The organism is Treponema denticola, assembly GCF_024400535.1.
GTDB classification, from domain to species: domain Bacteria; phylum Spirochaetota; class Spirochaetia; order Treponematales; family Treponemataceae; genus Treponema_B; species Treponema_B denticola_C.
The window spans coordinates 807,401-865,071 of record NZ_CP038800.1 but is presented as its reverse complement, the minus strand read 5'-3'; the positions used below and the strand labels follow the sequence as shown (position 1 = coordinate 865,071).

Below are 57,671 nucleotides of genomic sequence, written 5' to 3'. Positions count from 1 at the left end.
GCCGTTAAATTCTTTCATAGGTATTACCTCCTGATATAATAAATATACATGTTAAAGAGGGGGATATGTCAAGAGGGGTAAACTTTAAGCTCGGCGGTTTTTTAATTTTTTATCACGGTTTCATATTTTAAACCGTTTTTGTTTAGCCCTATAATGCCTGTCCATAAATTATTACAAAAGACACATATTTTTTTGTTTTCTAAGTTGGAGCCTGTTGTATTTTCTAAAACTTCATCGGTATTTAAAAACCAATTAAATTTAATCTTCTTTCCGCTATAAAAATCGTTTAGATATTTTTGATCCAAGAAAATTTGAGGTAATCTTAAATTTTCTGCCGTCTTAGGAGAAAAAGAAAACGCCTTTGCCCTTATTTCCGAAGAAGCAATTTCTTTTTGTTCATAAAACTTTTCCGGTGCTGTAGAAAAATCATTTAAAAGAGAAAAACCTGCCGCATCTTCAAGTTTAAAGTTTCCAACTGCCGTCCTCCGCAAAGCCCTAACATAGGCACAAGAAGAAGCTGTTCTTGCAAGGTCTCTTACAAGGGAGCGGATGTAAGTTCCCTTTGAACATTCCACGCTTATGTGGACATATTTTATTTTTAGCTCGGTGTTTGTATTTAAAAAATCCTTTTCTGTAAATTCCAAACCGCTATCGGTAATTATCCCTTTAAGCTCTATTTTAAAAATTTCTATTTTCCTCTCTGCAATCTCTATCTTTTCGCCGCTGCGTATTCTGTCGGAAGCTCTTTTTCCGTTTATTTTTATTGCAGAAAATTCGGGCGGTCTTTGAAGTATTTTTCCTAAAAATTTTGGAATACAATCTGCTAAATTTTTATAAGAAGGAAGGGGGGCCGTCAAAATGGGCTCGCCTTCGGGGTCGAGGGTATCCGTTTCCGTTCCGAATTCTATCCATGCTTCATAGGTCTTTTTTTCGGCTGAAATTATGTCGGCGAGGCGGGTTAATTGTCCTGTAAGAAGAACTAAAAGGCCGTCGGCAAAAAGATCTAAGGTTCCTGTGTGGCCTACCTTTTTTGTCGAAAGAGCTTTTTTTACCGCCGACATTGAAGCAAAGCTTGTAAGTCCCGCCTGTTTTGCAAACGGGACGATAAGGTTTTTATTTAATTCCATTTTTAAGGCAGGGCTTAATCGGCTTCCGAACTGCCGACATTTCCTTCATCTTCATCGGGATCGGTAAAGTACTCAAGGCTTTCAAGTTTATTTACCATGTCTATTCCTTCCTTTATACTCTTATCGAATATAAAGGTGAGCTCAGGACACTGCCTTATATGAAGCTTTTTTGCAAGGCTGGTTCTTATAAAGCCTGAAGCATTTTCCAAGCCTCTTACTCCCTGCTTTGTCTTATGCTCATCTAAAAAGCTTGAAACATAAACCTTAGCATAGGCAAGGTCTCCTGAAACGATTACTCGGTTTATTGAAAGAAGAGAAGAAACTCTCGGATCCTTTATTTTGCCGGAGCAAATAAGGGCCGAAATTTCTTCCCTTATCTGCTCGCCCAATCTTGCAAGCCTAAACTCACTCATCGGCTTCGGTTCCTTCTTCTTTGATCTCGGGAGCCTTGTATTTTTCGCTGTCGCTCAATTTTCGGGCAACCTGAATCATTTCGATAATTTCTAACTGGTCATCGACCTGTATGTCGTTAAAGTCTTCGATACCGATACCGCACTCAAAGCCTGCTGCAACTTCTTTTGCATCGTCTTTGAATCTCTTTAACGAGGAAAGTTTACCCGAGTGAACGACTATGCCGTCTCTGATAACATGGACTGCACAGTTTCTCTTTACGACGCCTTCAAGAACATAACAACCGGCAATTTTTCCGATTTTGGGAACCTTAAATGTATTTCTGACTTCAACCATACCGATAACCTGTTCCTTGATATCGGGGGATAGCATTCCTTCCATGGCAAGCTGAATTTCTTCGACAGCCTTGTAGATAACCGTGTATTTTCTTATATCGACCTTTTCCTGATCGGCCAAAATTTTAGCCTGAGGAGTGGGGCGTACGTTAAAGCCTATGATTAAGGCGTTCGAGTCTGCGGCAGCAAGCATAACATCGGAATCGTTGATAGCTCCTGCCGAAGCATGTATTACATTAAGTCTTATTTCGGGTGTGGAAAGTTTTTCCAGAGACTGCTTTAAGGCTTCTACGGAACCTTGAACGTCTCCCTTTATGATAACTTTAAGCTCCAATATTTCTCCGTCATGGATGGTTTCATAGAGGTTATCGAGGGTAACCTTCTTAACATTCCTTGAATCTTCAAAGCGTTTTAGCTCCTGCCTTTTGTCCGAAATCTGGCGGGCTATGCGCTCCGAATCGGTAACTTGGAATGGGTCGCCCGCATTCGGCATACCTTCAAGACCTAGGATTTCGACGGGCATACTCGGAGTAGCTTCATCGATTTTTTCGCCCCTGTCATTGAAGATGGCTCTTACGCGGCCTGAATAAATACCTGCAACATAGGGGTCTCCGGTTCTCAATGTTCCGCGTTGAACGATAATGGTTGCAACAACGCCTCTTCCGTGGTCAATGCGGGATTCTATAACCTTTCCTTCCGCATTGCATGTATAATTGGCCTTTAACTCAAGCACCTCGGCTTGAAGAAGGATTGTATCCAAGAGGTTGTCCAATCCCAATTTTTTTAAAGCCGAGATTTCGACAAACATGGTGTCTCCGCCCCATTCTTCAGGCATGAGGCCTAATTCCGAAAGGCGGGTCTTTACCTTGTCTACATTTGCTTCAGGCTTATCGACCTTGTTTACTGCAACTATTATAGGAACCTTGGCATCCCGTGCATGGTTGATAGCTTCGATGGTTTGAGGCATAACGCCGTCATCGGCAGCAACAACCAAAACAACTATGTCCGTAATTTCGGCTCCTCGTGCACGCATCATCGTAAAGGCTTCATGTCCAGGAGTATCGAGGAAGGTAATTTTTCCTCCGTGGGTGTTTACCGTATAAGCACCTATGTGCTGGGTAATTCCTCCGAATTCTCCCGCTATAACATTAGAGCTTCTGATGGCGTCAAGGGTCTTGGTCTTACCGTGGTCAACATGTCCCATTATGGTTACAACGGGAGGCCTCGGTTTCAATTCGGATAAATCGTCTTCCTTGCTTTCGATAACAGTTTCATCGTAAAGGCTTACAATCTTGACATCGCAGTCATATTCCGATGCAAGAATCGTTGCCGTATCGGCATCGATGGACTGGTTCATCGTAACCATCATTCCCATGCCCATAAGTTTTCCGATAAGCTCAGAGGCTTTTAAGTTCATCTTCTTGGCCAATTCCGAAACCGAAATCGATTCCATTATTTCTATCTGTTTAGGAATATTATGAATTTTTTCCTTTTGCTTTTTCTTTTGATTTAAAAGACGCTCTTCAAAAAATTCATCTTCCTTGTTTTTCTTGTTGTATATTTCTTTTTTGGCCTTGTGAGCTTTTTTATTTGTTTGAGCCTTGTTTTTTTCTACGGGAATCGGTGCCGGAGCTGCTCCCGGTCTTGAACCGCCGAAGCCTGTCCTATTTTGAGGCCTGTCGCCGGGTCTGCCTTGCGGCCTGCCCTGCTGTCCGCCTTGTCCTGTTCTAAAGCCCTGTTTTTTTCCATCGGAGTAGGCTCGTGCTTGGGCTCCGGAAAAATTGCTTTCGCGCCGGCGTCCTTGTCCTCCAGTTTGACCTTGTCCCTGACCTCCGGGTCTTTGCGGGCGGTTTCCCTGGCCGCGGTTATTTCTTCGGCCTGCGTCCGCCAAGTTACCGGCTTTGACATTGGGCCTCTTACTTACAAAGTCTATAGAATCCATGGAAGAAGCAGGCTTTTTTCTTTCGGGCTGTTTTTCGTCCTTTCTTGCCGTATCTTGAAAATTCCTTTCTTCCCGTCTTAGGTTCTCCTGAAATCTTTTTTCTCCTTGCGAAAAAGGAGATGCAGTTTTTTTATTTTCGGACCGTGAGGGCGCCTTTTTTAGTTCTTCACTTTTTTCATCCGATTGTCTTTCTTTAAATTCAGTCTCGGGCTGTTTTTGTGATTGAGCCGAAACCTTTTTCACCGAAACGACAGGTTTAACTGCGGGCTTTACGGCTGCAGGATGCTCCTCTGAAGGCGTGTCCGTCTTTTTGGATTTTCCGGCAGCACTTTTTGAAACCTTTACAACGACTTTCTTTTTAGAATCAGTTTTGACGGATTCAGGCTTAGCGTCTGCCGTCTTGGTGCTTTTTTTGTTGAGAATTACATCAGGTTTATTTGTGTTTTCTATATCCATATTACTCCTACTCTTCGTCCTCATATTCAAAAGCAAGATCTACCCCGCAGTTAGGGCACTTTGTCATGTCAATTGTAATTTTATGACCGCATTCGGGACATTCAACTTCCTCAGTCTCGTCCTCTGAGTCTATCTTGCTTTCCTCATTACTTTCGTCTTCATCATCCTCTACAACTTCAACGGCATTAGCTATAATGTCAAGAAGAGTATCCGCCATCTCTTTACTAAGCCCATCCAAAGCTCTTATTTCGTCATCTTCCATATTGATTAAGTCTTGAATCTCTTCAATATTGTTATTGTACAATATCGTAAGAATATCATCGGTAATTCCGGGAAGCTCGGAAACATTGGAAATCTCCTCGTATTCTTCACCTTCATCACTTGTGTCATCAGTGAATAAGTCTTCAACAGCCTTTCTGGCGTCTGTGTAAATATCCATTTGTTTAAATTGTCCTTCAGTTTTTACATCGATATTCCAGTCTACGAGGCGGTTTGCAAGGCGTACATTTAAACCTTGCTTTCCAATTGCCAATGATAATTGAGAGTCGGAAACTATTGCAAGGGCTAATCTTTTTTCTGCATCCAAGATCATAACATCCATAACCTCGGCCGGTGAAAGAGCGCTTTTTATATAGGCCTTTGGATCCTCAGAATAAGGAAGAATATCTATCTTTTCGTCATCCAGTTCTGCGATAACAGCCTGAATTCTGGCTCCCTTTGCTCCTACACATGCTCCTACCGGATCTATATCATCTCTATCTGTTGATACCGATATTTTTGTACGATAGCCGGGTTCACGCACAATATTATGAATGTTCACAACTCCGTTTTCAATTTCAGGAACTTCCAATTCCAATATACGCCTTACAAATTCTGCATCTGTCCTTGAAAGGATTAGCTGAACTACATTTGATTGTCTGTGTTTTTTTACTTCACGTACAAGGGCCTTAATCCTTGATTCTTCTCCTGCGGCCGTATTGCGCCCGAAATGGTCTCTAGGTGATTGGTATTTTTTGGGAAGCAAGCCTTCAACCTTGCCCAAATCTACATATATGTTTCCATTCCGTTCTCGGTGATAATATCCTATTATAATTTCTCCTACCTTTGTGCTATATTCAGCATAAAGGGAGTCTTTTTGCATTTCTCTAATACATTGGGTAGCCCTTTGCATTCCGACCCTGACAGAATTAATGCCGAAGCCTTTCGGGTCTACCTCTACTAAAAGCTCATCGCCTTCTTCACAAGCAGGTGCAAGTTTTTTTGCTTCTTCCAAGTCTATCTCAAAAACCGGATTCTTTGCATGAGCAGCTATTATTTTTTTTGAATATATTTTCCCGGTTTCTTCGTTGAATACAGCATTTGCATCGGTTCCGAATTGCTTTTTATATGAGGCTTTTAAGGACTGTTCTACAATATGTAAAACAAAATCGTCATCAATTCCTTTTTCTTGTGCAAATTCTCGAATTGCTTCAATTATTCCTTCCGACATTTTATATAATCTCCTTACAAATCTTTAAAATTTACTAAATATTACATCTAGCCTTTTTTATATTCTGATAGGTAATTTTAATGTTTTCATTACCGGAATCTAAAACAAGACCGTCCGAATTTAATTCCTTTATAATTCCTCGTCTCCAATCCGTAATACTGTTGTCCCAAATTTCGGCTTCCTCACCTATAAAAGCGTAAAATTCAACCGATCTTTTTACAATTCTATTTATTCCGGGAGAACTTACCTCCATTGTTATATCTTGTGAACCTATTAAGGCTTCAAGACGGGGCTGAAGACATCTATGTACCGCAGTGCAGTCTTTTATCCCAACTCCGTTCCCGGACTTTATAACTGCCTTTACCTGCCATCCATCCTTTTTATGAAAGACATTTAAATCTACCAGTTTAAATCCAAGCCCTTCGACAAGGGTTTCACATTCCATAAAATACGGAATGTCCTTTTTTAGAATAACTTCCACTCCATCCTCCGTATAAAATTATACCTGCATACAAAAAAGGAGCCGTTTGAACGACTCCGAATATATAAAGGATAATACATGTTCTATTGAGGATGATAGCATAAAAATAAAATATATTCAATACATATATATGGAAAAATTTTTAAAAATTTACAAAAAAAACATCTTTTAGCCTTTAAGACTATTGACAGTAATGGAAAATAGCTTTATAAGATAATTTATTATTACTATATTCTGGGAGGTCGGCCTAATGGAAAGAAAGGATTACATTAGCGATTCTGAGTGGAAACACTTTATGAGTTTTTCAGAAAATCTGGAAACGCCCTGTGTTGTTATCAACCTAAAAACAATCAAAAAAAATTATCAAAAGTTAAGAGAAAATTTCCCTTATGCGGATATTTTTTATGCGATTAAAGCAAACCCGCATGAAGAAATTATCACAATGCTAAATGAACTGGGTTCATGTTTTGACATAGCCTCACGCTATGAACTTGACAAGGTTCTAAAATTAGGTGTAAGCCCTGAGAGGCTCAGCTACGGAAATACCATAAAAAAGGCAAAGGATATTGCTTATTTTTATGAAAAAGGCGTTAGAATGTTTGCTACAGACAGTAAGGACGACCTTAAAAATATAGCTCAATTTGCTCCCGGTTCAAGAGTTTATGTGAGAATTCTGGTTGAAAATACTACCAGTGCCGACTGGCCTCTATCAAGAAAATTCGGCTGCCATCCCGATATGGCCTATGACCTTTGTATTCAGGCTAGAGATTCAGGCCTCATTCCTTACGGTATTTCTTTCCACGTAGGTAGCCAGCAGCGGGATATCGGTCAGTGGAATGATGCTATTGCAAAGACAAAGTACCTAATAGACTCTTTGGAAGAAGAAGAGGATATTAAGCTTGAAATGGTAAATATGGGAGGAGGCTTCCCTGCTTCTTATGTTACGCCGGCAAACGATTTAAGCGAATATGCTTCCGAAATTAGCCGATACTTAGATGATGACTTCGGTGAAGAGCGTCCGCGTATTATTTTGGAACCGGGCCGCTCCCTTGTAGGCGACAGCGGTGTCTTGGTAACCGAGGTTGTTATGATTTCGCGCAAAAACAACACAGCCCTCTTTAGATGGGTTTATCTTGATACGGGCCTCTTTAACGGTCTTATCGAAACCCTAAACGAATCCTTAAAATATCCTATCATTACCGATAAAGATGAAGGCTGCAAAAAATGGGGAGAGGTTGTTTTGGCAGGTCCTACATGCGACAGTATGGATATTATGTATGAAGACTATAAATACAGCCTTCCTACCAACCTTAAACCCGGAGACAGGGTATACTTCCTTACAACCGGAGCCTATACATCCAGTTATGCTTCTGTAGAATTTAACGGCTTTCCGCCTATTAAAACCTATATAATGAAGTAATTTTTGCTTAAAGAGGCCGGTATGATTAATTCTATATGGAAATATACTGCTTTAGTGATTTTTATACTCTGTATTTTTTCCTGTTCGAAAAACGAAAACAAGGATAAATCGGAAAAAATTGAATTAAATCAGCCGGCCGGCAAAATCTCTCAAAGTAAACCAGAAGAAAAAGAAGTAAAGGAAAATGAAGAAGCTTATCAAAAAGCTTTAAAAAATGCTGCTATCCTCTTAGAATTTGACTCAGTAAATAAAAAGATAAATATAAGTCTCAAGGCTGATCAAAATATTAAAATTGAGGGTGCCCTACCCTCAGAGGTACAGGCAGACGGCTCCATTCAGGAAATCTTTATCGCTAAAAATATAATTCCTGTTTTAGGTGAAATAAAAGAGCTTAAAATACATGATGCGGATATTTTAAAAGGGGTTAATGTTCAAAACGCTCAAAAGCTTAGGCTTTTGGATATTTCTTTTTCAGGCTTACAAAAAATTGATTTTGAAAATTGTCCTTCCCTCGAATCTTTAATTCTTGAGCACAATAAAAAACTTAACACGATTGATGTTTTGCACCTATCGTCGATAAAAGAGCTTTCCGTAAAAGCTTCGCCCATATCGGAATTGGTATTACCGGCGGATTCAAAAGGAAATCTATCCGGTTTAAAAGCTCTTAATTGTGCCGAAACAAAGATAAAAAAGATTGATTTTTCATTATTTCCCGAGCTGGAATATTTAGATATCAGTTCCTCTTCTTTTGATTCAATTGATCTTAAAAAAAATATAAATCTTAAAAAGTTTTATTGTGAGAATGCGGGTTTAACAAGCTTGGATCTAAGTCAAAATAAAAAGTTAACGGAGCTTAAATGCAGAGGTAATCGTTTACCGGATTTAGCCCTTTTTCAAAATAAGGAATTGGAAAGGTTAGATTGCGGAAAAAATGAGCTTGATAAACTTTTAGTGAATTTTAATACAAAGCTGAAAAGCCTTTATTGCGATTCTAACCGTATAAAAGAACTGGATATTTCCTCTCTTAAAAGAATTGAAGAGCTTTACTGTCATCGCAACAAAATAGAAAAAATTCTCCTTAATTCCAATGCTAACTTAAAAACGATTTTTTGCTTTGAAAACAATATTTCAGAAAAATATATGCTCCAGCTTTTTAACTCTTTAAAAGAAGGCGACGGATATGATGTTAAAACTCTTGTGGTCTATGCCGAAAAAAATCCCGGCCTTACTTACAAATCAGATACCTACTTTGATCATAACTTTATTCCTACCGATGAAATGTTAGCCTCTTCATATTTTAAATTCTGGAAGGTTTATTTTACCCTTTACGGTCTGGAAGACATGGGCAGTATACTGGATTCTTTATTACAAAAAAATAAAGCTCAAGAATAAAGATGATAATCAGCGGTTTTAGGTTTTCATGCTCTATTGACTGAATTACTGTCTTTATGTAAAATGAACCATGAAAATTTGGATAAAATATCTTATCGGAACTACCCTTGGTATTATAATAGCAATTATAGCTTATTCAGACAGCGTTTTTTTTAATTCAGCTGTCGAGTTTTTATCAAATATTGCAATTCAATTCGGCCGTTATTCTTTATATCCCGTTTTATTCTTTGGTTTTACTTTAAGTATTTGTAAATTACGTGAAAGCCGCTCTTTACTCAAGCTCTCGATATACATAGCTGTATTTATAATTATTTCATCTTTTTTGACGGCTCTTTTAGGCTTGGTTTCCGTTTCTATAAGCTCACCGCCTAGAATTCCTATATTTGTAGAAGAAACAAGTTCGGTTGAGACTCTTGGAGTAATGGAATCCTTTTTACGCTTGTTTCCTTCAAGCGCTTTTGAAGCCTTTGTTGATGGGTTTTATATTCTACCTCTTTGTATTTTTGCGGGTTTTGCAGGAGCCGCCTGTGCAGTAGATAAAAATATATCAAAGCCTGTTTTAACCCTCTTTGATTCCCTTTCGAGAGTTTCTTATGCTGTTATGGCATTTTTTGTAGATATGTTTTCAATAGGTCTTATAGCAATATCCGTTAACTGGTTTATAAAATTTCAGGCAATGCTTTCTACAAAATTTTTTACAGGACTTATAACTCTTCTTTTAGTAGATTTCTTTATAATAGCTTTAATTATATATCCTCTAATCTTAAAAATAATATGCAGAGATATAAATCCTTATAAAGTGCTTTATGCTGCAATTGCACCTGTTTGTGCCGCTTTTTTTTCAGGAGATACCAATCTGACATTACCTATATTGCTGCGCCATTCAAATGAAAGCCTAGGTGTCCGCAGAAGGATATCTTCAGTTTCACTTCCTGTTTTTTCCGTTTTTGGAAGAGCCGGAAGCGCTATGGTAGTAACCATAAGTTTTATAGTTATTCTAAAATCATATTCCAGTTTAGGCATAAGTGCAAAGGATATGTTTTGGCTGGTAGGGATTTCGACATTATTTTCATTCTTCTTAGGCCGTTTCCCTGTAACGGGAACATATATTTCTCTTGTTGCCGTTTGTGCAATTTACGGACGAGGTTTTGAGTCCGGCTTTTTAATTTTACGCCCTGCGGCTTTTTTTATCGGTTCTATAGCTGCTGCTATTGATGCGCTTACAGCTATGGTGGGAACCTATATAATAGGCGATTTATCTAAGATGACTAATACACGCAATTTAAGGTTTTTTATTTAAAAAACCTTAAATTTAATATAGTTAAATATTATTGATAAAGGAAGACAAAATGAAATGTATTTTTTTAGGCCCTCCGGGTGCAGGAAAAGGAACCTTAGCGTTTGAGGTTTCAAAATCTTATACGATCCCCCATATTTCAACCGGTGATCTTTTTAGAGCCGCAATCAAGGATCAAACCGACTTGGGAAAAAAGGTGAAGGCTGTAATTGATTCAGGCGCCTTGGTAAGCGACGATCTTACAATCGCTCTTGTAAAGGAAAGATTGGATAAGAATGATACTAAAAATGGGTTTATTCTTGATGGTTTTCCAAGAACTATAGCCCAAGCTGAAGCTTTGGAAAGTATCATAGAAATAGATTCCGTCGTAAACTTTGATATAAGCGATGATGAAGTTATAAAACGCCTTTCAGGCAGGCGTATTTGTTCCTCTTGCGGTCAAAGCTTTCATGTGGAATTTGTCAAGCCTAAAAAAGAAGGCATTTGTGATTCATGTTCGGGCGAATTAATTATCCGTGCTGATGATAAAATAGAGGCAATTCAAAAGAGGCTTGAAAATTATAGGAAACAAACAGCTCCCTTAATCGACTACTATTCAAAAAAGAATTTAATAGTAAATATAGATGCCCGTCCGTCGTCTGATACAGTTTTAAATTCCTTTAAATTAAAATTCCCTGTAAAATAAGACCGGCGAACTTAAATGTTTATTCCCTGTCACGGACGATAAGACTTCGAGAAAGCTCTCTTTCATCGGCCCATTCGGAGCGAGCCTTAAAAACCTCGCTCCCGTCCGTTGACCTTATTATGGAGTGTATACAAACATTTTCAGCATGACTGGATCTGCATATAAGATCTTCTCCATACATAGCGGAAGAAACAAAATTGGTATCCAAGGTTTTTAAAAGTTTCCCTTTACAAAAATCTGCGCTCATATAGGACAAAATCCATCTCAAATATGTTAAGTTGTTTACATGAGAGTTTACATCGATATCTAAAAGAGTCGGGCGGAAGGATACTTCTATGTCCCAAGTTTCAGGTAATGAAATTTTTGCAAAGACCTTACCCTCAAGATGGTCATCATTAAAGCCTAAATTACCGAAAACTTTTGTGTCCGGTTTTACAGGCTGTCCTGTTTCCGAATTTAATATTACCCAGCATGAACTTGCCCGAAAGATCGGCATTTTAAGCTCTTTATATTCTTCCTTTATTGAAGATAGATTTTCTTCTCCTTCTTCAATGCGGATGTGTTCGGCAAAGGCTTCGTCTATAGACTTTTTTTTGCCGTTTTTTGCATAAAAGAATGCAAAGTCCCTCAAACAAAAAAAGCCTTTCGGTGTTTGAGCCCAAGTTTGGATTATTAAGTCATCCATCCAAAGCGGGTATTCGGTAATTTCAAAATGCTGCTTTGTGATAACCCAGGTTAAGCCCATCCTTTGTAAATGCGGAATTGAAAGTCCTGAACAGCTGTAATGTCCGGCCGCCAATTCTTGAACCAAAACGGCAAACTCCATCGGGGTAGCTCTGCATTTTCCGTCTATATTGCCTGTAAGAACCTTATGGCGTATGGTGTATTTATTATCGATAATCATAGGCGGAATTATAACAGTTTTTTTAAATTGTTTCTAGACAAGTTTTTTGTAAATACTAACAAACCGAAGCCCTATAGGTTTTAAGCCATCGCTTGACCGGAACGGTCCAATCGTCTTCGTGTGCACCCTCCAAGAGCAGGCGTTCAAACATAAAATGAATGTGAGCTCGCACTTCTTTTTTGTCCTGCTCAGAAATCGTTTCGGAGTCCTCAAACAGGCTGTTTATAATATTGACCCCGCTGCTTATAGTAAACCGGTCTTTGAGCACATAAAGCATCATATATATTGCCGCAGGAATACAGTTTACGCTATGCTGTTTTACATACAATACGCTTTCAATAATGTCCAGAGCTCCCTCTTTTAATTCCGCCGTATAGGTTTCCCTCTCTTCTTTGGTAAAATCGTCTTTTTTAAAAACTTCCGCATAATACACTGAAGCAAGAATAACGATGGAAACATGCAGGCTAGGAACACACAACAAATGCGGATCGAGGGCATGAATCATTTTGAATGCTTTATCTGCTTTATAATCGGGACGGTTTGTTGTAGTCATACAAAAGCGGTACACTCTTGCAGCATCGGAATAAGCCTTTTCGATAAGGGAAAGGTATTCAACACAGTACGGCAGGGCATTTTTTATGCCTATTCGGCGAAACAAAAAAGTCATCGGCCGAATCCAAAAATTAGTAAAGTTCAAATAGATTTGCACTTTTCCCGGTGTAAAAGGAACCAATTCGTCCAAGGGGTGTGATACATCCAAAACCGGAATGGACCTAAATCGCCATTTTACCGAAAACTGGAGCCAAAAAAAATCGCGTATTACAGTACGCAAAAAACGGAAAAGCACTTTTACACTTTTAAGCCGAAAGGGGATAATCAAATAAGGAAGAAATATACCGTAAGAGCCGATCGGCCTTACAGTCAGCCTTACGGCCGGCCGTAAGGCTGGCTCTTTTTTCTCTGCACAACCTTTTGCCATAAGCCTTATTATACTGAAAAGAGTACCGCTTTACAAGTATACGGTTCAATACTCTTCACACAGCTTGCCTTTTTTTTATTTTTTTAATATAATCCGGAAAGTTATTGCGGATGTCGTATAACGGCTATTACCCGAGCTTCCCAAGCTCGTGACGTGGGTTCGACTCCCATCATCCGCTTTATTTCTGCATGAAGGACAGCGTTTTTCTACTATTTGTTAAAGCGTGTGAAAATGCCGGCCTTTTGATAAAGATTTGATGATCAATTTTGATCTCAATAAAGGAAAAATATTATGAAAAGCTCTTTTCTTTACGGTTTAAAAAAAACGGTAATTCTGCTTTTAATTGCATTGTTTTTTATCGGCTGTTCCGGTAAAAATTCCAAAAATGCCGCTACGGAAATTGAATTTTGGTCATTTCCTAATTTTTCTTCGGAAAAGGGCACAGACGGCAGCTTTGAAAAAAGTCTTATCGAGGCCTTTCAAAAAGAAAATCCTTCCATAAAAATAAATTTCACTCTTATCGACTTTACCGACGGACCTGCTTTAATTGAAAAATCTATTGAAGCGGGAAACCCTCCCGATATTATTTATGATGCGCCCGGGCGCATTATCGTATGGGCGGATAATAATTTGCTTGAGCCTTTGGACGATGTTCTTGCAACCGAAAAGCCCTACATAACAGCCGGACTCTTGGCTGTTTCTGCGGGAAAAGACAGGCGGACATATATGTATCCTATGCACCAAGTTCCGTTTGCTATGGCGTTTAATAAAGAAATGCTTGAAGATTTAAATCTTATAGATTTACTGCCGTACAAACGCCGCGACCGCAGCTGGACTGTAGCCGAGTATGAAACACTCCTTAAAGCTTTGAAGGCAAAACTGCCGAGCGGAAAAACTCCCGGCGTTTTTTATTATAAAACTCAAGGCGGCGACCAAGGTACCCGCGCATTTTTAGTAAACCTTTACGGGGATGCAAACCTTTTAAACGGCGATTATTCAAAATATATTTATAATTCCCCGAATGCCGTAAAAAATCTTGAATGGACAATATCGGCTATAAAACAGGGGCTTCTTGCCGACGGAGCGGAGCTGACATCAAACGATGCCATTAAAATGTTTGTAGAATCCGATGCAGCACACACAATTTTATATTCGCCTCAACTAAATAAAATGAATAATGGAAAACGCAGTTATAAAGGAAAAAATTTTACACCGATTTATATGCCGTTTCCGAATGATACAGGCTCTCCTTCTTTGGAATTTCTTGCAGGCGGTGCCTGTATTTTTAAAAACGGAAATCCCGATAAAGTAAAAGCCGCTAAAAAATTCTTACATTTTGCGGCTGTAGACAAAGTGTGGGCACCGCGCTTGGTAGCGGCAGCCGGAGGTTTTCCTGCAAGCTCAAAAATAGAGCTTGAAATAAATGATGATGAAATACTGTATAATTCCGTTTTACAGCGCTTTTTCGGACAATATTATAATAACATAACCGGTTTTTCAAAAATGCGTGCATATTGGAATACAGCCTTAAAAGAAGCCGCTTCAGGAAAAAACATTCAAGATGTATTGAATAATTTTGTACGCAATTCCGACAATACATTAAAAAACTAGAATACATTTAATCATGGAGATAGAATGAAAAATAAAACCGTATCTACAGACAAGAAACTAAAATTGTTTTCTATAAAAAATAAAATGATAGTGGCCTTTGCTCTTTTTTCCGTTTCGATTTTAACCGTCTTATGTATCGTTTCGATAAACCTTGCTTCATATTTTTTGATGCGTAACACCGAATATTTTTTAGAGGAATTGGTTTCAAGTTCTTCAAAAATTTTAAATGAGCGGGCATCTTCTATTTTCGGAAAACTTGAAGCTTTTTCAAATACACCCATAATGCAGGAAGATGATGTTTCCTATAAAGAAAAAATCAAACTTTTTAAAAATGAAATACAAATGCAAAAATTATACGGATGGATTCATTTCGGCATCAGCGGAGCCGACGGTCTTTTATACCGCACCGATAACAAGGTTGAAGATGTTTCCGGCACTGAATGGTTTAAAAAAGCACTAAAAGGCAAATATGTAATTACCGAACCTAAGATGTCCGCTGAAGAAAATAAATATATTTCCATAGCAGCAATTCCGATGCGTGACTTGCAGGGAAAAATAGTGGGTGTTATAAGTTCTTATATTTTAAGCGATTCACTTTCCAATTTAATATGCGATATTATTGTCGGTGAAACGGGAAGTGCTTACCTTATAAGCCCGGATGGTATCATAATCGGAAACCGCCGGCCGGAAATTTTATACAAAAGTATTTTTACCGAAATTGCAGGAGACGAAAAAAGCGGTTTTAGCGTTTTTTTTAAAAAAGCTCTTGCTTCCGAAAGCACATCGGTTAATGTTTCAAATATAGGCGGAGTGCAGTATATTTCTGCAGCGGCTCCTATGAGGTATTCCGGATGGACACTGCTGCTTACCGCACCTTCATCGGAATTTATTTCGGAAAACGTTTTAAATTTAATACGCATTTTTATTATAATTGCATTAGCCGGTTTAATAACGGCAGTTGCCGTAGGTTTTTTTGTTGCATATAGAATTGTAAAACCGATTAACAGAATAACTCTCGCTCTTAAAAACATTTCGCAGGGAGAAGGCGATTTGACAATTAAACTGCCTACGGACGGCGGCGATGAGACAAGCGTTTTGTCTTCGTATTTTAATGAAACTATTTTAAAATTAAAAAACTCAATTCAAAAAGTCGGCTCCGATTCTAAAGAAATGAAAGAGGTCGGTTCGGATCTTGAAAGTAATATGCTTTCGGTAAGCGAATTTGTCGGCGAAATTACCGGAGGCATTGACGGTTTGCAAACAAGTTTTACCGAACAGGAAAAAAGTATTGCCGAAACCGACTCTTCAATAAATAGGATAATTATGACTTTAAAAGAGCTGAACGAAAGTATTGTACGGCAGGCATCAATCGTTGAACAATCTTTTGAATCATTTGACAAGATGACGCTCAGTATCGGCACTGTTGGAGGAAGCGTAAAAGAAACTCGCGAAGCGATTATGAATCTTTCTTCGGCCACCGACAACGGGCGTGCAACGCTGATAAAAGCAAATGAAATCTCTCAACGAATTGCAGAAGCTTCAGGCGGCTTGATTGAAACAGGATCGGTTATACAAAATATTGCCAGTCAAACAAACCTGCTTGCGATGAATGCGGCAATCGAGGCCGCTCATGCCGGTGAAACGGGAAAAGGCTTTGCGGTAGTTGCTTCCGAAATCAGAAAACTCGCTGAAGAGTCAAGCGTTCAAGGAAAGAAAATTTCCGTAACACTTAAAAATTTAATCGGTGAAATTGAAATGCTTGCAAATTCCGCATCAAGTGCAGTTGAAAAATTCAATTTTATTTCCGAGTATTCAACTGATGTAACCGATTCGATTGAAAGCGTCGTTCACGCTATGGAAGAGCAAGAACAAAACGGAAAAGCGATTTGGGAAATGATTAAGGATATCAGCGGTATGACAAGCGGTGTAAAACAAAGCTCAGGCGAAATGCTCTTAGGCAGCGAAAAAATTATTGCCGAAACGGACAGGCTCGGCAATCTAACCGAAGCTCTGCGGGAAAATATGAATAAGATTTCATCACAAGTCGATTTAATAAATGAAGCTACAAAGGAATCCCTTGATATTGCCGTAAAAAATAAACAAAGTATTGACGGACTTGTCGTAGAAGTAGGCAAATTCAAAACCGAATAACAACAGCAAAAAATGCCGATTAAACCGGAAAACAGTTTAATCGGCATTTATTCAATAAACGTTCTCTATTCTTTCCACACTAAGCGGAAGCCTACGACATCGTAACTATTATGAGAACTATCGCTATCCCGTTTACCGGTCATGCAGCCGTAGACGGCATCATTCGTATTTTCAGACCAGTTGCCGCCGCGCAAAACGCGTTCAGTATCGGCGGATGATAAGGAGCCGATCGGATCTGTTACCGAACCGGAAGATAGTGTTGTAGAATACCTATCCCAGCACCATTCGGAAGCATTACCGCTCATATCGAAAAGCCCAAGTTTGTTCGCTGCCCTGCTTTTGACAGCAGCTAAACCGGTTACGGCCGGGGACTGTGCTACAAAAGCCGAACCGTCGTAATACTTGTTAAAAACCGCAACCCGTGCCGTTTCAGTACATAAGCCAGTAAAGTTTGGAGACCCAGCCATACCTTCAAAACCGATAGACTTTGTCGCTCCGCTTGCAGAATTCACTTTGGTCAGATAAACACCACTGTAGGATTCGGCATTTGTACTATCGGTACCCTGATAACGGGCGGCGTATTCCCATTCGGCTTCGGTCGGTAAACGGAAGCCTTTTTTAGATTGGTCAAAATGGACATTATCCGCGTCATATGCATCTTTCAGAGCTTTCGCACCTGAAGCCGAACTTTCTCGGTATACACAGTGTTCGGTAGTCCCGTATGTCAGTTCGGTATAGGCATTGCACCACACGATGCAGTCGCGCCAGCTCACCTTTGTTATAGGATGTTGTACAGAGGCAGGAGGATTTTCTTCATACCAGTCTTCGTCAAATTCAAATTTATACCAGTTGTCTTTTGCCCATTCATATACGGCATTCCATGTTTCTACGGTAACTTCGTTTTTACCTATGAAATAGCTGCTTAGGATAACATCGCGGCCTGCAGGGAAAACACCATTCCATGAAGCATCGGCACCTGCAGGCAACGGACAGGACGGATTTTTGCCCGTGATAGTTGCCCTGTCCACCTTTACCCCTTCGGAAGCGGGAGCGGGCGGCAATTCTTCGCTAACCGCATATACAATTGTATCTTTCTCAAAGATCGTATCATCGTATATACCGCTCCCATCAGCGTTGTCTATTGCCCAGCGTGAAAGCCTATAGCGCGGATCATAACCGGTTATTTTACTTATCGCCTCAGCCTCTATCGTTTCCCATTTTACACCGTCATCGGCAAGGAATTCATTGGCTGGAGCAGGTTTAACCTGAATATGTTCATCGCCTTTTACGGTTATTTTTACCTTATCGGGCTTGGAAACGGCATATATCACCGTATCTTCTCTGAATTTTTGTGAATCTCTAAGATTGTGCCCGCCTGCATTATTCAGCTTCCAGCCTTTCAGTTTATAACCTGGTTTATAACCGAGCAAAGCTACAACGGCGGCTTTGTTATCTTCCCATTTTGAATCGTAGAGAACTCTATGTGTATTCGGATTCGGCACAATAATATTGGTATCGCCTTTAATAGTCAGTATAACATGTGTCCGTTTTGAGATGGCATACACGGTAGTGTCGGCGGTAAATGCATGCGTAGGCTCTATTTCCGCACCGGTTCCGCCGCTGTTAAGTTTCCATGCGGAAAAGGTATAATTTGCATCGGAACCTGTTATCAGATTATCGGCGGTGCCCCTTATTTCCGACCATGTGACACCGTAATCTCTTTTTAATTTATTCCGATCGTCTGCTGTTGCTATGTAGGTGTGACTGTCCCCCGCAATGGTGATGGTTATTGTTTTCTTTTTCGACACGGCATAAACGGTTGTGTCCGCATTAAACTGATGATTATCAGGTATATCCTGTCCCAATTCATCGGTCAATTTCCATGTATCGTTTTCATAACCGTCAGCGTATTTTATTTTATTGGCGGCAAGCGCTTTTGCATGAGCCCATGTTTCATCTTTGTTTACGTTGAATGTATGATTTGTTTCTTTATGAATAATATGTGAATCCCCCGCAACGGTTATCGTTACTTGTGCGGGATGCGGAGCCGTAATCAGCTGTGATTCGGCATAAACAGTTGTGTTTTCATTGAATTGATGACCGTCAAGAATAACCGTACCGGAAGCATTGTTCAATTTCCATGTTTTATTTTTATAGCCGCCGGTATAATTTATCTTGCCGTTTGCTAACAGTTTAATCTCATCCCATTTTGTACCGGGAACTACTTCAAAAGTATGCTCGGCTTTAAGCGTAACGTGTTCATCTCCTGCAACGGTTATCACAATTTTCGGTTTTGGAGGCGTTATGGTCTGTTTTGTTACAAGAAAAACCGTTACATTTTTATTAAAAATATAATCATCGGTTAAATTCTGACCGGAGGCATTGGTAAGAGTCCATTTATCGGGTTCGTAATTTTCTTCACATTTACCAATTTTGCCTTCAGCCTGAGCTTTCAGCTGGCGCCAGGTCTTGCCCTTTTCAACTTCAAACGAGTACTCTGGTTTGAGGCTAACATGAATATCTCCCGCAACGGTTATAGTTATTTTCGCAGGAGCAGCATGCTCTGCAGGATTTTTGCAGCCTGCAAAAAATGCCGTAAACATTATAACAGCTGTTGTAATCAATAATATTTTTTTCATTTCTTTATATCTCCATATTTTAAGGTTAATTCACACAGATTAATTTTACACAGATTAGTTATAATAAATATAATGGATATTTTCTAAAATATCAAGTGAAAGAAACATTCTTGCAGAAATACCTAAATTTCCGTCTAGAAATAATAGGTCTATTTTTTATACAGCTTAACAAGCCGCACGACAGTCAATTTATTTGAATCATCAGGCTATAAATACAGTCCGAAAGATAAATAATTACAAGAGAATATATAGCGAATGGGAAAGTCTATCTTGCTGCTATTATAACGGGAGCTCGTGAAGCTCCAAACACGAGCCTCTTTATCTTATCCGATTATGCCGATTTTGTAAGCATTTATTCTTTAAGCTTACTGTATTGCATGTCTTCCTGAAGGAGAAGCCGAACAGCGTATACCGTAGCTGGTTACAACTCTGTCTCCCAAAATTTTTGTTTCACGGCCGCAATGAATACAATGCGAACCATCCGGTATAATAGAATGTTTTTTTGATACGCTTGCAGGACAATTATATCCGTTATCGTCACTTTCCAAGTTAGGGCCTACAGGCCTTACATCTTTTCCGCAATATTTACACTTCATAAAAATAACTCCTGAATTTATCTTATTTTCGGCATTATAACAGCCTTACATTAAAGACAGATTCTAGTATTTAGTTACAAAACACCACAATATCCGTAAATTAAGGTATAGTTTAGAATTTACTCAATTTTAAAAACATAGTCAATAGCATTATTTCTTAACTACTCGTACTCTTTTCCTATCAGCTCCCGAAAATACTGAGAACCGCTCATAAGCTCTTCAAAGGTGCCTTGCGCTTCGATGCGGCCCGCATGTAAAAGCAGAATGCGGCCTGCGGATTTTATCGTAGAAAGACGGTGTGCAATTATTAACACTGCACGGCCTTCTTTTAAACTATTGACAGCCTCATTTATTTTGCTTTCGTTTTCGGAATCGAGGTTGGCGGAAGCCTCATCTAAAACGAGGATGGGGGAATCTTTTAAAAAGGCTTGGGCAAGGGCGATACGGCTTTTCTCGCCGCCTGAAAGACGCACAGCCCTTTCTCCTACGATTGTGTCCCATCCGTTTTCAAAACGCTGCCGGATATCCTCAAGCCGGGCCTTTCTAAGGGCTTCTTCCAATTCCGCATCGGAGGCGGTTTGTTTTGCAAGCCGTATATTTTCTTTTATGCTTCTATTGAATAAATAAATATCCTGAGGAACTACCGTAATTAAATTACGCAGCGTTTCCAACGAAAAAGATTTAATATCAATTCCGTTAATGGTTATGTTACCCTCATCAATATCCCAAAAACGCTGTAAGAGTTTTGCAGCCGTAGATTTTCCTTCTCCCGAAGCGCCCACCAACGCGAGGCTTTCCCCGCTTTTCAATTCAAAACTTAAACCCCTTAATACGCTCTTATTTTCTTCTTCAAAAGTGTGCGGATATTTAAAATGAACATTATCAAACCGTATTTCAAGATTTTTCGTATTAACTTCTTCATACCGTATCTTTCCCGAATCTTCTACGGAAGCCTTCATTTGCAATAAATTAAAAATCCTTTCAGCCGACGAAAAAATAATACCGAATTTATTGCTAACCGCCATTACTTCCAAAAGGGGTCCATATATAAGCCCCGTTATAATAAAAAGCGGCAAGAGCCAAACAGCCTCTATTTTTGATGCAATGACCAAAGATATAATAATTATTTTTGAAGTCAGATTTGCAAGACCTATAATTAAGTCTACAAGCCGAACTTCTTTGCCTGCCCGTATTGCATAGTCCAAAGAAAATTTATTATAAGAGTCATTAATGCCGAATATTGTTTTTAAATATTCTTTTTGCCTGCGGAAAGAAATAATATCCTGCAAGCCCTGCACACCGTCTACGATTGAAGCATTGAGCTTTCCCATTTCTTGAGCCAAGGCTTGACCTTGCATATTCGATTTTTTTGAGTTGACAACAGGGATACATATTAGGGCAATTATAAACGGAACCATTGCAGCGGAAAGATATAAGGAAAAATATCCCATAATAATAAGGGCGGACAGGGGAACCACAAGGGCGGTTATCATTTGTCCCAAGGTATGCGCATAAAACATTTCAAGCATATTTATATCCCGCATAACAATATTTACAATATCGCCGCTTTGTTTTCCTTCCATACCGCCGGGGGCAATTTTGTCGATAACCTTATATGCCTCATTCCGCAGATCCGCAAGCACCTGATATGCTATATCGTGGAAAACATAGATATCCAAAAAATGAAATATGCCTCCCAATACAATTATTACCACTGTAATAATAAAAAGAGTTTTTACCTCATATACCCTGCCGGTAATTCCTGCGCCTACCATGTACGAAACCAAAAAGGCAATTGCAACGGGTACTATCTTGTATACGATATTTATGATAGCGCCGAAGAAAAATTTTATGCGGTAATTTTGTATATACCGGCTTAAAACAAAAAGATAATATGCTCTGTTTTTTTTCTTATTCATTTATTTCTCCTTCAATTTAATCCTTTAATTGACTACCCATAATGGTACGGTACAATTCGGAATCCCGTACCAATTCTTCATGAGTTCCCTTTGCTTTTATCCGTCCATTATCTATTAAAATGATTTGATCGGCAGAACGGGCTGTCGATAAACGGTGCGCAATAACGAGGGAAGTTCTACCTTTCCGTAATTGCTCAAAATTATTCAATATGATTTTTTCATTTTTGCTATCTAATGAAGAAGTCGCCTCATCAAATATTAAAATAGGAGCATCTCTTAACCTTGCACGGGCTATGGTTAAACGCTGCCGCTCTCCTCCCGAAAGACGGGTGCCAAGTTCCCCCACGGAGGTTTTATATCCCTTAGGCAATGAAAGAATAAGGGAATGAAGGTTTACCTCTTCCGCAGCCTTTTCAATTTCGGCGATTGACGCATCTTTTTTGCCTGTTCTTATATTGTCTTCGATAGAACCGAAAAATATATGAGGATTTTGCCAAACGGCAGAAATTCGGTTTTGAATAATCTCTACATTTTCTTTGTTTAATTTTTCATCCCCTATAAAAATACTCCCCCTTGCAGGAAGATAAAAGCCTGCCAAAAGCTTTGCAATGGTTGACTTACCGCTGCCTGAGGAGCCGACGAGGGCGGTCGTTGTGCCGTGCTTAACGGTAAAAGAAATATCATGTAAGATTTCTTTTTTATCATAAGCAAAATCAACATTTTCAAAACGGATATCTTTAGAAAATTTTGAATCCACGGTGTCATCCCAAAAAGGAAGCGCTTCGTTTTCTATTTTTTCTTTTAATTCTTTATAAGAGTAAAAGTCCGCTTTATCCAAACGAGGGGCTTTATACAGGGAAAAATCGAGCGGGTCTTCGAGGAATTGCCCTATGGTTTCAGAACTTGCAAAGCCGTCAAAACCGAAATGCCACGCTATAATGAGTTTAAACATAGGGAAAAAACAAGCCATCGAAAGATAGAGGATGTAGAGAATGGTAAGGGCTCCGGTTTTTCCTTGAGAAAAACGGAGGGCTGCAACGGCAACGGAAAGCGCTTCGCCTAAAAGAACGAACATTTGCATAAAGGCGCCTTGCCATACGGTGGTGCGCAGGTGAACCATTGTAGCCTTGCGGAAATGTTCTCCTTCTTTTGCAATTTTTTTTACCTGCAAGGCATTGGCATTAAAGGCCTTGAGTGCCGTAACACCTTGCAGGCTGTCGATACATTCCGATAAGTAGCGGTCATGCAGCTTCCATTCTTCGAGGCCGTGTTTTTTCATAACCGGTGCAAACAGCACGGGGCAAAAAATCATTCCCACTGCAGCAACCAAGGCCGTTAATCCGCTTGCCCAATCCAGCCGGAACATAAAGCATAAAAGCAATATAATATTTATCAAGGTTGAAACGGCAATGGGAAAGTATGCCGTGTAATAGTTTTTTACCGCATCCACACGGAAGGTTACCATCGAAGTCATATCACCCGTTCTTTTTTTGTTCATATAGGCAGGCCCCGCAGCAAATAATTTTTGCATGACGGATGAGCGTATATTATCCTTTATACCGGCTCCAAGTTTTTCGGATATTTTTGTTTTGGGGGATGCCAAAATAAATTTAAGAACAAGGCAAACACCTATCAATATAAAAACTTGATTGATGTGCGAAAAAATTAAAACGCTTTTTTTATAAAGCAGCATGTGGGTAAAAACCGCACTGCACATCATAATAACGGACTCCAAAAGCGTATCGATAAGATGGATAAGGCTTATGAGCCCCGCTTTTCCGTAAAACCCTCTTATAAATTTTAAAAGATAACGATTAAAAAACATATTTACTCCTTAAATCATAAATAAACAAACTTATCGGCAATTAACGAAAGCATTTCCAAGTCGTGGCTGATAAAAATATAGGCCAGCTTATTTTTTTCTTTTATTTGCAATAACAGACGAACAATTTTTGCCTGCACGCTTGTGTCAAGCATAGAAGTCGATTCGTCAAAAATAATAATTTTAGGCTCCAAAAGTAAGGCGCGCAATATTGAAAATCGCTGGAGCTGGCCGCCTGAAACTTCCTCAGGATACCGATTCAGGAGGCTTGCATTCAGTTGAAGCTCATGCATCTTATCTACAATCTTTTTTTCAAATACGGTTCTTTCAGGTTTTGCCGGTATAAAATGCCGTATCTCGTTTAAACTGTATGAGAGCGTTTTATGAGGATTAAAAGAATTTTCAGGATTTTGCATAACCAACTGAATACAGGTATGCAGCTTCTTATCCCGTTTTAACAGGTGAACCGGAACATCGTTAAACAAAATGCGTCCCTTTTCCGGTTTTAATAAGCCCAAGATACAGTGCACTGCAGTGCTCTTACCCGAACCGCTTCCGCCCGTAATACCGATAATTTCATTTTCGTGCAGCTCAAAACTCATATCTTCAATGATAGGTTTTGCGTTTTTATTATAACAGTACGATATATGTTCAACCTTTAACATTCACACACCCTCACAAAATGTTCATCGTCTATTTTCATCATCCTTGACTGAATATCCCCGCTGTTGCTGATTTCGTTTAAATCCCGATCCAGCAGAGGAAAACCGTCAAAGGTTTTCATTCCGCGTGAAGGAAGAGAATCCAATAAACGTTTAAAATAGGGATGGATGGGATTTTTAAAAAGCTCTTTTGTATTTCCCGTTTCATATATCAAGCCGCCATGCATAACCATAAGAGAATCGGAAATCTCTTCCGCCATTTCCAAATCATGGGTTACCAAAACTATCGTAAGCTTTTTTGTCTTATGGATATTTTGTATCAGCGCTATTGTATCCTTGCGTAATGCGTTGTCCAGCCCCTTAGTCGGCTCGTCAAGAAAAAGTATTTCAGGAGACCCTATCATTCCCAGCGCAATTAAAAATCGTTGTTTCATTCCGCCCGATAATTGAAAAGGATAGAGCTTGAGGATTTTTTCAGGGGGATTAAGTTTTACTTCTTGTAAAAGAGCGCATAATGTTTCATCGCTGACCGATTTCGTTTTCCATGCAAGGCGGAGCTGCTGCTTGCAGGTAAGTAGAGGATTAAGGGCGGAGGCCGAATTTTGCAGCACAAAGCCCATTTCATTTTTACGGATAGACTGCTTTTCAGCTTCTTTAAGCGTATAAAAATCCCTACCCTTCCACATAACCGTTCCCGATAAACAGGCGTGAGCCGGTAATAGACCTCCGATAGTACGTTCCGTAAGCGATTTTCCCGAACCGGTTTCACCGGTAATACAAAAGATTGCTCCCTTTTGTACCGTAAAGTTTAAATCCTTTAACACGGGTTCGGTTTGTTCGGGGAAGCGTACGGATAGGTTTTCAACATGTATAAGTTCCATTTTTCCAATTTACAAAACAAGATGTTTTGCTCTCCGTTTTTCTCCTGCCGTTCTAAACGCTTCGGATAATTGGGTAAAGCAAAGAATGACGGCAAATTGCAGTAAGCCCGGACAGAGCACCGTCCAAGGCGCAATATTCATGTAGCGTATGGATTCCTGCATGATAAGACCGATATCGGCATGGGGAGGCTTTACCCCGAAGCCTAAAAACGAATACGCCGATATTGATAAGATGATATGTCCTAAAATCATTCCGGTTTGCGGCAGCATCAGCTTAAAACTTTGCGGTATTAAATGATAAAAGATAATACGGTTATCGCTTGCGCCGAGTATTTTCAGGTTTAAAATAAAATCGTTGTTTTTAAACACTATAATTTCGGCCCGTATTAAACGTATCAATGAAAAAGAACTCATAATTATCACTGTTATAACCATTGTTTGAGTTTTTGCACCGAATACGGCAGCCAAAATAACAAGGGCTATCATAACGGGAAAACAGAGCAAAAAATTACTGATATGAAAAAACGCTTCATCTGCAAGTCCGCCGTAATAAGCCAAGACGGATCCCGCATAAAGGGCGATCATAAATGAAAGGGCAAAAATAGCAGCCGCCAAAAGGAAAACGGAAATAAAACCTTGCACGCTCCTTAAAAAAACATCTCGGCCGAATTGATCCGTTCCGAAAATGTGTTTAAGCGAGGGGCTTTGAAATTGTATATCGGGGTTAGATGCATTCGGCTCAAAACACAAGGTAAGAATACCCATAATAACTAAGATCAAAAGAGATACGGACAACCAGAACCGCAAGTTTTTATTTTGCATATAGCTCATGGGCTGCCCTCCTATCCATTTTTATATAATACATATCCGCAAGAAGGTTTATCGTAAGCACCAGCGTGCCTATAAATAAAATTCCGCCCGACAGCATAATATAGTCTTTATCGCCTGAGGCATTAAACATTAAAAGACCGAATCCGGGTATCGAAAATATTTTTTCGATTAATACCGATCCTCCTAATAAAGCGATGATATCGATTGCCAGAATAGCAACACAAGGAGCGGAAATATTTTTCAGCACATGGCCGAATAGGATTTTTCGCGGGGACAAGCCCTGCGCCCTTGCCAATTCGATGTAGCCTTCCTGCAATATCAAGGCGGTCTTAGTTTTTACTATCCGCATAAAATAACCCGAACCCATTATACCGAGTAAAACGCCGGGTATGAGTAAACTTTTTATTCCGTGGTAGCCTATTACAAAATGCAGTTTTAGTTTTGCAGCGCATATCCATACTACCAGTAAGGCAAGCCAAAAGGAGGGAATACTCATCGAACATATTCCCCACATTTCCGTAAGCTTATTGAGAGAAGGCTTAGCTTTCCATGCAGCATACATGCCGAGCGGAAAACTAATGCAAACTTGCGTAAGCAATGCGATAAAAGCCAATATAAGCGTTTTTAAAAAACTTGTCTTAATTTCGCTTACCACACTGTAGCCGGTAATAAGGCTCTTTCCTAAATCGCCGCGGATTATGCCTTTTAACCAGTTGAAATAGGCTTCTTTAAAGGGAAGGTTTAAATTATGCTCGGCTGCATACTGTTCTGCCTGTTCTTCGGTTATAAATGTATCCGTCTTATATTTTAATATGATCATAGCCGTACTTTCCCCGGGTGCAAAATACACCACGGAGAAAGAAAGAGCCGTAATTGCCAATAAGTACGGGATAATGATAACCAATCTTTTTAGTAAAAACGTCCTCACCCTTATTTATCCCATTGGACGTTTGATAAATCTATTTTATACACGCTTTTTGAAAAGTTAAAACCGCTTAAATCCTTTTTATAAAAGGCCCTGCGTGTTTGTGTATAGAGCGGAATAAAGGGATACTCTTCCCATTGAATGTCCCAGTATTTATTAACTGCCGTTTTAAAGGTTTGTAAATCGGCTGCATCCAATATTGTTTCGGCAGTTTTAATTGCTTCAGGCGTAATACCGAAACTGAGACCTGAGCCATTGTAGTTTGAGTGAAGCCCTCCGGACTTTAATGAACTTATTAAGGGTTCAAACCACGAAACGGTAAAACCGATGTCCCATGCTCCTTGTTTCATTTTTTCAACGACGATAGGCCCATTTACAGCTTCGATAGTTACTTCAATACCTATTTCTTTTAAAGCATTTTGAACAAAAACGGCGATGTCTTTTCGCTGAGGAGCGGTTGAAGAAACATAGGTAAGGGAAACTTTTTTACCGTCCTTTGTAAGAGCTCCCTTATTCCATGTATAGCCTGCCTTTGTTAGTATATCTTTTGCTTTTTGAAGATCATAGACAAAGGGCTTTTGGTTTTTAGGCCCGTCATCAAAAGAGGGATTAAAAAGATAACCGCAAGGATCTGCTTGTCCGAAAAAGAGCTCCTTTGTCAAGGCATCTTTATTTATAACATACTGCAAAGCATGGCGCAGCTCCTTATCTTTTAAAAAGTCTTTTTTATAGTTTAAGCCCATACTGAACACAATAGGGTATGATTTAGGATCTTGCAATAATTGTGTAAACTCTTTTGAGCTGCTCAGCTCATAGCTTACCGAAAGAGGAATGCTGCCTGCATAATGCTCCGTAATACCGATAACATCCACCTGCCCGGACTGCAAAGCTAACTTACGGGCATCGCCGTCGGGTATTACCTGCCAAATAAGCGTTTCCATCTTGTACGGTTTTTTATCCCAATAGTTGGGATTTTTAACCAGCACCGCTTTTACATCTTTTTCGTACTCTTTTAAAAGGTAAGGGCCTGAGCCGATGTACTCGGTAATGGTGCCGTCCTCCTGCAAGCATCTTGCGGGAATGAGCTGAATTTTTTCAAGTTCATCTACGAGAAAAAGAAAGGGAGATTTCATTACCACCTTTACGGAAGTTTTGTCTATAATATCAATGTGATCTAACTTTGACATATAGCTTCTAAACTGCGTCTTGCCTAAGACCTCAATCGATTTTTTTAAATCCTCGGCGCTTGCTGCCGTACCGTCCGAATAGCTCAGGCCTTTCCGCAAATGGAGTACAAATTCGGTACTCTCCTTATTTACCGTCCAGCTTTCAACTGCAGCCGGCTGCACCTTTCCCTCCGAATCTAAGACCGTGAGGCTATCAAAGACAAGGGTACCTGCTTCTTGGTTGCCTTTAAAATCGGCATGAGCCCCTAACACCAGCCGCTGTTCTTTTTTGTTTTGCACGCTGTCAGCTGACCTATCGCTGCAGGCGGTTATAAATACAGCTGCGGCAAATAACATTAATATTCCGGCTCCCATTACTAATTTTTTCATTATGTTACTCCTTTTTATAACTTGTAAGTTAGTTATTGCTAACTTATTTTAGGGGAATAAAAAGAAGTTGTCTAATCCGAATTTTGCAGAATAATCCGTTTTTCTTAAATGATTGAAAATTTTTTAATTATGTAATTTATCAAGCCGGATAGGGGCTTCCAATCTCCTAAATTCCTGCGGGGTAAGCCCCATCATTTTTTTAAAGGCAGCAGCGAATTAACCCGGGTTTTCATAGCCCTGCTCAAGGGCTATATCCAAGACGGTTCTATCGGTATTTTTCAAAAGAGAGGCAGCCTTATTCATTTTATATTCTTGTCTGTAAAGGCTGGGAGAGGTTCCATAAACCGATTTAAATATTTTTGGAAAAAGGTTATAATTTATATTTGACTGTAAAACCAGCTCCGTTATGGGAACCGAAGTTTTTAACATAGCCGCACATATCTTTTTTACAGCCTTAAGGGAGCTTTGAGGTATAAGCCCCTCGTATTTTCTCATTAAAATAAGTTCCGACGATACATGATAGATAAGTTCCATAATTTTTAATTGTATGAGGGGCTGATTATTTTGATCAAATAAATCGTACAGTTCTAAAAATATGTTTTCCATCTTATTATCCGAATCGGCATAATACCATTGTCGGGAAAGATTTAATTGGTAAGTCATAAGCTTAAAATCCACATGGCATGAGGAAAACAAGGCTTTAAGCCAGGGGGTAAATTTTTTATAGGAAAAGATAACGGATATACCCTCATATAATTCCGCCGGGATTGCAGACTCTGTAAGATTGGATAAAGACGAGGATATTGTCATCTTTCCCATTCCTCTGGAATGATAGGAGCCGCTTGCAAGCAGAGCTTCATAGCGTCCGTATCTGCAATGATGTACCAGTATATCCTCTTTCGGCGCATGAGTAGAGGGATAGTGCTTCCATGCCTGCCCTCCTTCGCAAAAATAATGTTCTATTATTATGCCGGGGAAAACCTCTATCCTGTATTCCGTGTAATTTCCGTTTTGATATTTTTTTATTTCAGTTGTCATACTAGGCTAACATTATACAAAAAAAAGGAATTTTAGGCAAGGGTTAGGCTAAGCTAAGGCTAAGGTTTCAACAACCCAATCTTTAATAGTCCGCTTTTCTTCATCAAAACTTGAGCCGACGGCCATGAGCTTTTTACCGCTGCCTGAAAATCTATCTGCATAATTTTTCTTTTATCTGTATTTAATCCTCCGTAGTTATTAGTTTAGAACAAGTAAGAAGGTCTATCAATTATCCGGAAGGCTATTTAGGATACTATCAACAAAATACTATTGACCGATCATAAAACCAATGTTACAATATAACTATAGTTATTACGAGGAGGAAAAATATATGAAAAAACGTATTGTATTATTTTTCATTTTATTGGTGTCATTCCGGATTTTTGCAGACTACAAATCCGAATATGACAATCTGCTCTCAGCAAGAAATTTAGTAGAGGGGATTGCGGCCCTCCTGCTCAAATGGGAAAAGGCAGAGCCCAAAAACCCTGAGCTCTACATTGCCTATTTTAATTATTATCTGCTTAAAGGTCAAAGGTCTACACATTCATTGGATACCTATAAGAAGGACAATACCAATTCATTGGCATTAGTGGATCAAAAAACAAATAAAATCGCAGGATATTTAAACAATAATATCTGGTATGAAAAAGAAGATGTCGATAAAGCCTTGTCATATTTGGAAAAAGGATTAAAATTCGGTAAAAACCGCTTGGATATGTATTTTGGAAGAATTCATATTTTAGGCGAAATAGGAGAATATGAAAAGCAATCACAAAAGATTATAGAAGTTCTAAAACTTGGAAAAGAGATAAATCATAAATGGCTTTGGAGCATGAATGAGGTAATCCCATCATCAGAAAGTGAACACTTTTTTCTAATTTCGATAAACGAGTATTATAAAGCTTGGCTTCAAAAAAGTCTCCCTCAAACCCTAAGTGCTGCAGAAAAAAACATGTGAAGCCCAATTGAAACTATATCCTAAAAATATCGAAGTACATAACTATTTGGCTTTGGCATATATCGATCAAGGAAAATTCAAAGAGGCCTTAAATGTGCTGTTAAAAGCCGATAAGCTCGCAAATGAAGATTATGTAATTATCTTTAACATAGGCAGATGCTATGAAGCCCTAAAGCAATACGATAAGGCAAAAGAATACTATCTTCGTATGAAAAAAAATCCCAGCAAACAAGTTCAAGACATGGCAGAACAAAAACTTTCAGAGCTAAAAAAATTAACCAAATAGTTTACAAAAAAAACGTGTAATCGGTACCAGGCAAAAACACCGATTACACGGTATCTAAACCCTTGAATTCCTATCAAAATATAATTAGAATAGTTTACAAAACCTTTTATGGGAGAAACAAAAATGCTCAAAATCGAAAAAGCCGGAATAGAAGATGCAAAAACTATTTTAGAAATTTATAACGATAGTCATAAGGTATTCGGAGATGTACCGGAGCAAGATATAATCGATACATTTGAAAATATGATAAAAACCGAAAATACATATATTCTATATGAAGATAATCAGGCAATCGGATTTATATCACTTAAAGATAAAAATACTCATGGGCTTATTTCAGCCATATACATCAAACATAAAATACAAAGGAAAGGATACGGTAAATACATTTTAAATTTTATTGAACAAGAAGCAAAACATATAGGTTTGGAATATCTTATACTGAAAGCTCTTAAAATGTTTGAATGGACAATAGAATTTTATAAAAAAAACGGCTTTACAATCCTTGATGAAAAGGAAGACAAGCTGCCGTTTATAACCGAATATATTCCGCCGGCAAAATGGGAAGCCGTAATGATAAAAAGGATAATAACATGCAAATAAAACCTATAGATTTTTACAAGAAAAACGGCTTAAAGAATATTCAAGATTATAACATATCTTGTTATGGAATATTAAAATAAAAAACATAAATAGTATTTTTAATTATGAAAGAAAACATTAAACCCGATACAATTAAAGACCTTATCAATTCACACCTTAAAAACGATAAGTTTAAAACCCTTGAACCGGTTCAACTGAAAGATCATACTTATACGGATTTATTTAAGGGAATAACCGGCAGCAATGAAACTTTTGCGGTAAAATTACGGCAGAAAACGGAGAGTATTAAAAATTCAATTAAATATTTAAATGCTTTAAATGACAGTGAAGACTTTATTTTAAAATATAAAAACCTCATTGAAACTGAAAATTACTATATTTTTATAAGTGAATGGCTTGAAGGTTGTCAGCCTACCAAAACCGATAGACATCTGATAAAAGATTTTTTTAAAAAACTTGCACATCTAAATTTAAATAACATATCTTCAAACTCTTTTTCTTCAATGTATTTGGACGGTAAAAGCTATCCTTCAATTGAAGAGATGATAAATGCGGAAGCCCTCCCCTATCTTGAAATATACAGGGGTAAACATGATAAAAAAATTATTAAAAAAAATATTGAAAATTTAAACCTAGGCCTAGGCTGTATTATCCTTGAAGACATGAATACGGGGAACATGCTTAAAACAGGAAAGGGAAGCTTAAAAATAATTGATGCCGAACATCTTACTTCCGGTTTAAACTTATATCAATTTGAACATATAAATATTCTAGGCTTAAATAAAAAAGAATGGTATAATATCACCGATGAAGCAAAAGAAGTTTTAAATGCATATTTTTCCGAAATAGGTGAAAGTAAAAACAAAGCTTTTTTACAAATAAAAGCCTTTGCAGTTTTAAGCTTTTTACGTGAGCTTTATTTTCAAGTTTGGCAAAACCAAAAAATAGACTATTCAGAAAAAGATAGAATTTTTGATATAATATTAAACTGTGGAGTTGAAGAGGTTCTTTAAATCATGAGTATAAAATCAATTAGTCTTACCGATAAAATTATTTCTCAAAAGGAAGTAAAAGACTTTCTTCAAAAAGCTGATCTCAACCAAAGAGGAAGTTTAATCGGCTTATTCGATAAAAAAAAGATAATCGGAGCAGGCAGTCTTTACACAAATTCTTTTCATCCATACAGAGATTATATAAATATCCATATCGATAAAGACTATAGAAACAAAGGATTGGGGTGCCGGCTTTTAAAAGCCTTAAAAGAAAAATCCGAAAAAAAAAGATTTCAAGTTATGTGTTCTTACGGTAAAGAGGAGTTAATTCAATTTTTACTTAAAGAAGGTTTTGTTTTAGCCCGCAGGTCATATAGTTTTGATCTAAAAAAAGAAGCTCAAAATATTTTTTTGTCAAAGGAAACTTCTACTGAATTTAAAAATATGCAGATAAAACCTTTTATAAATTTAAATTCAAAAGAAAAAGAAGAATTCAAAAAAATATTTTACTTTAATTATGCCGACACACACAAAAGCATAAACCCGCTCAATAAAGATATATGTATAAAAGAATTTTCAAATGAAATTTTAGCCGATTGCGATGAAGAAATGTCCTCATGTTTAATTTCTAATAACGAAGTATCAGCCTATGTAATAGTTTACATAGAAAAATTCCCCGAAATTGGCTACCTTGGCGGAAGAACAATAGAAGAAATCGAAACATATCTAAATTATTTTCAAGTTATAATCAATAATCTATTAAACGCTTATGAGCAAATTTATTTTGAAATAGATGATACCGATTATTATGCTTTTCCACTAATAACGGCCTTGCAAGTTAACTGTAAAGAATCGTATAATACTTATATCCTTGATTAAGATTTATCCCTCAAGTAATTTTTTTTCTACCTCATCGATTATAAAATCGGGAGTTGAAGCTCCGGCTGTTAAACCAACCATGGAATAAGAAAAAATCTCTTTCGGTATTTCAGAGGCATCTTCGATTAACCATGAAGGCTTTTTTGTGTCAACAGCGGTTTGAAAAAGTCTTTTTGTGTTTGCCGAATTTTTTCCGCCGATTACTAAAAGTGCATCAACTTCATAAGCTAATTTTTTTAAGGCAGCCTGCCTATCGTAGGTTGCAGGACAAATCGTATTAAAGACTTTTAAATCGGAAATCCTTTTCTTCAAAGCCGAAGCTATTGCCTCATATTCCGATTCCTTAATCGTCGTTTGAGCAATTAAAACGGCACTCCCGTTTACACTCAAAAAAGAAGGTAAATCTATTAAAGCAGCTTCTTCGGCATTTTGAACAATTAAGCATTTTCCTTCCGCATAACCTGCAATGCTTATAAGTTCTCCGTGGTTTTTATCTCCGGCTAAAATAACAAAGGCTTCTTCAGAATGTTTTTTTGCAAGGGCCTGACTGGCCTTTACTCTTGAGCATGTTGCATCTATCACCTTAGCCCCGCTTTTTTCCAGTTCGCTTTTTTTTGACGGAGGAATACCGTGAGCCCTTATTACGATAACAGAATCTTTATAGTCTTCATCTCCTGTAAAATTTTCAGTGTCAAGAATTTTTACACCCATTTGTTCTAACAGTAGCATTGTAGAAGGATTATGAATCAGAGGGCCGAATGTATAAAGACCGAATTTCTTTTCAGTGTTTTCTTTTGCTAGTTTAAGAACCGTATCAACGGCTCTGCGTACTCCGGAACAATAACCTAAAACTTCCGCACGTTTTACAACCATAAAAACCGCCTGCACAAAATAATTTATTGTATGGTTTCATCAATAAAAATACGCGGAACTCTTTTGTTTATATCGCATGTCAGCTCGTATGGAATGGTTCCGGCAATCTTTGCAAGATCTTGAGCCGTATTATTTTTAGGATGTTCTTTTGAAACAGGGCCGAAGATACAAACCTCATCCCATCTTTGAACCCACGGAGAAGAACCTATATCTATCATACATTGATCCATACAAATGCGTCCGATAATAGGAAAAAAATCTTTTCCTATTCTCACTTTTAATCCGCTAAGGGAACGCATGAGCCCATCCGCATAGCCTATAGGAAGAGTTGCAACAAAGGTTTCTTTTTCGGCTGTCCAACATCTATCATAAGAAACGCTTGTATCCTTTTCAATTTTTTTGATAAGCACTACCTGTGTAACAAGCTCCATTACAGGCTTTAAATCTATTAAGTTATTTAGCGATGGAGAGGGAGCATAACCGTAAACCAAGATTCCCGGACGCACCATATCGAACTGGGCTTCGGGATATTGAAGAACAGCCCCGGAATTTGCGGCATGAATTAATCCGGGATTAATCCCCGCTTTTTTTATTTCTTTTATTGAGTCCTTAAAAACAGAAATCTGTTTTTTTGTAAATTTAATATTTTTTTCATCGGTAGAATCCGAAACGGCAAAATGTGTACACACTCCTTTAAGCTCAAGATTTTCGGCACGGTCTATCTGTACCGCAAGTTTAACGGCTTCCATAGGGGAGCAGCCTATCCTTCGCATTCCGGTATCTATTTTAAGATGAACCCCGGCCTTCTTATTCAGTTTTTTTGCAAAACGGTTTAAATCGTTTATAAACTCCTCATCTATAACCAAGGGCTCAATATCGTATTTTAAAAGCTCAGGAATTTCTTCAAGCACGGGAAGACTTAAAGAAATAATCGGGGCTACAATACCGGCCTCTCTTAATTCGACAGCTTCCTGAATGGAGGCGACAGCCAAATAAGAAACCCCTGCCCTTATTGCTGCAACCGCAACCCTCACAGCCCCATGTCCGTAAGCATCGGCCTTGACCGGAAGACAAAGCTTTACATCCTTGTTAAGCCGCTTTTTTATTTCTTTAATATTATATTGTAAGTTATCCAAATGGATAATCGCCTTTGTCGCTCTCATAAGAATATTTTATACATTTATAAGATTTTATGCAAGACCGATGAAAATCGGACATCCGTGTCCGATTTTCATCTTCAAGTTTTAGCCTGCGGCTAAAACTTGCGAGCGTGGAATCACGGACATCCGTGTCCGTTTATGAATGTACATACTGAGTCCGATTTTCATCTTAGAGTCGATTTATGTAAACTATTGCAGCGTTTATTTTTTACGGCTAAAAATACGGTAATTAATATTTTTAAAAATCGGATATTTATTTTCACGATTGGAAAGCCATTTTGCATCAGGAGAATCCGCTCCAAGAGCTTCATAGGCTGCCGTAAAAGAATTAACATGTTCTACAAAGCGTCTTTCTGCAAAGTCTTTAAGCTGTGGATCATTTGCATACAGAGGCCAATATAAAGATTGTAAAAGAAGAACCTCTCTTGCAGCAGCATTTAAAACACGCTCTTTTAAACTGCCGTCTTCAGGGAACATCTCTACTAATCCTATCATTCTTTCCGTAATCTTAATTATATATCTATACATCCAGTCATTTTCTTTTGTTAAAAGTTCAGCAGCATATCCTGAAGGTAAAAAAGAAGAAAAAAACGGTTTAACTGTATAAAGCTGTTTGGACAAATTTACAGCTGCGGACGGAAAAACAGATTTTAAGCAATCACTATCATTTATTAACCTAAAGACTCTTTCAAGCCATATAAAACCTTCACACCATTTTTTTCCAAAAAACTCGGATGAAATAATCAAAAGAGAAAAAGGAGATTCGCAAGTTTTTGTTTCTTTTATAGCCCTTAAAGCTTCAGTACGGGAATTCACATAATCTTCGGCATCTGCCCAACTTTGTGAATGAGCTTTATGTATATCATAAGGAGTATCTTCTTCCTTTGACCAGTAGCGGAAACCGATTGCACGCCTTCCTTTTGAAGTCTCAAAAACGGATGCTAAATACTCTTCAGATAGTTTAAACCCTACATCATCTTTTACATCAATATAAACTTTATTTTCGGCAAAGCCGTCAGCCTCGTCATAAATAGAACGGCAGGCACAAAGATCAGTGGCTAAAAACTTTAAACCGTTTTTAGAAACCGCAGCTGAAAACACTCCTGCAGGAGGTACCTTATCACAAAGCAAAAAGGCTTCTGAGGAGACAACCGTATAATCATAGCCGTAGCTTCTTATAATATCATCCAAGCCCTCAAAATAAGCCATAGACGGAATCCAAAAACCGGACGGCACAGCACTAAAATGTTTACGGTAATTTATTTGTCCCATTTCCACTTGTGCAGCAATAGCTTCAGGCATATTTAAAAAAAACGGCAAAAAACAATTTGTTGCTGTGGTAGCCAAAAGCTCTATATAACCTTGTTGAGAAAGCAGATCAAACTGTTTTAACACATCGCCTCCGCAATCCTCAAAAATTCTTTTATTATCATTAAAACGTTTTAAATTATATTGAATAAGTTTTTTTGTATTTTCACATTCAGAAAAACGTTCAAGTTCTTTTTTTGCAAATTCTATTTTACGCTGAATATTAATTCGGTACCTATTCTGTAAAACCTTATCGGCAAGCATATCGCATAAAGCCGGTTCAAAAGCCGCACCCAATTTAAACGGAATATTATCCTTCTTCAAATTAGAACACATTTTTAAAATCGGAAGATATAGATATGACAAAGCATCAAAAAGCCATTCGTCTTCTACAAATCCTTCTTCAACCTCATTACGGACATAAGGCAGATGTGCATCCAAAATAAAAAGTAAATTACAATCTTTCAATCTTCTACTCCCCTTTTCCTCTAAAAGCCTGACGATAGTTTTTAAAATGATGTTTTTTTAACACAGAAAGACCGGAAAGGTAGAGCGGAGAACTTACATCGTTTTCAAGTACACACAGGTTTCTCGGAATATTTTCCCGTTTAAGCTGTATAAAATTAGACTTTGCTAAAATCGAAACATCACCTTCCAATGTCCGGGAACAAAGCTCTACCCTTGTTATACTATCTTCAAATGAAAGATAAAAATATCTGCTCCTATCGGAATCGCTTACATCAATATCAAAATAGTCATATACTTCCGATAAATCGGTTTGAGAAAACAAATTTACCCTCAAAAAGAAAGAATCAAAATCTGCATCACTTATAATGTTTATAAACTCAGGCTTATAAAAATCCCAAAACGCAAAAGCCCACATAGGATCTCTGAGTAAGACATGAATTTCGGTTGTATTGTATGAGACAACCAAACCTGTATTTTCTTTATCTGAAACTTCATCCTCAGATGTAAAATTTTCGTTTTGTGCATAAAAAAGCTTATCGGTAATCTTAGATCTGTCTTCATTCAACTCAAGCAGCTCTTCTATGATTAGATTCCTAGAAAGACCTTTCGATACAAAAACGCCATGTGTTTCAGCAATTTGAAAAAGATCTTCCGTCGAAACGGATTGTAAATAACTTTTTGATAAATTCACACATTTCCCCTAAATCAGCGGGTTTAGCCGCCAACTACACTATTAAACTATTCTGTAATAATGCAAAAAAAAAGCCGTTATGTCAAGAGAAGTAAACTATAAAAACGGCATTTTAACAGCATCATATTAAAATTATCGGCATTCCTACTTCGTTTCTAAATAAGATCAATACATTAAAACTCATTGAAAAAAAACTCCTTTTATGGTATAAAATAATAATCAAGTTGAATCAAAATAAGCCGAAAATAAGGGGGGAGGCCCGCTCAAAATGCCTAATATAAAAGAGCTTGAAAAATTCAAAGATCAACTTCTCAAAATAGCGAATGAACCCGAAATAACGGCTAAATGGGGTGAGAGGCGTGAAGAAATTCCTTTGCCTAAAGAAATGCCTCTCCCCGATGTAAATGTGGATGACTTATTAGGTTTTACGGAAGAAAGCAAGGCTGCACCTGAACAAGGGCCGGATGACCTTTCAGAGTTTGATACGGCAGATAATTTTCCGAAAGAAGAAGATAATTTTGAACAAGAGAAGCCCGATACGGATGAGTCTGAAGAAATAATTTCACAAAACCCGAAAGAGATATCTTTGTTTACCGAAGCTTTGGATGACGATATCGAGCCTTTAGATGATAAAGAAGAAAATGAAAATTACTCCCAAGACTTTGAATCCATGCTTTCGGATCTCAATATTGACGAACCTTCAACAGAAGATAAAGCCCAAGACTTAAATGATGATTTTCCCGATGTACCTGAAGCTCTTCTCTCAGGTTTTGGCGACATGGTTGAAAAAGCAAGGGAGGAACCTGAAATCAGTGAAACATCCTTCCCCGACTTTGATACCGATTTCACTCTTAATTCAAAACCGGATATTGAAACTATTGCAGATCCGGAAATTCAAGACAGTTTAGAAGCCTCCGGGGATCTGGGAGATCTTGAAGAAATCGGGGATGATGCAGATTCAGGCCTTGAAGACCTTAAACTTGATGACCTTAAAATCGATGATTTAGATTCCCAAGTTGATTCGGATACTGAGAAAACTTCTCTTTCTCAAGCTTCAGAACCTAATTATAAAGAATTTGACCTTTCAAACGAAGATTTCTCCGATATGGAAGAAATTGAGCCCCTTGAAGACAATGAAGGGGACAGCATAGACCTATCTTTTGAAGACGGGCCAATCGAAGATGACCCCCTTTCAAATTTTGATGAAATGGACAGTCCTTCATTGATTGAAAGTGCAGAAATCAGCGAAGACGAACAAACTTCACCCGATTTTCAGAACGGACAAGACGAGGCTAGCCAAAACAGAACCTTTACAGATATTGATATTCCGGATATAGACGAACACACGGCTTTTGCTATCGATGATAATGTATTAAATACGGAAATGAGCGGAGATATAGATGATTTTTCCGTTCCGGAAAGTTTTATACAGTTTTCACCCGATAAGAATTTTAAATTTTTCGATTCAAAAAAGCAAATAAATGAAGAAGAATACGAAGGTAAAATTCCTCTATCCATTTCCGAAGATGAATATGACCATTTAATAGACAGAATTTCATCATTTCCTTTAAATTTAAGAATAGAAATTGAAGACTATCTTGTTAATGCAGACGATTCCGAATTAAACAAGATGGAAATAGTTCATATGATTGTCAACGATGCATCTCTAAGACGTATAGTAGGCAAACTTGAAAGCATTTTAGATAAATCCATTCCTATTCCGCGCGGCTTTGATAAAAAATCATATGAAGAATATGAAAAGGAAAAAAGAAGCTTAAAGTACCGCTTTATGCATAAAATCTTACCTGCTGCGGTTTTAGCAGCGGTAGTCCTCGGCTTTATTTTTTCGGTTTTTGTACTTGTCTGGCAGTTTATATACAAACCGATAGTAGCGGAAGGGATTTACAAAGAAGGAATAGCCAATATTGAATCGGGGCAATATGAAAAGGCATTAAACCGCTTTGAGGATGCCGGAGCATATAAAAAGAAACGAAAATGGTACTTTAAATTTGCCAATGCTTTCCGTGAAAAAAAGCAGTTTCTATCCGCAGAAACTATTTATGAGCGGCTTTTATTTGACTTTAACCATGACCGTCAAGGCGGTATCGAATACGCAGATATGCTGAGTACCGATTTACGCAATTATGAAAAAGCAGAAAAGATTTTACGCAGAGGTGTTTTAGATTATCACATAAACGATCAAAGTGCTCTTTTAGCATTGGGAGATGTATATTTGGATTGGGCAGATGAAGATTCCCAAAAGTATGAAGAAGCACGAAAAACTTATGCAAGCCTCATAAACCTCTATGGTAATAAAGAGGTCTTTTCAGGCAGGATGATGCGTTACTTTATCCGTACAGATAATTTAGCCGAAGTTTTAAACTTAAAAAATTATTTTATAAACAAAAAAATAGATGATGAAGACCTTATCGAGCTCAGCGGCTATCTTCTTGAAAAAAGGTATGAGCCAAAAACCACAGATTCGGAAAATTTAATAGGAAAAATAGATGACCTGAGGGATCTTTTAGAAAAAGCTATCAAAAAAAGGCCGGAAAGTCCTGAAGCTAATTATAATATGGGACGCTTCTTTTTACATAATAATAAAGAAAATGCAGCAAAAGATTACCTTGTAAACGCAATAAATCTCTACGAAGACAGCATAAAAATGACCCCTAAGCGGACCATCAGGCAGATAGATGCAATGCGTCTTTATGGAGAGCTTATAGCAGGAGGCAAACTATATAATGAAGCGCAAACAATTTATTCAAATGCCTTGGCTAAATATGAGACATACACATCTCAAAAAAGCATATATCCGTCAGCGGTTATAGGTAAACTCTACGCCGACTACGGAGATATCTCTTACTTTATTGCAGGAGATTACGATGATGCCTTGGATGCCTATGAAAATGCAGTAAAGGAGTTAAACGACAGCCCATCAATTCGATATAGGATTGGATACATTCATTATCAAAAAGAAAACTATGCTGAAGCTATGAAAGCTATGACTCTTGCTTATAGCCAAAAACCTAATGATAGAAATCTTTTATACGGTTTTGGAAATGTATTATTTAAGCATACCAATTATTTTGCTGCTCAAGCCTATTATGAAAGACTAATGGAATTATTGGAGTCGGAGCGGATCAGAAAAGGTATTATCTTCCCTCAAACCCGTGTAGATCACGCAGCCTTTGTCGAAGACTATATGCATACTTCAAATAACCTTGCAGTAGTGCTTAATAGGATTGCGGTTCAAAATGGAGACTCAAACAAAAACGGAAGAGCTGTATCTTTATTAGGAGAATCTACACGAGCTTGGGATGCTTTAAACAGAAATCCTGAAACTATGATTAGGGCAAAAACGATAAACCTTGCTTATGCAAATATTCAAAACATGGTAAAACCAAGGTCTGCATTTGTGCCTGAAATTTACAGCGATATTCCTAAGACCCTTGAAAACGAAAAAATTCTACAACAAACGGAAGACAGATAGGCGGACCCGACAATAAACGGAGAGAAATTATGATCAAAAAAACAAACTTATTTTTTTCCACATTGCTTTTAATTTTTTTAAGTTTTAATATCTATACTCAAGAAACGGAAGCAAAACAAGAAATTGAACAAAAAACTGAAGAAACAAATGAGGCTGATCAAACAGAAGTATTAACAAAGGTTCCATCAGACTTCGGTTTTTATTTCGGCACGGAAATAATACTTTCAAGCCTAAAAAAACGAGTTTCCCAACCTTTCAGTACTGCATTAAACTTCGGAGCCGAATATGAATATAAGGAGATAAAATATTTTAGCATCGTCCCTTCCTTGGATTTTTCGATTTTTTATTATAGTCTTCTCAATCAAAAAGCTTATATATGCGAGATAGAAAACAGAACCGGTCTAGCTATGAGCTTTTTATTGGATACACCTTTTATGGCCCGATTTGACATAAAATCCTGTACGATAAGCATCGGAGGGGGGCTTGCCTTTTTTATCCGCTATGCCTTGCTGGCACCGGGCATCAATCCTTCAGCATCAGGGAGCGGAGGCTTAAGCACAGCTGCAGAACTTAAAGAAATAAACAAATACTTTTGGCAAAAAGGCCGTTTTTTCTATCCCTCACTGCGCTTTAAAACCGAATATACTTTTACATCAGGATGGAAAACCGGCCTTCAGATTAAAACTTTTTTTCCTCTATCAAATGCATGGGATAATACTGCCAATAAATGGTCAGACGGTTTAATAATTCAAGCAGGGGTAGTTTTACACCCCCCTGTAAAAAGATAATCACTCTGCATCAATAGCAAAAGAATCAACCTTGTCTTTTAAGAATGAGATAAATTCATCTAAGGTCATAACCTTTTGACCGCCCTTTCTCATTCTGACCGCAACGGAATTATTGTCCATTTCGCTTTGGCCTACAATCAGCTGATAGATGACCTTTTCTTCTTGGTGTTTTCGGATTTTAGCATTCATTCTATCGGTTCCGATGTCGGCGATAACCCTAAAGCCTTTTTCGTCCAAGGCTTTTTGAACCTTTTGAGCGTATTCGTTAAAGGCGGGAGCTACGGGAACGATAACAGCCTGCACAGGAGCCAGCCAAGGAGGCAAAATACCTGCACAGTTTTCTATCAAGATTCCTATAAACCTTTCCAGTGAGCCTAAAACCGCCCTATGGAGCATTACAGGATGATGCTTATTGTTGTCATCTCCTATGTACTCGGCATTTAGTCTTTCAGCAGACGGAAGCTGATAATCTACCTGTATGGTACCGCACTGCCATTCACGGCCGAGGGCATCGATTAAAGTAAACTCCAGCTTAGGCCCATAAAAGGCGCCCTCGCCTTCTGCAATTTCATATTCAAGGCCGGCATCTGCACAAGCATCAGAGAGCGCCTTTTCCGCCCTGTCCCATGTAGCATCGTCCCCTACCCTCTGCTCTGGGCGCGTAGAAAATTTAACAAGAATTTTATCTTCAGCAAAGCCGAAATCTGCATACATGCGCTTTAATAAGGCACAGAATTTTGAAACCTCGGAAGAAATTTGCTCTTCGGTACAAAAAATATGAGCGTCATCTTGAACAAAACCGCGGACACGCATAATACCGTGTAAAGAACCCGAAGGCTCATTTCGGGTACAGGAACCGAATTCGGCTAAGCGCAGAGGTAAGTCCTTGTAGCTTTTAATCCCCTGCTTAAATATTTCCACATGCCCCGGACAGTTCATCGGCTTTAAGGCAAAGAGCCGCTTTTCGCTTTCGGTTATAAACATATTTTCTTTATACTTAGCCCAATGGCCCGACCTTTCCCACAAGGAACGGGGCATAACAAAGGGGGTATGAACCTCAAGGTAACCGTCTTCCTTTATGCGCTGTCTTACATAATTTTGTATGGTCAAATAAAGAGTCCAGCCTTTAGGATGCCAAAACACTTGACCGGGATTTTCTTCATCTATATGAAATAGATTCATAGCCTTTCCGATCTTTCGGTGATCCCTCTTTTCGGCTTCTTCAAGCATAGCCAAATACTCTTTTAAATCGTTGGGCTTTTCCCAAGCCGTACCGTAAATTCTGGGTAAGCATGGGTCTTGTTTCATCTCCCCGCCAATATGCTCCGGCTATTTTCATAAGTTTAAAACCTTGAGCATTTATGTCGGCCATCGAGCATACATGGGGGCCCCGGCAAAGGTCGGTAAATTCACCTGACTTATAAATACTTATCTCTTCGTCTGCAGGCAAACCCTTTATAAGTTCAATCTTAAAAGGCTGATCCTTAAACATTTCAAGAGCCTTTTCCCGGCTTATCACTTCCTTTTCAAAATTTGAACGGGTAGTTAGAATTTTACGCATTTCTTTTTCGATTGCGGGTAAATCATCATTGTTTATGGGACGAGGCAGTTCAAAATCATAATAAAATCCGTAATCGATAGCCGGCCCGATAGCAACCTTTGTTCCCGGAAATAGATTAACTACGGCTTCAGCCATAACATGGGCAGTACTATGCCTCAGAGTACTTAATTTTTTTGATTTTTCTTGTAAAGTTGACATATTTTCCTCTATTTTATATTGATATGTATTGTTAATTTTAAAAAAAAATTATATACTATCCTAAAGATTTTAAAACCTAAAACAAACATTAGTATGTTTTATTTATTATACCTTATTGATTATACCATAGTCAAGTAGAATATGTGTATAAGCTAATGAAAAAGGAAAAAACTGCCGATAATGAATAGAGGTTTTCTTGACTTAAAAATGGAGGAAATTGACGTGAAAAAACATTTTATAATTGTTCTTTGCCTTATTCAATCCTTATTTATATTTGCCCAAAATGCGGACTCTCCTGTTTTAAAGGCTGAGGTTTCTATAAGATTTTATGACAGACGAATTTATTATCCGGGCTCCGGATCCTCTGAGCCTATTTTTATACAAATATCAATCACAAACAATAATTCAGAAACTTTTAGATTTAAACTTGCCGATGACCGTTCCTTTAGCATAGATTTTGGGATTATAAACAGCAAAAACCGGCAATTACAACACACGGTAGATTGGATGCGCAAGCGTAACACCAACCGTCAAATTTACTTTAGAGAGATAAGCTTGGAGCCTGGAGAAACCTATTCCTTCATAGAAAACCTCAAAGATTATATTGAAATTACCGACCCCGGCATACTCCTAGTAAATGCTCTATTTTTTCCTGAGCTAAAAAGGTATTCGGATAATTCGGAATTACACATTCTGTCGAATAAGCTAAGTCTTGAAATAAAACCGGCACCTTCTGCAGCTGCCTTAGGTTCTCTCCCCGTTTCGCAGGCTTCGGGTGAAATCTTACAGACAAAACCGATTCCTCCGGACCAAGTCATAGCCTATCTTTTGACTGCTCGGCAAAAATCACTGTGGGAACAGTTTTTCCTTTACATGGACTTGGAGAAAATGATAAGCAGGGATCCTTCACGAAACCGCAGATTTAAGGCAGAATCCGAAGCAGGCCGAATGGAAATGATACAAATTTACAAACATGAATTAAGTCAAGAAAGAGTTGATAAAGATATTGCCGTTATTCCTGTAGAATTTAAAATAGAACATACAGGTTATACCGATACGCAGGCAGAAGTAAAGGTGATTGAATGGTTTGAATATTCCAATTTTAGAGAAAAAAAGCGCTTTACATATTTTTTAACATCTAAAGATGGAATTTGGACCGTATATGATTATGTAGTCGAAAACTTAGGAACAGAATAAAGGATGTATTTTAAATGAAAGCATTATTGATTTCGGATTTACCGCGTTCAACTGATGATCTACAGCCTCTTTTTTCAGAATATAAATTTGACCTTATACACTACCGCTCCCCTCTAAAGGCTTTAGACAATATTGAAGAAATTAGCCCCGATATGGTTATCATAAATGCCAGAGATTTTCCGCGTCACTGGAAACCTATAGCCAGGCATATCCGCTGGGGCAGATCGAAGGAAGAAGTATTGATTACGCTTTTAACGGCTAATGATTTCTCTACAGAAGATGCCGACAAGGCGATGTTTTTAGGAATTCAAGGGATTGTAAATTTTGAAAGCAGTAACTTCAAGACTATTATTGAAGATTTGAGAATGATTTTTAACCGTTATCATTGCGGTCAAAGCAAAGACATTTCAAAAAGTGTTCAATTTTTGTTTACCAATCCTGTAAATGAAACAATAATAACAGGAACCGTAAAAAATTTGACCGAAGAAACTCTTTTATTTTTACCGGACACTCCGGCAAATGTAAGCGATTTAAAAAATAACATGGTACTCGATCAATGCTCCCTTAAAATAGAAAACACCTTCATTTTTCCGGACTGTAAGATAATCTCAAATGACAATGTTCTAAATTTAAGCTTTACGGATTTATCGGCTGAGGACAAAAAAACAATCAAAGGATTTCTAAATTAAAAGACTTTTTTTATAAAGAGCTTCCAATATTTTTTCAACTATCAGTTCCGGCCCAATATGATCAGTATCTATAATCAAATCGGCATTTTCATATTCGGTATTATCGATACCATACAGCTCTTTGTATCTTCGTGTATCTTCCATATCCCGCAAATCGGTATCGGCCTTTATTTTTTGTATATCGCCGCCTTCTCTTTTTTGAATTCTTTTTGCGCGGACATCTATAGAGGCCCTTAGATAAACTCTCAAGTCAGCTGACTTTAAAAGCCAAATTGCCAACCTTGATCCCAAAACACAGGAGCTTGTAGAAGCAAGTTCAATCTGTTTTTTATCAACCATTTTATCGAAAGAAAAATCTTTTTTAGCTCTTTTTAGAACTTCTTCAAAAGAAATATTAAGTTCTTCTGCAATATTTTTAAAAGTATAATTAATACATGGTAAATTTAAAGCCTTTGCAGTTAATGTAGAAACCGTAGTATTTCCGCAGCCGGACTGCCCTGAAATTGCAACTCTCAACTCTTTACCTTCAGGGATTTTATAAGTTCTCTCTTTCATTCTTTTATCCTACTCAACATTCCTGCTTTGTTCTCTTATGTTTTCAAGAGCATCTTTTACTTCGATAATAGACTGAGACATTTCAATCATCTGATTTTTTGAACCTATTGTGTTTATCTCCCTGTTTATCTCTTGACATATAAAGTCGAGTTTTTTTCCTACAGGAACACTGCGTTTAAGCTCAAGGGATAAAGCATCGCAATGGGCTTCAAGCCTGACAATTTCTTCGTTGATTGTATACTTAACGAGCATTACGGCAACTTCCTGCATAATACGCTGTTCATTTATTTCGCTGCCTAAAAGCTCGGTAAATTTTTCTTTAATATTTTGACAAAAAATTTCTTCCATTTTGGGAGCATACTTTTTTATTGTCTTTATAGAAGAATAGATTCTGTCCAGATTGCTTAAGATATCTTTTTTTAATACAGCTCCTTCATCAAGCCTAGTTTTATCGTATTTTATAAATGTTTCTTCAAAAATAGGCAACAATATATTTTCCCAGGCAGGAATATCTATATTTCTTTCAATTGTAATAACGCCTTCTTTTTCGGAAAAACGGTTTATATCTATTTCGGGACTTATTCCGGCAGCCTCAGCCACCTCCCTCATGGCCTTTGCATAGGCCTTTGCAACCTTAGTGTTTGTAAGGATATCTACATCTATATCCGCATCCTTTACACGGAGGGAAACCTCAACCTTCCCGCGGGCTATCCTTTCAGAAAAGTAAGCTCTAAAAACAGGCTCAAGGGCAGAAAGCCAAAAGGGAAAATTTAAATTTAAATCCAAATATCTTGAATTATAACTTTTTAGTTCCAAACTTATAAAGGAATTAGGTTCGGTCTTTTCGGTAAGGGCATAGCCCGTCATACTTTTCATATATTTTTCCTTATTTTAACTAAGTTCTTTTAAAATCTCGGTACCTAGAACATAATTATTTCCCGCACCTATTGTAATAAAAATATCCCCCGGCTTTAATTTTTCTAAAACAAATTTTTTTGCATCCAATACTTCATTAAAGAAAAAGACATTTTTATGATATTTTTTTGTTCTGTTAAAAAGGAGCTCTGCATCTACCTGCCCCTGATATTTTTCACGTGCCGAGCTGAAAATCTTGTGCAAAATTACCATATCGGCATCTCCAAAACAAGAAGCAAATTCCTCCAAAAGAGCTTCCGTCCGAGTGTACGTATGGGACATAAAGTCTGCAATTATTCTTCTTTTCGGATAAAATTGGCGTAAGCCGCTTAAAAGAGACTTGATGGCTGTAGGATGATGGGCATAGTCATCATAAATCAAAATATCCTTAGATTCTATCTTACCTATTAACTCGGTGCGCCTCTTTGCTCCGGCGTATGAAGATACGGCCTTTTTGATGGCAGAAACATTGGAAACCGAGATTTCGCCGTATTCTTCTTTTAAAAGGCTCACCGAAAGGGCTATTGCAGCCGCGGCATTTAGGGCATTATGTTTTCCCGGAATCTGCAGATAAAACTCTCCCGAAAAGCCGGCAAGAGAAAAATAAAGTTTTTCATCCCGTACGCCTGAAACAGTCAGCTTATAATCTCCCGAAGCTTTTTCCCCATAGGGAATAAAAATAAGATCGGGTCTGCTGGAAAAACTTAAACGGGCAGCCTCGCAAGCGCCATCATCATCTGCACAATAAAAGAGCTCGCTGAATTGGGGAAGTCTGTCTATATACTGCAAAAAGGCAGTCAATATAGACTCATAGGTCGGATAATAATCTTGATGATCCGGTTCAACTCCCGTTAAAATTATCTTTTTAGGATGAAAATTTAAAAAATGCCTTTTATATTCGCAAGTTTCGGCAACAAAATATTTTGAACCGCCGAGCATTGTGCATGAATCGCCGAAGCTCTTTATTACGCTTCCTGCCAACACCGAAACGGGAAGTTTTAATTCTTTTAAGATAGAACCCGTAATCCCCGTTGTACTGGTCTTTCCTTGGACGCCTGCAATACCGCAAGAATAGGAATGACGGGACAAGGCTCCTATAGCCTCGGGATAAGACATCTTAGGAAGGTCTCTTTGTTCTACCTCATACATTTCTTCGTTATTATCGGGGGAATAGGCAGCCGAATAAATAACAAGCCCTGTATCATCAGGAATATTATCTGGAGAAAAGGGAGAAAAAATTTTTATATTAAGTTTTTTTAAAGCATCATCAGTATAAAAATTTTCAGGCACATCACTTCCTGAAACCACGGCTCCACGCGAAACCAAAATTTCCGCCAAAGCCGTCATTCCCGTACCCTTAATACCGATCATATAAATCTTAAAACCTTTTAAATTATCGGGTAGAATAACTTGACACATACACATATAATATTCCATATTCCGTTTTTTAGCAATAGGGTTTAATTTACGAGGATCCAAAACTTGAAGTATTTGCGGAATCGTGCTATACTGTACTACGAATAATCGAAACCTCCCCTAAATAAAGGAAAAACAATTATGAAAAAACTTTTAAAGATTTTAACAATTACAGCAGCACTATTGACAACTATAATACTTACAGCCTGTAAACAGTTTTTAGATGACCCCGAAGAATTGGTCGGCGGAAGTTATCCCTTCGAATTCAGCCATAAATAAGCCGGCAAAAACAATAGACGGTGTGCAGTGCGTATCATCGGCGGAAGAGGTAAAGGTTACGATTAAACTGACGAACCCCAAAAACATTAAGCTCGTTATGCCTACATCCCCCGCCGATGCAGGAAAGGTTATCAGCTTTCCGGGCCTTTCAACGCAGCCCACATACGGCACTTACTATACTCTAGTTCAAACCGCAAACGATAAACTGGAGCTTACGTATAAACCGCTCTTTTTGAAAGACTACGAGTGGTGTACCAAAGACATCGGAGCTGAAATTACCCTTATAGCCGAGGACGGAAGAAAATTCGGTAAAAAGGCCGGCTTTAACCTCAAAGTGAATACTTCGCCGCCCAAGCCGACCGCCGTTCTTGCAAAGACAAATTCGGCTTCTCCGACTTACGTTTTGTGTCTGGAAGTTCCCGATATGGGTGTATCTGTTACCGGCGGAAAGCTCCACAAAGACATTGCACAGATTGAAATAAACGGCACTTCATACCCGCTGACGGTAAGCGGCGGAGATTTTGTAAAACCTTCCGATGCGCACTTTATTACGGCGGTTACACAGCTTGCAGGTTATCCCGTGCCGCCTTCCGGTAACTGGGTTTTGTACTACGATACCCAGTTACCGGTCGGTAATGCATACCAACCTTACACAGTTAAACTCAAGGACAATAAGGGACTGGTTTCTGCAGTGCTTGAAACGGGAACAGCCCGTCCGCAGCCGCCTCTCGAAACCGTTAATATAGCGCGTGGTCAGCAAGGTGCGGGAAGCGGAAGTGGAACTTCCGTAGGCAGCCCCATCATCATAAACGGGGAAACGAGTGCACCCGAAGCGCAGATTACAATACAAAATATCGCAGGAACAACCGTTCACTGCACGGTACAAGAAGTAGTCGGCGGCTCGGCAACGGGGGCTGTATCGCCGTATGACGGTAATCCCGTTACGGCTTCGCTCGGCTTAGGCACTGCAAACGAAAAGCTTTACGAGGTAAAATATCACACGGACGGCACGGGATATACGCCGACATCGACTACAACGAAGTATTACAAAGTTCTCAAGTGTCATAGCGTTACTTTCCACGCAAACGGCGGCACATTTACGGACGGTTCAACTACATCTACATCGCGTACCGTACTCGTGCCGCACAACACGGCTGCTGCTGCACCCGTTACTCCCAATGTACCTACACGGGCGGGCTATACCTTAGGCAGCAGCTGGTATAAAGACCAAAACTGTACGCCGGGTCAAGAATGGAACTTTACAACACCGATAACCGCCAATATCACGCTTTATGCACAGTGGGCACCGAATAGCGGTACGTCATACAGGGTCGAGCATTATCAGGAGCTTCCTGCCGAGCCGGCAGGACAATATCCTACAAGTCCGCAGGAAACCGAGAACCCGACCGGCACAACGGGAGCTCACATCACCGGAATATATAAAACCTATACGGGTTTTGAGTTTGCGAGCCAAGACCCTGCAAGTGCAACAATCGCGGCGGACGGCAGTACGGTTGTCAAAGTATATTACAAACGCAAGACCGTAAACGTAACGTTCAATCCGAACGGCGGAACCATAAGCGGCAGTACGTCGAATGTAACGCTCTCAGGCAGATTCGGTACGTCGCTCACGGTTCCGGCAAATCCCGTCAATACAGGCTATACCTTTAGCGGCTGGAGTCCCCTATTATCTACACCGCCGGTATTCCCCTCGAGCAATACCACCTACATGGCACAGTGGACGGCAAATACCTACACGGTACGCTTTAACGGCAACGGTCATACGGGCGGTACTATGAGCAATCAGACGTTTACATATAATGTGCCTCAGAATCTTACTGCAAATGCGTTTACAAAGACAGGTCATACCTTTGCCGGCTGGGCAACGAGTTCCGGCAGTACTACTGTGGCACATGCTAACGGAGCTCTGGTAAACAACCTTACCGATGCTCAAGGCGGGACGGTAGACTTGTATGCAGTGTGGACGGAAGACCACTACACGGTACAATTTTGTGTAGAAAGCGGTACCGGAACTCTAACGGCACAGATAACGGGCGGAACTTCCGGAACATCGAACAACTCAACCCTGCAGACCCTTGCTTCAAACATTACGTACGGCAAAACCGTAACCTTTACCGCAACACCCAAACTTGCATGGGAAGTGGACGGCTGGACAAAGGACGGCACTCCGGTAAACGGAACGAATACCGGCTATACGCTTACAGTAACCGGCAATACAACCGTAAAGGTCAAGTTTAAGAAAACGACAACCATAAAATCAACAGACCCGCAGCCGTGGAAACTGCTGAAAAGAGCTGTCGAAATCGCCGACAACAATGCCGTTATCACGATAAACGGCGAAATTAAGGCGACAAACGTCGGCAGCAACTCAGGCCAAATCATCATCGAAAAAAACATCACGATACAGGGCAGCAATAATACTACAGACATCCTGAACGCAAACTCAGGCGGCACGGATGCCCCCTCAACCACACACCGCATTTTCATGGTACAAAGCGGCAAAACACTTACCCTTAAAAAACTGACGCTTAAAGGCGGTCAAAACACAACCGGAGCATTTGGCGGCGCCATTAATGTTACCGTCAGCGGCAGCAAGGCACAGCTTGAGAACTGCATTATCGAAGACTGCCAAGCAAACAAAGGCGGGGCTATCGGATGCGGCTTGGGCACCGCCGTAAACCTTACAAACACAATCATTAAAAACTGCAAAGGGCTCACACCGAACAATGCCGCCGGCATAGGCGGCGCAATCTACGCAAGCGGCGCAACCGTTACCCTGATAGGCTGCACCCTTACGGGCAACGAGGCGGTGCTAAAAGGCGGCGCAATCTACGCGGTAAAGGCCGACGTTTCGCCGAACACTCCGTCCGCCGTAACAATCAGCGGCGGTACCATCGGCGGCACGGATACAAATGACGCAAACAAAGCGACAGGTACCGGAGCAGACGAAGGCCAAGGCGGCGGCATCTATATCGGCGATGCCTGCTCCTTAAATCTGAAAGATTCCACAGACCCATCCTCCGGCGTTCAGAGCTTGCAGATTCTCGGCAATCGGGCGGCAAAAGGCCAAGGCATATACGCAAAAAACACAATAGTAACTATGAAAGATACCTTGCAAATTAACGCAAACAACGACGTGTATTTGGACGACGGCACAAAGATCCGCGCCGACAGCAACTTAAGCGGATTCACAGCGCGCATTACGGTACCGGACAACAAATACAACCCGAGTACGCAGGTGCTGATAGCCGGTTCGGGCGTAGATCTTGCAAGCCAAGCGGGCAAATTCTTCGTAACGCGGGGAGGAAGTCCTGCGAAGAATTGGTGTGTTGGCAGCAACGGTAAACTGACAGATGATCCTGCCACGATTTTTGACACTATTTCGAATGACCTGATAAAAGCATTCGAAAGCAATCTGACTACCACAGATTATCAATACAGTAACAATAACTTGAAAGGTCGCCTTATTTTTTATAAGACAAATAATGGCAACTACGGCGTAATGCTGATAGCCGATACACCGTCTATTGGTGCAGATATTTACAATCTGAAGTTTAAGTATAAAACCTATAGCAAGCATGATGGAACGATACTAACGAATGGTGACACAACTGTGAATGGAACATATAGTTTTGATTTGGACACCGGTACTCAAAGCACGTCAACAGCACCTCTTAATGATACGAAAGACTTTTACCTATATGGCTCAATGTATATCGAGCCGCAAAACGGTGCTAAATTTTATGTGCTGCCGTAACAGGGCGGACTGCACAAACAGTGTTTGAAAATGCAAACGGTTTTTGCAGTCCGCTTGAGTTTTGAGGGCAGCCATTATTCCGTAAAAGACAACGGAAATTCGCAGTGGTATATTGATAGCAACGGTTATCTTAAAAAGAGATAATAGCTCTATTTGCAAGTTTTACGGAAAGGAAAACTTGAAGCGGACAGCAAACCGAATTAAATCTGTAGTACCAATTCATCCTGTCCGCCCCGCTCGGATCAGGGGTACCCACTCGGACGGGTGAAGAGTTCCCACTCGGGCAGGTGAAGGGTAGCCGCTCGACCGAGTGGAACCGTTCCCTTCGAGCAGAAGGAATGCTTCCCTCCGCCCTGATCGAGCCTCTCGCATCGCTCGGATCAGGGGTACCCACTCGAACGGGTGGGATGTAAAACTACAGGGGTGAACAGTTCACACCTGTAAGAGTGGACGGGCTATCCACATAATGCAGGAGTGTGCCGCACTATAATGCAGGGGTGTGCCGCACTATAATGCAGGAGTGTGCTGCACTATAATGCAGGAGTGTGCGATACGGTAATGTCGGGGTGTGCGATACGGTAATGTTTTGAGCTATAATACGGGGAAAACCGATTATCTAAAGCTTTGGGCGGATTGGCTCGTGCGGCTCGGAACCAGACTCTATGGAAAAGTCCCAATCCCTCTGTTTTCAACCACTAATTTCTCAATCTCTTCTTCGGAAAGGCCGGTTATTCTCATAATAAACTTATTATCACATTTTTCCATTTTCATAAGTTTGGCTGTTTCTCTTTTAGCTTCATAAGCTCCCTTATACCTTGCATCCATCTCAAAAGTAGACATTAACCTGTATTCCTGCCTTTAAAAGGGCAAGGGACAACCACCGTTCACAATTTTAAGCCGCCTACCTGCATAAGAATGGACACTTTATCCGCATAAGAATAGGCGGTCTATCCTGTGCCTTATCATCCTTACCGATAGTAAATATCGGTACTTTTTAGTAAAATCGATTTACGTGATTAACAAGGGAGGACTCCTATGAATACAGAAGAATTCGGTAAATGGCTTGATGCCTTTATAAATTATGAGCGGAATGCAAATAAAAATGAAGATAATCTTAAAAAAATGCGGAAATTTGCCGATTTTTTTGGTAATCCTCAAGAGGACTTTTTATCGATTCATATTGCAGGCTCAAAGGGAAAGGGCTCCGTTTCTACTATGATTGCTTCAATCTTAAAAGAAGCCGGAAAAAAAACAGGCCTTTATACATCTCCCCATGTATCGGACTTTAGAGAGAGGATGACCCTGGCAGGAAGTTTTTTTGATGATGAGGCCTATTCCGGCTCTTATAAAAAAATCGTTGAAGGCTTTGGGGCTATACTCAAAAAGGAGCCCGAAATAGATCCCGGTTGGTTTGAAATAGTTACGCTTACGGCCTTTTTGCTTTTTAGTATGCAAAAAACGGATTGGGCGGTTATCGAAACGGGGATGGGCGGAAGGCTTGATATGACAAATATCCTCAAACCTAAGGCCTGCGTTCTAACCCCCATTGAGCTTGAACATACCCAATACTTGGGCGATACCCTCGAAAAAATAGCTTTTGAAAAAGCCGGCATTATAAAAGAAAGCACTCCGGTCTTTTGCTGTAAGCAGCCCGATGAGGTGCCGGCGGTCTTTAAAAAAAGAGCGGCTGAGCTGAATGCGGAATTTTTTTATATCCCCGAAATCCTAAAAGAACCCGTAAACTATAGTCTTTCAAAAGCGGGCTTAAAAATAGATATGGAATTCGAAAAGTCGCATTACTTGGGCAGCCTCTTTAAAAGGCCTATAAGCTCAAACCTAAAACTTCTTGACCTGATTCAGGCGGAAAATGCAGCCCTTGCAGCCTGTACGGTAAAATATCTTTTTCCGGAAATGGATGAGGCTCTTATAGAAAAGGGGCTTGCATCGGCCTGGCTCCCTGCCCGCTTTGAGATTCTTTCGGATAATCCTGAAATTATAATAGACGGAGCCCATACAAAGAACAGCATTGCCCTGTGCATGAGCACCTATACCGAGCTTGTAAAGGAAAAAGGAAATCTCATCTTTGCTTGTGCCGAAGATAAAAATGTAAAGGACATGGTTCCTTTTTTTAAGGATAACTTTGCAAAAATCATCGTTACAATTCCGGGTCATTCAAAAAAAAGCAATCCCGAATTAAGCTATAAAATTTTCCAAGAAGCTCTAAAAGATTCTTCCTGTATGATAGAAAAAGATGCAGACTATGAAGCCGTAATAAAAAATGAGATAATCGAATGTAGAGAAAAAAAGCGGCCTCTTTTGATTACAGGATCATTTTATCTGGCGGCTGAAGCAAAAAGGATACATAGTCTTTTGAGTCCTCAAGCTTAAAGTTTTTTTTAGGCTTAGGAAAAGAAAGACCTACGGCATATAATTGCAAGGGATAAGAATGTGTATCGATTTTTTCTTGCGGAAAATCTTTGAATTTTTCGTTGTATAATGGATCACCGTAAATAGGCAGCCCTATGGAAGCCAGATGAGCCCTTACCTGATGTCTAAATCCTTGAGTTAATGTGCAGGTTATTATCGGTGCCGAATTGCCTGTAGGCGGAAAATTATTTATATCGATAATATTGGTCGTATACATTTTACCGGTAGAAGAAAAATCTCGCATACCGTAAAAAACAGGTAAAACTTTTTTTCCTTTAGGCCCATAAGCTTTAAACTGGCTTGAAATTCTATATGGAAGACTCGCCGCTGAAAAATCCGCATTTAAATCCGCCTCATTATCAACATCCGTAAAGGCGGCATAGGTTTTCTTTATTAAATCGTTTCCTTGCATTAAATTTAAGGCATCATAGCTTTCTTGATTTTTTGCTATTAAAACCAAGCCGCTTGTTGCCGTATCAAGCCTGTGAACAAGACCTGCTTCAATATCTTTTTTTCCTTTTACCGACGCTGCTCCGGGGCAGCTTTTTAAAAACCAAGAAACCAGAGTCCCTTCTTCGTCTTCCGTAAGAGGAGCCGTAGGCATCCCGCGAGGCTTATATAGAACTGCATAAGCATCATTTTCAAAAATAACTTCAACTTGAGAAGAAAATTTACAATCAATTAACATAGAGCCTCCCGTATCAGTATTTGTTTAAAATCCTTAGGTATAGGTGCCTTAAATTCTTTTTTTGAATTTACGGTATCAGGAATTATCAGCTTATAAGCATGAAGCATAAGCGGCATACCGGTCTTTTCAAGACTTGTCTTTTTGACAAGACCGGTCTTTTTTTCAAGACTTGTCTTTTTTTTGCCGTAAACCTTATCGCCTGCAACGGGGCATCCCATAAACTTGGCATGTAAGCGGATTTGATGAGTCCGGCCTGTGTAAATCCTAAAAAGAACCAAGGACATTTTTCCGTTGGATTTCAGAACCTTATAGGCTGAAAGAGCAATTTTTCCCTTTGACAAATCGGCAGAAACACTAAATTTTTTTCTGTCGGAACTTGATCGAAAAATACAAGTTTTTATCCTGCCCTTATTTTTAGGCGGAACGCCGTCAAGAACTGCAAGATAATATTTTTTTACCGCCCTTTTTTTAAAAAAAGATTTTAAAAGCTTTTCGGTTTTTAAATTCCTTGCAGTAATAATAAGCCCCGAAGTTTCCTTATCCAGACGGTGAACAATACCCATGCGGTAAGAGTCGAAGGGAAGATTCTCAATAGTTTTTACTTCTTCCCTTAAAAGCTTATTAAGAGCTACGGCAAACTCATCCTTAATTTCGGAATCATAAAGCCTGTAATAATTTAAGGCATTTACAAGGGTATTATCCCAATTTCCACCAGCCGGATGACTTACCATACCCCTTTCCTTGTTAATAACAATTATATTTTTATCTTCATAAATTATATTAAGCGGAAGTTTTTGAGGATGGGCATATTCGGGGATCGGATTATCCCAGACAAGCTCAATAAGGTCTCCGTTTTGTACATTACGGGAAAGTTTGGCTTTTTGCGAATTTACATAAAGAGATTTTAAGCCCGTCTTTAATTGAGAGCGGCTTAAGTTTTTCAAGGTTTCGGTACAATAAACATCAATCCTGCAAGGAGATACAAGACCGTCAACCTTAAATTTTTCGGATATGGATCTGCAAGGAACACTCTTATTGAGCCCCATCGGATTCCTCTGTTTTGGAAGATTCGGTTTCTTCACTTTTATTTTCTTCAAGGGGAATCAAAATAATTGCAGGCATTTCTTCTTGATTATGTTTTTCTAATTTTTTTTCATTAGATCGTTTAATTGAACGGTAGGTTAAATCTATTATTGCAACTCCTAAAGAAATGCCGACAGCCGTTAAAAAAATTCCCAGTTGTTCCTTTTCGGTAAGCTTTACCGCAACCTTGGCATCTTTAATAGGCCATGGATTATAGGCCGGATCCCCCTTATGGGCTATTGAGCGGCCTATGTCATAGGCCCAAAACGACAAAAGCGAAACAAAGGGCAAGGCACCGAAAGTTATAATCTCAAAGCGGCGTAAATCCTTTTGCCATTGCTTAAATTCCTCTGCCCCATAAGGATCGGGAGTTCTTGAAACATTGGAATCTTCAGCATAAACCGGAAAAACGGAAAAAAGAGAAACAAAGAAAATTAAAAAAGCAATTTTTTTTGTATGCTTCATTTATTTTTATCCAAAGAAGAAATTATATCAGAAAGAAGCAAAAAATCATATAGGGCAAGGGATTCGGCTCTTAAATTTCCGCTTAAGCCTGACCTTTCTAAAACAAAATCGATCTTATCGCCGTACCCGTTTGATTTCATCCACGAACCCAAATTGTTTTTTATATTTTTTCGGCGCGAAGAAAAAAGAGCTTTGACTATTTTAATAAAAAGCTTAAAGTTTTTATATTCTGCAAATTCTTTTTTTGCCTTAAACAAGACGGCGGCGGATTCTACATTGGGCTGGGGCCAAAAGGCTGAGGCAGGAATAGTCTTAACTATCTTGCACTCATAAAACAAGGAGCAAAGTACCGAAAATGCCGTATAGTTT

Annotated in this window: 47 protein-coding genes, 1 tRNA gene and 3 pseudogenes (2 of these 51 running past the window's edge); 19 read left to right on the top strand and 32 right to left on the bottom strand. The window is 39.0% G+C overall.

What is annotated here, in order from left to right; genetic code table 11:
* The 6 genes from E4N78_RS03915 to rimP all read right to left on the bottom strand — a co-directional run.
* Positions 1-18 carry the 5' end (the start) of a class I SAM-dependent methyltransferase gene (locus tag E4N78_RS03915; RefSeq protein WP_255811758.1) on the bottom strand. The gene continues 630 nt to the left of window position 1, outside the view, so the window shows 18 of its 648 coding nt (coding positions 1-18); its start codon is at positions 16-18; its stop codon lies off the left edge, out of view.
* An 83-nt stretch (positions 19-101) separates the two neighbouring features.
* Positions 102-1,127 carry a tRNA pseudouridine(55) synthase TruB gene (truB, locus tag E4N78_RS03910; RefSeq protein ID WP_255811757.1) on the bottom strand — a complete coding sequence of 342 codons (1,026 nt, stop codon included), beginning with the start codon at positions 1,125-1,127 and terminating at the stop codon, positions 102-104.
* A 14-nt stretch (positions 1,128-1,141) separates the two neighbouring features.
* A complete protein-coding gene (rbfA, locus tag E4N78_RS03905) occupies positions 1,142-1,540 on the bottom strand; it encodes a 30S ribosome-binding factor RbfA (protein WP_255811756.1) in 399 nt (132 codons plus the stop codon).
* Positions 1,533-4,271: a translation initiation factor IF-2 gene (gene infB, locus E4N78_RS03900; protein ID WP_255811755.1), complete on the bottom strand. Its 2,739-nt coding sequence runs from the start codon at positions 4,269-4,271 to the stop codon at positions 1,533-1,535. Before infB ends, rbfA begins: the two co-directional genes overlap by 8 nt.
* A gap of 7 nt (positions 4,272-4,278) precedes the next feature.
* Complete coding sequence (gene nusA / locus E4N78_RS03895) at positions 4,279-5,760, bottom strand: transcription termination factor NusA (protein WP_255811754.1); 1,482 nt, start codon at positions 5,758-5,760, stop codon at positions 4,279-4,281.
* Between the two features lie 34 nt (positions 5,761-5,794).
* Complete coding sequence (gene rimP / locus E4N78_RS03890; RefSeq protein ID WP_255811753.1) at positions 5,795-6,241, bottom strand: ribosome maturation factor RimP; 447 nt, start codon at positions 6,239-6,241, stop codon at positions 5,795-5,797.
* A gap of 250 nt (positions 6,242-6,491) precedes the next feature.
* Between rimP and E4N78_RS03885 the strand changes: the two genes are divergently transcribed.
* The 4 genes from E4N78_RS03885 (at position 6,492) to E4N78_RS03870 (ending at position 11,035) form a co-directional block, all read left to right on the top strand.
* A complete protein-coding gene (locus tag E4N78_RS03885) occupies positions 6,492-7,661 on the top strand; it encodes a type III PLP-dependent enzyme (protein ID WP_255811752.1) in 1,170 nt (389 codons plus the stop codon).
* Between the two features lie 21 nt (positions 7,662-7,682).
* Positions 7,683-9,053, top strand: a complete 1,371-nt coding sequence (locus tag E4N78_RS03880) for a leucine-rich repeat domain-containing protein (RefSeq protein WP_255811751.1) — start codon at positions 7,683-7,685, stop codon at positions 9,051-9,053.
* Positions 9,054-9,123: 70 nt separating this feature from the next.
* A complete protein-coding gene (locus tag E4N78_RS03875) occupies positions 9,124-10,353 on the top strand; it encodes a dicarboxylate/amino acid:cation symporter (protein WP_255811750.1) in 1,230 nt (409 codons plus the stop codon).
* Between the two features lie 49 nt (positions 10,354-10,402).
* Entirely contained in the window at positions 10,403-11,035 is a 633-nt protein-coding gene (locus E4N78_RS03870) for an adenylate kinase (protein WP_255811749.1), read from the top strand.
* 19 nt (positions 11,036-11,054) lie between these two features.
* Here the strand turns inward: E4N78_RS03870 and E4N78_RS03865 are convergent, their stop codons facing one another.
* Both E4N78_RS03865 and E4N78_RS03860 read right to left on the bottom strand, forming a co-directional pair.
* Complete coding sequence (locus E4N78_RS03865) at positions 11,055-11,939, bottom strand: acyl-[acyl-carrier-protein] thioesterase (RefSeq protein WP_255811748.1); 885 nt, start codon at positions 11,937-11,939, stop codon at positions 11,055-11,057.
* A 55-nt stretch (positions 11,940-11,994) separates the two neighbouring features.
* Complete coding sequence (locus E4N78_RS03860) at positions 11,995-12,918, bottom strand: hypothetical protein (protein ID WP_255811747.1); 924 nt, start codon at positions 12,916-12,918, stop codon at positions 11,995-11,997.
* A 106-nt stretch (positions 12,919-13,024) separates the two neighbouring features.
* Here E4N78_RS03860 and E4N78_RS03855 point away from each other — a divergent pair.
* The 3 genes from E4N78_RS03855 (at position 13,025) to E4N78_RS03845 (ending at position 16,680) form a co-directional block, all read left to right on the top strand.
* Positions 13,025-13,096 (top strand) — tRNA-Gly (locus tag E4N78_RS03855).
* Positions 13,097-13,209: 113 nt separating this feature from the next.
* Positions 13,210-14,529 (top strand): ABC transporter substrate-binding protein, encoded by a 1,320-nt coding sequence (locus tag E4N78_RS03850; protein WP_255811746.1) that lies wholly within the window; start codon positions 13,210-13,212, stop codon positions 14,527-14,529.
* A 24-nt stretch (positions 14,530-14,553) separates the two neighbouring features.
* The gene (locus E4N78_RS03845) at positions 14,554-16,680 is read left to right on the top strand and encodes a methyl-accepting chemotaxis protein (RefSeq protein WP_255811745.1); all 2,127 of its coding nucleotides are present in this window, start codon (positions 14,554-14,556) and stop codon (positions 16,678-16,680) included.
* A 65-nt stretch (positions 16,681-16,745) separates the two neighbouring features.
* On the opposite strand, the gene E4N78_RS03840 is transcribed toward E4N78_RS03845, so the two are convergent.
* From E4N78_RS03840 to E4N78_RS13910, 11 genes and pseudogenes are all read right to left on the bottom strand, one after another.
* Positions 16,746-19,319 (bottom strand): formylglycine-generating enzyme family protein, encoded by a 2,574-nt coding sequence (locus E4N78_RS03840; protein WP_255811744.1) that lies wholly within the window; start codon positions 19,317-19,319, stop codon positions 16,746-16,748.
* 365 nt (positions 19,320-19,684) lie between these two features.
* Complete coding sequence (locus tag E4N78_RS03835; RefSeq protein WP_253680278.1) at positions 19,685-19,915, bottom strand: hypothetical protein; 231 nt, start codon at positions 19,913-19,915, stop codon at positions 19,685-19,687.
* A 161-nt stretch (positions 19,916-20,076) separates the two neighbouring features.
* Complete coding sequence (locus tag E4N78_RS03830) at positions 20,077-21,834, bottom strand: ABC transporter ATP-binding protein (RefSeq protein ID WP_255811743.1); 1,758 nt, start codon at positions 21,832-21,834, stop codon at positions 20,077-20,079.
* A 16-nt stretch (positions 21,835-21,850) separates the two neighbouring features.
* Positions 21,851-23,659 (bottom strand): ABC transporter ATP-binding protein, encoded by a 1,809-nt coding sequence (locus E4N78_RS03825; protein WP_255811742.1) that lies wholly within the window; start codon positions 23,657-23,659, stop codon positions 21,851-21,853.
* A 14-nt stretch (positions 23,660-23,673) separates the two neighbouring features.
* Positions 23,674-24,321, bottom strand: a complete 648-nt coding sequence (locus E4N78_RS03820) for an ABC transporter ATP-binding protein (protein WP_255811741.1) — start codon at positions 24,319-24,321, stop codon at positions 23,674-23,676.
* Positions 24,315-25,199: an ATP-binding cassette domain-containing protein gene (locus tag E4N78_RS03815; RefSeq protein ID WP_255811740.1), complete on the bottom strand. Its 885-nt coding sequence runs from the start codon at positions 25,197-25,199 to the stop codon at positions 24,315-24,317. Before E4N78_RS03815 ends, E4N78_RS03820 begins: the two co-directional genes overlap by 7 nt.
* 9 nt (positions 25,200-25,208) lie before the next feature.
* A complete protein-coding gene (locus tag E4N78_RS03810; protein WP_255811739.1) occupies positions 25,209-26,030 on the bottom strand; it encodes an ABC transporter permease in 822 nt (273 codons plus the stop codon).
* A complete protein-coding gene (locus E4N78_RS03805) occupies positions 26,011-26,850 on the bottom strand; it encodes an ABC transporter permease (protein WP_255811738.1) in 840 nt (279 codons plus the stop codon). Before E4N78_RS03805 ends, E4N78_RS03810 begins: the two co-directional genes overlap by 20 nt.
* A 110-nt stretch (positions 26,851-26,960) precedes the next feature.
* Positions 26,961-28,511 (bottom strand): ABC transporter substrate-binding protein, encoded by a 1,551-nt coding sequence (locus E4N78_RS03800; protein WP_255811737.1) that lies wholly within the window; start codon positions 28,509-28,511, stop codon positions 26,961-26,963.
* 216 nt (positions 28,512-28,727) lie between these two features.
* On the bottom strand, positions 28,728-29,549 hold the full coding sequence (locus E4N78_RS03795; protein WP_255811736.1) for a helix-turn-helix domain-containing protein: 822 nt from the start codon (positions 29,547-29,549) through the stop codon (positions 28,728-28,730).
* A 48-nt stretch (positions 29,550-29,597) separates the two neighbouring features.
* A pseudogene (locus tag E4N78_RS13910) lies at positions 29,598-29,720 on the bottom strand (PD-(D/E)XK nuclease domain-containing protein); the annotation flags it as partial.
* Between the two features lie 160 nt (positions 29,721-29,880).
* On the opposite strand from E4N78_RS13910, the gene E4N78_RS03790 reads away from it, so the two are divergent.
* From E4N78_RS03790 to E4N78_RS03770, 5 genes are all read left to right on the top strand, one after another.
* Complete coding sequence (locus tag E4N78_RS03790) at positions 29,881-30,510, top strand: hypothetical protein (protein WP_255811735.1); 630 nt, start codon at positions 29,881-29,883, stop codon at positions 30,508-30,510.
* 7 nt (positions 30,511-30,517) lie between these two features.
* Complete coding sequence (locus E4N78_RS03785) at positions 30,518-30,796, top strand: tetratricopeptide repeat protein (RefSeq protein WP_255811734.1); 279 nt, start codon at positions 30,518-30,520, stop codon at positions 30,794-30,796.
* A 123-nt stretch (positions 30,797-30,919) separates the two neighbouring features.
* Complete coding sequence (locus E4N78_RS03780; RefSeq protein WP_255811733.1) at positions 30,920-31,399, top strand: GNAT family N-acetyltransferase; 480 nt, start codon at positions 30,920-30,922, stop codon at positions 31,397-31,399.
* Positions 31,400-31,503: 104 nt separating this feature from the next.
* Positions 31,504-32,412, top strand: coding sequence for a hypothetical protein (locus E4N78_RS03775; RefSeq protein ID WP_255811732.1), 909 nt, complete (start codon positions 31,504-31,506; stop codon positions 32,410-32,412).
* A gap of 3 nt (positions 32,413-32,415) precedes the next feature.
* On the top strand, positions 32,416-33,270 hold the full coding sequence (locus E4N78_RS03770) for a GNAT family N-acetyltransferase (protein WP_255811731.1): 855 nt from the start codon (positions 32,416-32,418) through the stop codon (positions 33,268-33,270).
* A gap of 3 nt (positions 33,271-33,273) precedes the next feature.
* On the opposite strand, the gene ispH is transcribed toward E4N78_RS03770, so the two are convergent.
* The 4 genes from ispH to E4N78_RS03750 form a co-directional block, all read right to left on the bottom strand.
* The gene (gene ispH / locus E4N78_RS03765) at positions 33,274-34,143 is read right to left on the bottom strand and encodes a 4-hydroxy-3-methylbut-2-enyl diphosphate reductase (RefSeq protein ID WP_255811730.1); all 870 of its coding nucleotides are present in this window, start codon (positions 34,141-34,143) and stop codon (positions 33,274-33,276) included.
* A gap of 23 nt (positions 34,144-34,166) precedes the next feature.
* Complete coding sequence (alr, locus tag E4N78_RS03760) at positions 34,167-35,306, bottom strand: alanine racemase (RefSeq protein ID WP_255811729.1); 1,140 nt, start codon at positions 35,304-35,306, stop codon at positions 34,167-34,169.
* Positions 35,307-35,504: 198 nt separating this feature from the next.
* Positions 35,505-37,079: a glycoside hydrolase family 57 protein gene (locus E4N78_RS03755; protein WP_255811728.1), complete on the bottom strand. Its 1,575-nt coding sequence runs from the start codon at positions 37,077-37,079 to the stop codon at positions 35,505-35,507.
* 4 nt (positions 37,080-37,083) lie between these two features.
* Complete coding sequence (locus E4N78_RS03750) at positions 37,084-37,770, bottom strand: DUF4912 domain-containing protein (RefSeq protein ID WP_255811727.1); 687 nt, start codon at positions 37,768-37,770, stop codon at positions 37,084-37,086.
* A 268-nt stretch (positions 37,771-38,038) separates the two neighbouring features.
* Here E4N78_RS03750 and flcA point away from each other — a divergent pair, with 268 nt between their 5' ends.
* Entirely contained in the window at positions 38,039-41,263 is a 3,225-nt protein-coding gene (gene flcA / locus E4N78_RS03745) for a periplasmic flagellar collar protein FlcA (RefSeq protein ID WP_255811726.1), read from the top strand.
* A 29-nt stretch (positions 41,264-41,292) separates the two neighbouring features.
* Positions 41,293-42,051, top strand: coding sequence for a hypothetical protein (locus tag E4N78_RS03740; RefSeq protein ID WP_255811725.1), 759 nt, complete (start codon positions 41,293-41,295; stop codon positions 42,049-42,051).
* Here the strand turns inward: E4N78_RS03740 and thrS are convergent.
* Positions 42,052-43,810 (bottom strand): annotated as a pseudogene (gene thrS / locus E4N78_RS03735) (threonine--tRNA ligase).
* Between the two features lie 255 nt (positions 43,811-44,065).
* Here thrS and E4N78_RS03730 point away from each other — a divergent pair.
* The gene (locus E4N78_RS03730; protein ID WP_370645027.1) at positions 44,066-45,007 is read left to right on the top strand and encodes a hypothetical protein; all 942 of its coding nucleotides are present in this window, start codon (positions 44,066-44,068) and stop codon (positions 45,005-45,007) included.
* A gap of 14 nt (positions 45,008-45,021) precedes the next feature.
* A complete protein-coding gene (locus E4N78_RS03725) occupies positions 45,022-45,696 on the top strand; it encodes a response regulator (RefSeq protein ID WP_255811723.1) in 675 nt (224 codons plus the stop codon).
* On the opposite strand, the gene cmk is transcribed toward E4N78_RS03725, so the two are convergent.
* From cmk to murC, 3 genes are read right to left on the bottom strand one after another with little or no spacing between them, the layout of a single operon-like run.
* A complete protein-coding gene (gene cmk, locus E4N78_RS03720; protein ID WP_255811722.1) occupies positions 45,688-46,251 on the bottom strand; it encodes a (d)CMP kinase in 564 nt (187 codons plus the stop codon). The genes E4N78_RS03725 and cmk overlap by 9 nt on opposite strands.
* A 9-nt stretch (positions 46,252-46,260) precedes the next feature.
* Positions 46,261-47,127: a YicC/YloC family endoribonuclease gene (locus tag E4N78_RS03715; protein ID WP_255811721.1), complete on the bottom strand. Its 867-nt coding sequence runs from the start codon at positions 47,125-47,127 to the stop codon at positions 46,261-46,263.
* Between the two features lie 15 nt (positions 47,128-47,142).
* Positions 47,143-48,585, bottom strand: coding sequence for a UDP-N-acetylmuramate--L-alanine ligase (gene murC / locus E4N78_RS03710; protein WP_255812314.1), 1,443 nt, complete (start codon positions 48,583-48,585; stop codon positions 47,143-47,145).
* Between the two features lie 138 nt (positions 48,586-48,723).
* On the opposite strand from murC, the gene E4N78_RS03705 reads away from it, so the two are divergent.
* Together E4N78_RS03705 and E4N78_RS03700 are read left to right on the top strand one after the other, a co-directional pair.
* Positions 48,724-48,861 (top strand): hypothetical protein, encoded by a 138-nt coding sequence (locus E4N78_RS03705; protein WP_255811720.1) that lies wholly within the window; start codon positions 48,724-48,726, stop codon positions 48,859-48,861.
* Complete coding sequence (locus E4N78_RS03700; protein ID WP_255811719.1) at positions 48,806-52,639, top strand: InlB B-repeat-containing protein; 3,834 nt, start codon at positions 48,806-48,808, stop codon at positions 52,637-52,639. Before E4N78_RS03705 ends, E4N78_RS03700 begins: the two co-directional genes overlap by 56 nt.
* Positions 52,640-53,299: 660 nt before the next feature.
* Here the strand turns inward: E4N78_RS03700 and E4N78_RS03695 are convergent.
* Positions 53,300-53,497 (bottom strand): annotated as a pseudogene (locus tag E4N78_RS03695) (hypothetical protein); the annotation flags it as partial.
* Between the two features lie 177 nt (positions 53,498-53,674).
* Here E4N78_RS03695 and E4N78_RS03690 point away from each other — a divergent pair.
* Positions 53,675-55,027: a bifunctional folylpolyglutamate synthase/dihydrofolate synthase gene (locus tag E4N78_RS03690; protein WP_255811717.1), complete on the top strand. Its 1,353-nt coding sequence runs from the start codon at positions 53,675-53,677 to the stop codon at positions 55,025-55,027.
* Here the strand turns inward: E4N78_RS03690 and E4N78_RS03685 are convergent.
* The 4 genes in view from E4N78_RS03685 to rsmA are tightly spaced (each overlapping or abutting the next) and all read right to left on the bottom strand, a layout consistent with a single transcriptional unit that may run on beyond the window.
* Positions 54,960-55,754, bottom strand: a complete 795-nt coding sequence (locus E4N78_RS03685; protein WP_255811716.1) for a pseudouridine synthase family protein — start codon at positions 55,752-55,754, stop codon at positions 54,960-54,962. The two genes, E4N78_RS03690 and E4N78_RS03685, sit on opposite strands and share 68 nt — an antisense overlap.
* On the bottom strand, positions 55,748-56,800 hold the full coding sequence (locus E4N78_RS03680) for an RluA family pseudouridine synthase (protein WP_255812313.1): 1,053 nt from the start codon (positions 56,798-56,800) through the stop codon (positions 55,748-55,750). Before E4N78_RS03680 ends, E4N78_RS03685 begins: the two co-directional genes overlap by 7 nt.
* On the bottom strand, positions 56,787-57,302 hold the full coding sequence (locus tag E4N78_RS03675; protein WP_255811715.1) for a hypothetical protein: 516 nt from the start codon (positions 57,300-57,302) through the stop codon (positions 56,787-56,789). Before E4N78_RS03675 ends, E4N78_RS03680 begins: the two co-directional genes overlap by 14 nt.
* Positions 57,299-57,671 carry the 3' end of a 16S rRNA (adenine(1518)-N(6)/adenine(1519)-N(6))-dimethyltransferase RsmA gene (rsmA, locus tag E4N78_RS03670; protein ID WP_255812312.1) on the bottom strand. It continues 521 nt past the right edge of the window, so the window shows 373 of its 894 coding nt (coding positions 522-894); the start codon falls outside the window, past its right edge; it ends in the stop codon at positions 57,299-57,301. The genes E4N78_RS03675 and rsmA overlap by 4 nt, the downstream gene beginning before the upstream one ends.

Bases quoted from the DNA above. Each gene is read 5' to 3' on its own strand.
- flcA (WP_255811726.1), top strand. From the start codon at position 38,039: ATGCCTAATATAAAAGAGCTTGAAAAATTCAAAGATCAACTTCTCAAA.
- E4N78_RS03725 (WP_255811723.1), top strand. From the start codon at position 45,022: ATGAAAGCATTATTGATTTCGGATTTACCGCGTTCAACTGATGATCTA.
- E4N78_RS03700 (WP_255811719.1), top strand. From the start codon at position 48,806: ATGACCCCGAAGAATTGGTCGGCGGAAGTTATCCCTTCGAATTCAGCC.
- E4N78_RS03850 (WP_255811746.1), top strand. From the start codon at position 13,210: ATGAAAAGCTCTTTTCTTTACGGTTTAAAAAAAACGGTAATTCTGCTT.
- E4N78_RS03835 (WP_253680278.1), bottom strand. From the start codon at position 19,915: ATGAAGTGTAAATATTGCGGAAAAGATGTAAGGCCTGTAGGCCCTAAC.
- E4N78_RS03820 (WP_255811741.1), bottom strand. From the start codon at position 24,321: ATGTTAAAGGTTGAACATATATCGTACTGTTATAATAAAAACGCAAAA.
- E4N78_RS03790 (WP_255811735.1), top strand. From the start codon at position 29,881: ATGAAAAAACGTATTGTATTATTTTTCATTTTATTGGTGTCATTCCGG.
- E4N78_RS03775 (WP_255811732.1), top strand. From the start codon at position 31,504: ATGAAAGAAAACATTAAACCCGATACAATTAAAGACCTTATCAATTCA.
- E4N78_RS03865 (WP_255811748.1), bottom strand. From the start codon at position 11,939: ATGATTATCGATAATAAATACACCATACGCCATAAGGTTCTTACAGGC.
- E4N78_RS03715 (WP_255811721.1), bottom strand. From the start codon at position 47,127: ATGAAAAGTATGACGGGCTATGCCCTTACCGAAAAGACCGAACCTAAT.
- E4N78_RS03780 (WP_255811733.1), top strand. From the start codon at position 30,920: ATGCTCAAAATCGAAAAAGCCGGAATAGAAGATGCAAAAACTATTTTA.
- rbfA (WP_255811756.1), bottom strand. From the start codon at position 1,540: ATGAGTGAGTTTAGGCTTGCAAGATTGGGCGAGCAGATAAGGGAAGAA.
- E4N78_RS03875 (WP_255811750.1), top strand. From the start codon at position 9,124: ATGAAAATTTGGATAAAATATCTTATCGGAACTACCCTTGGTATTATA.
- murC (WP_255812314.1), bottom strand. From the start codon at position 48,585: ATGTGTCAAGTTATTCTACCCGATAATTTAAAAGGTTTTAAGATTTAT.
- E4N78_RS03840 (WP_255811744.1), bottom strand. From the start codon at position 19,319: ATGAAAAAAATATTATTGATTACAACAGCTGTTATAATGTTTACGGCA.
- E4N78_RS03800 (WP_255811737.1), bottom strand. From the start codon at position 28,511: ATGAAAAAATTAGTAATGGGAGCCGGAATATTAATGTTATTTGCCGCA.
- E4N78_RS03795 (WP_255811736.1), bottom strand. From the start codon at position 29,549: ATGACAACTGAAATAAAAAAATATCAAAACGGAAATTACACGGAATAC.
- E4N78_RS03825 (WP_255811742.1), bottom strand. From the start codon at position 23,659: ATGTTTTTTAATCGTTATCTTTTAAAATTTATAAGAGGGTTTTACGGA.
- E4N78_RS03815 (WP_255811740.1), bottom strand. From the start codon at position 25,199: ATGGAACTTATACATGTTGAAAACCTATCCGTACGCTTCCCCGAACAA.
- truB (WP_255811757.1), bottom strand. From the start codon at position 1,127: ATGGAATTAAATAAAAACCTTATCGTCCCGTTTGCAAAACAGGCGGGA.
- ispH (WP_255811730.1), bottom strand. From the start codon at position 34,143: ATGGTTGTAAAACGTGCGGAAGTTTTAGGTTATTGTTCCGGAGTACGC.
- E4N78_RS03885 (WP_255811752.1), top strand. From the start codon at position 6,492: ATGGAAAGAAAGGATTACATTAGCGATTCTGAGTGGAAACACTTTATG.
- E4N78_RS03870 (WP_255811749.1), top strand. From the start codon at position 10,403: ATGAAATGTATTTTTTTAGGCCCTCCGGGTGCAGGAAAAGGAACCTTA.
- E4N78_RS03810 (WP_255811739.1), bottom strand. From the start codon at position 26,030: ATGAGCTATATGCAAAATAAAAACTTGCGGTTCTGGTTGTCCGTATCT.
- E4N78_RS03680 (WP_255812313.1), bottom strand. From the start codon at position 56,800: ATGGGGCTCAATAAGAGTGTTCCTTGCAGATCCATATCCGAAAAATTT.
- E4N78_RS03805 (WP_255811738.1), bottom strand. From the start codon at position 26,850: ATGATCATATTAAAATATAAGACGGATACATTTATAACCGAAGAACAG.
- E4N78_RS03845 (WP_255811745.1), top strand. From the start codon at position 14,554: ATGAAAAATAAAACCGTATCTACAGACAAGAAACTAAAATTGTTTTCT.
- cmk (WP_255811722.1), bottom strand. From the start codon at position 46,251: ATGAAAGAGAGAACTTATAAAATCCCTGAAGGTAAAGAGTTGAGAGTT.
- E4N78_RS03860 (WP_255811747.1), bottom strand. From the start codon at position 12,918: ATGGCAAAAGGTTGTGCAGAGAAAAAAGAGCCAGCCTTACGGCCGGCC.
- E4N78_RS03740 (WP_255811725.1), top strand. From the start codon at position 41,293: ATGATCAAAAAAACAAACTTATTTTTTTCCACATTGCTTTTAATTTTT.
- infB (WP_255811755.1), bottom strand. From the start codon at position 4,271: ATGGATATAGAAAACACAAATAAACCTGATGTAATTCTCAACAAAAAA.
- E4N78_RS03880 (WP_255811751.1), top strand. From the start codon at position 7,683: ATGATTAATTCTATATGGAAATATACTGCTTTAGTGATTTTTATACTC.
- alr (WP_255811729.1), bottom strand. From the start codon at position 35,306: ATGAGAGCGACAAAGGCGATTATCCATTTGGATAACTTACAATATAAT.
- E4N78_RS03705 (WP_255811720.1), top strand. From the start codon at position 48,724: ATGAAAAAACTTTTAAAGATTTTAACAATTACAGCAGCACTATTGACA.
- nusA (WP_255811754.1), bottom strand. From the start codon at position 5,760: ATGTCGGAAGGAATAATTGAAGCAATTCGAGAATTTGCACAAGAAAAA.
- E4N78_RS03770 (WP_255811731.1), top strand. From the start codon at position 32,416: ATGAGTATAAAATCAATTAGTCTTACCGATAAAATTATTTCTCAAAAG.
- E4N78_RS03685 (WP_255811716.1), bottom strand. From the start codon at position 55,754: ATGTTAATTGATTGTAAATTTTCTTCTCAAGTTGAAGTTATTTTTGAA.
- E4N78_RS03675 (WP_255811715.1), bottom strand. From the start codon at position 57,302: ATGAAGCATACAAAAAAAATTGCTTTTTTAATTTTCTTTGTTTCTCTT.
- E4N78_RS03690 (WP_255811717.1), top strand. From the start codon at position 53,675: ATGAATACAGAAGAATTCGGTAAATGGCTTGATGCCTTTATAAATTAT.
- E4N78_RS03830 (WP_255811743.1), bottom strand. From the start codon at position 21,834: ATGAATAAGAAAAAAAACAGAGCATATTATCTTTTTGTTTTAAGCCGG.